We start from the raw sequence: 55,405 nt of genomic DNA on the forward strand, positions 1-55,405 counted from the left end.
GTCGAGGAACTCACCCAGAAGGACATCGGCGAGCGCCTCGGCGTCTCCCAGATGCACGTCTCCCGGCTCATCTCCCGCCTGCTGACCCGCCTGCGGGAGGGCATGCTCAGCACCGTCTGAGCGGTGGTCCGGTCTCAGGCCGCGGTCGTCTTCTTCTTCCGGCGACCGCGGCTTTTGCCGTCGCCGAGCGCGTCGACGAGTTGCTGGCGGCTCATCTTCGAGCGGCCCGCGATGTCCTGTTCGGTGGCCCGCTGGTAGAGCTCGGCCTTGCTCAGCTCCCGCAGCTCGCCCCGGGCGGGCGCGGTCCGGCGGGCGGGCCCGGCCTTCTTCCCCGGCGCGGCGGCCTTCTTCCGCGGCGCGGACCGCTTCTTGTTACCCGTGTCGTCGCCCGTACCGCCCTTCGCCTGTTCCAGGCTGCCGCGCAGTACCTCCATCAGGTCGACGACGTTGGTGGCCTCGGGCGCCTCCTCGGCGACGGCGACCTCCTCGCCCTCGGCCTTGGCCCGGACCAGCTCGCGGACCTTCTCCTGGTAGGTGTCGTGATAGCGGGCGGGCTCCCAGTCGCCGCTGAGGGCGTCGACGAGACGCAGCGCCATGTCCAGCTCCTTGCCCCGCCCCACCCGGTCCGACGGCAGTTCCGGAAGCTCCTTCACGGGGTCGCGGACCTCGTCGGCCCAGTGCAGCGTCTGGAGCAGCAGGACCCGGTCCTCGGCGCGCAGCGCGGTCAGGTACTGCCGGTTGCGCAGGACGAACGTGGCGACACCCGCCTTGCCGGTCTCGGCGAGGGCGGTGCGCAGCAGTTCGTAGACCTTGAGGTACTCCTTGCCACGCGGGGCGATGTAGTAGGTGCGGCCGAAGTAGACCGGCTCGATCCGGTCCAGGTCCACGAAGTCGGTGATCTCGAGGGTGCGGGAGCGGCCCGGCGCGATCTCGTCGAGTTCCCCGGGCTCCACGACGACGTACTCGCCCTCGCCCACCTCGTATCCCTTGACGATGTCGTCGGCGGCGACTTCCTCGCCGGTGCGCTCGTTGACCCGCCGGTTGCGGACCCGGTCCGAGGTGCCGCGCTGCAACTGGTGGAAGTGGACCGTGTGGTCCTCGGTCGCCGTGAACAGACCGACGGGCACCGACACCAGCCCGAAGGTGATCACGCCCGTCCAGATCGCCCGTGCCATGACCGTCCGCTCCGTCCGCTCCGCCGTCCCGCTCGCACCGCCCGGTCCCGCCACGCTGCCATCCGGCCCACGGCCGCGCGCGCCGGGCGGAGCACACGGGTGGGCCGCACGGTGACAGCGCGCGGAACGGCCGCCTTCGTTGTTCCCTGTGAGGGGTGCGGCACGGCGGCCGCCTCCGTGGCCCGGCCGCCTCCCCCGACGCACCGCCGCACCTTCGCACCGTCGAACGACGCCGAACAGAGGGACGCCCCATGAGCTGTCGCCTGAAGCCGATCACCCGCGAGGAGCATCTGCGCTTCGTCACGTCCCGCCCTTCCGTGAGCCACCTCCAAGTCCCCTCCTGGGGCGACGTGAAGCCGGACTGGCGGGCGGAGAGCCTGGGCTGGTTCGACGAGGGCGGAGAGCTGGTGGGCGCCGGACTGGTGCTGCTGCGGCCGCTGCCGCGGCTGAAGCGGTACCTGGCCTACCTGCCCGAGGGCCCGGTCATCGACTGGACGGCGGACGGTCTGGAGCGGTGGCTGGAGCCGATGCTCGCGCACCTGAGGGAACGCGGCGCGTTCACGGTGCGGATGGGACCGCCGGTGGTGGCGCGGCGCTGGAGCGCCGACGCGGTCAAGGCGGCGATCGCCGACCCGGGGGCCCGGCGGCTGGGCGACGTGGAGGCGACGGTGCGCGAGCCCGGGGCCGACGACATCGCCGAGCGGCTGCGCCGGATGGGCTGGCGGCGCACCGAGCCCGGCGGCGAGGACGGCTTCGCCGCGGGCCAGCCGCGCCACGTGTGCCAGGTACCGCTCGCCGGGCGGTCGCCGGAGCAGCTGCGGGACGGCTTCAACCAGCAGTGGCGGCGCAACATCAAGAAGGCCGAGAAGGCCGGCGTCAAGGTCGTCCGGGGCGACGAGGAGGATCTGCCCACCTTCTACGAGCTGTACGTGGAGACCGCGCACCGGGACCGGTTCGTGCCGCGTCCCCTCGCCTACTTCCGGCGGATGTGGCAGGCGCTGACGGCCGAGGACCCGGACCGGATGCGCCTGTACCTCGCCCACCACGACGGGGAGGTGCTCGCCGCGGCCACGATGCTGACGGTCGGCGAGCACGTCTGGTACTCCTACGGCGCGTCCACCGGCCGGCGGCGCGAGGTGCAGCCCAACAACGCCCTCCAGTGGCGGATGATGTGCGACGCCCGTGAACTGGGCGCCGCCGTCTACGACTTCCGCGGCATCACCGACACCCTGGACGAGGACAACCACCTGCTGGGACTGCTCCGGTTCAAGGTCGGCGCGGGCGGCCAGGCCGTCGAGTACCTCGGCGAGTGGGACTATCCGCTGAACAGGGTGCTGCACAAGGCCGTGTCCCTGTATCTGGCCCACCGCTGAGTCAGGCCGACGGCGCCGCCGCCCCCGCCCTCGCGCCGCGCGCCAGGACCGCGTACAGCGCCGAGGCCACGACCATGCCGGCCGGCAGGGAGAGGTCGATGCCGCCCAGCGCGCGGGCGACCGGCCCGGCGTAGAGGGTGTCGACGCTGAGGGCGGCCACGACGACGCCACCGGCCAGGGCCAGTGCGCCGGCCGGGTTGACGCCGGCGGTGTACCAGAAGGGGCCGTCACGTGTCTCGTCCATGAGGGCCCGGCCGTCGTACCGGTTTCGGCGCAGCGCGATGTCGGTGGCGTAGACGGCCATGGCGGGGCCGAGGAGGACCACGGTGAGCTGGAGGACGTTGCTGACGGTGTCGAGGAAGTCGGAGACGAGCAGTCCGTACAGGGTGAGGGCGACGGCCGCGGTGCCGTCGGCGAGCACGCTGCGGGAGCGGCGGATGCGGATGCCGACGGCCTGGAGGGCGAGGCCCGCGCTGTAGGCGGTCAGGGCGTTGATGGCGACGGTGCCGAGGACCAGGGCGAGCAGGAGCACCGGGCCGAACCAGCCGGGCAGGATCTGCCGCAGGCCCGCCTGGGGGTCCGTCATGTCGACGGCGGTCGCGGCGAGGGCGCCGAGGAAGCAGACCACCACGCCCGGCAGGAAGCCGCCGAGGGCGGTCCAGCCGACGATCGCCTTGGCGGACGTCGTGCGGGGCAGGTAGCGGGAGAAGTCGGCACTGGTCGTGTACGACAGGGGGCCGGACCCGATGAGGGTGACGCCGGCGACGAGGACCGCCCACAGTTCGTGGCCGGTGAGCGGCTGGGCCGGCACGTACGAGAAGTCGGCGTGCCCGAGGACGCCGACGGCGACGACGGCGAAGGCGGCCGTCAGGGTCAGCGTGATCGGCAGGTAGAGCTTCATGATCATGGCGTGGCCGTAGACGCCGATGGTCAGGGTGAGGGCGGCCACGACGATCACCACGACGACCTTGACGCCGGTGTTCACGGTGATGCCGGTCATGTCCACGAGGGCGAAGGCGGCGGTCGCGGCGGCGGCGAGGTTGAGCGCGAAGTAGCAGACGGAGATCAGCCAGCCCACGATCGCGTTGTTCACGCGGTTGCCGCGGACCCCGTACATGGCGCGCGTGATGACCTCGCTCGGCGCGCCGGCCGCCGGACCGGATACCGACAGCAGGCCGGTGAGCAGCCAGAAGAGGTTGCCCACCACGATCACCGCCAGCGCCTGCCACGGGGTCAGGCCCATGAGGACCAGGGCGCCGCCGGTCACCAGGTTCAGGTAGTTGACGTTGGCCGCGGCCCAGACGGAGAAGAGCTGCCGGGGGCGCCCGTGCCGTTCGTGCTCGGGGATGTGGTCGATGCCGTGGGCCTCGACCCGGCTCGCCCGGTCCGACGCGGTCCGGGGCGGTGGCGCCTCCCCGCGCGGGGCGCCGGTGCCGGGTTGCGGGTCGGGGATCGTGGACGCCATAAGGCTCCTCCGGGGTGCTGGTGGCCCACCTGCTTGCTTGTTGGTCGCACACTCAATAGCATCGATTCCATGCCGTCAAGCATCTCGAACAAGCGAATCCGCAAAGATCCAGCGGCCAGACGTGCGGAAATCGTTGCCGCAGCGTCGTCCGTCGCACTGACCGAGGGACTGGAGTGCATCACCCTGCGGCGGATCGCCGAGGAGCTCGACGTCCGCCCCGGACTGATCAGCCACTACTTCCCGGCGGTGGAGGATCTGGTGGCCGAGGCGTACGGCGACGCGGCCGGCGCGGAACTCGACGAACTCCTCCCGGCCGACCGGTCCGGGGCCACGCCGACGCGGCAGCTGGCCCGGTTCTTCGCCCGGGCGGCCGGCGCCGGGTTCGACGACATCAGCCGCCTGTGGCTCAACGCCCGGCACCTGAGCCGCTACCGGCCCACGCTGCGCGACCGGGTCGCCGTCCAGGAGGCCGCGTGGCGCGACCGGCTCGAGGCGGTCGTCCGCGACGGCGTCGAGCGGGGCGAGTTCCGCACCGCGGACCCGCTGCTGGCCGCCATCCGGATCCTGGTCGTCCTCGACGGTCTCGGCATGCTCGTCAACAGCGTCGACACCACCGACGACCCGCCCGAGGTGCGGCTGATGCCGGCCCTCACCGCGGAGCGCGAACTCGGCCTGCCCGCGGGCACCCTGACGGCCGCCACCGCCCCGAACTGACCCGCTTCCAAGGAGCGACTGTGCGCACCTCTCTCATCCTGCTCTCGGCCCGGCTGCTCGATCCGGCCACCGGTGCCGTCCTGCCGCAGACCGCGCTGGCCGCGGCCGGCGGCCGGATCGCCGCCCTCGGTGACGACCGGGAGATCCGGGCCCTCGCGGACGCCTCGACCACGGTGATCGACCTGGGCGGCGCCGTGGTGACCCCCGGTCTGGTCGACGGCCACATCCATCCCGTCACGGGCGCCGAACTGACCCACGGCCTCGACCTGTCCGGCTGCGGCGACCTCGACCAGGTGCGTGGGGCACTGGCCGCAGCGGTGCGCGACCTCCCCCGGGGCGCGTGGCTGCACGGCTGGGGACTGGACCCCAACGTCTTCGCCGGCCGTCCGGTCGAGGTGGCCCCGTTCGACGCCGTGCTGGCGGGCGTGCCGGCGCTGCTGCTGCTCTTCGACGCACACTCGATGCTGGCCAGTCGGCGAGCGCTCGAGCTGGCGGGGGTGGACGGGCCGCGCACCTTCGACCAGGCGACGGCCGAGGTGGTGTGCGACGCGGACGGCAGGCCGACCGGGCTGCTGCTTGAGGACGCCGCCTGCGACCTGGTGGAGCGCGTCGCGCCGCGGCCCACCCGCGAGGAGCGGCGTGACCGGCTCGCCGCGGCTCTGGGCGCCATGGCCGCCTCCGGGCTGACCGGCGGCCATGTGATGGACGCGAACGGCGACAGCCTCGCCTTCTTCACCGAGCTGGACGAGGCCGGGCGGCTGCCGCTGCGGCTCCGGGTGGCGCCCTGGTGCCAGCCGGGCACCGACGCCGAGGGGCTGCGCGCACTCGTCGCGCGGCAGGGCGTGGGCGGCCGGCTGTGGCGGACCGCCGGGGTCAAGATCTTCATGGACGGGACCGTCGACAACGGCACCGCGTGGCTGGAGCAGCCGGACTGCCACGGCGAGTCCCGGCACGCCTTCTGGCCGGACCCCGAGGAGTACACCCGCGTCATCGGCGTGCTGCACCGGGCGGGGGTGCCCACGGCCACCCACGCGATCGGCGACGCGGCCGTACGGCACGTCCTGGACGCCGTGGAGAAGGCCCGGGCGGAGGGCGGCCCCGGGCCGCGGCACCGGGTCGAGCACATCGAGACCGTCCCGGACGACACCCTGCGCCGGTTCGCCGACCTGGGTGTCGTGGCGTCCATGCAGCCCACGCACTGCTGCGACTTCACCCGCGCCGACCACACCGACAACTGGTCGCGGCGGCTGGGCGAGCCGCGCGCCTCGCGGGCCTGGCGCTGCCGCGACCTGCACGACTCGGGGGCCGTCGTGGTCCTCGGCTCCGACTGGCCCATCGCGCCGTACCCGCCGCTCGGCGTCATGGCGGGCGCCCGCCACCGTCGGCCGACGCGCGATCTGAGCCGGGCCCCGCACGGCCCGGAGCAGGCGCTGACGGCGGTGGAGGCCCTGCGCGGCATGACCGTCAACGCCGCCTACGCCGCGGGCGAGGAGCACGAGGCCGGGCGGATCGCCGTGGGCCACCGCGCCGACCTGACGGTCCTGGGCGCCGACCCGCTCACCGTGGCGTCCACCGAACTCGCCGACGTACCGGTGCTGTTGACCGTGCTGGACGGCGAGCCGACGCATCGGGCGGCGAGTCTGTGACACGGTGGGCGGACGGCCCGCCGCCTCCCGTGCGGCGGGACCGAGCCCGGACGAGGTGAAGCGGGGTGGGGAGATGGCGCGGCTCTTGGTGGTGCAGAACCATGAGGGCGGTGGGGCGGGCCGGTTCGGCGACTGGCTGACGGCGGGCGGGGTGGCACTGGACGTGGTGCACGCGTACGCCGGTGCGGCCCTCCCCCGGCGCCCGGAGCACGACGGCGTGCTGGTGCTCGGCGGCGGCTACCTGCCCGACGACGACGAGCGCGCTCCCTGGCTCGCACCCACCCGGGCCCTGGTCGCCGAGGCGGTGCGGCGGGGCACCCCGGTCTTCGGGATCTGCCTCGGCGGACAGCTCCTCGCCCAGGTCGCGGGCGGCACGGTGCGGGGTGAGCACGGCGAACCGGAGGTCGGCAGCACGCCGTTGACCGTGCGGCCGGAGGCCGGTGCCGATCCGCTCTTCGCGGGGCTGCCGGAGCGCGTGACGGCGGTCGAGCACCACCAGGACGCCGTCACCGCGCTGCCGCCCGGCGCGGCGTGGCTCATGTCGAGCGAGCGGTGCCCGTACCAGGCGTTCCGGGTCGGTGAGCGGGCGTGGGGCGTGCAGTTCCACCCCGAGGCCGGGGCGGACCGGGTCGGGTCGTGGGACGCCGAACGGCTGCGGGCCCGGGGGTGGGACCCGGAGGAACTGGCCCGCCGGGCGGAACGCGACGAGCCCGCGGCCGAGGCGGTCTGGCGCGAGGTGGCCGGTCGCTTCGCCGCGGTCGTCGCCGGGTCGTGAGGACCGGCTCGTGAGGTTCAGCCGCTGAAGGCGCCCCGGTCGGCGAAGGCCAGCTTGGCGAAGCGTTCGCCGATGAGGCGGTGGGTGGCCGCGTCCGGGTGGACGTTGTCCGGCAGCGGCAGGTCCACCGCGTCGGCCTCTCCGTACAGTTCGCGGCCGTCGAGGTAGTACAGGTTCTCGTCGTCGGCGGCCCGTTGGGCGACGATCCGGGACAGCTCGTCCCGGATGACGTTCAGGGTCAGTTTCCCGCTCGCGCGTTCCGCCGGGTCACCCGTGGCGACGAACCGGAGGCGGCCCTCGGCGATGCCGGAGAAGTCGGGGGCGAGGGGCCCGGGGGTGTCCTCCTGTACGGGGCACAGGATGGGCGAGACGACCAGCAGCGGGGCGGTGGGGTGGCCCTCCCGGACGGTGTCGAGGAAGCCGTGCACGGCGGGGCCGAAGGCCCGCAGGCGCATGACGTCGGCGTTGACCACGTTGATGCCGATCTTCACGCTGATCAGGTCGGCGGGGGTGTCCCGCATCGCCCGTGCGGTGAACGGGTCGAGCAGGGCGCTGCCGCCCAGGCCCAGGTTGATCAGTTCCACGCCACCGAGGGAGGCGGCGAGGGCGGGCCAGGTGGTGGTGGGGCTCGCGGCGTCGGAGCCGTGACTGATCGAGCTGCCGTGGTGCAGCCAGACCCGGCGCCCGGGGTCGGGGGCGGGCTCGACGGGGGCGTCAGTGCGCAGGGCGACGAGTTCGGTGGTCTCGTTGTGCGGCAGCCAGATCTCGATGTCCTTGCTGCCCTCGGGCAGGTCCGCGAAGCGGAGGGTGCCGACCGGGCCGGACTCGACGCTCGCCGTGCCGGTGGTCATGTCGATGGTCAGGGTGTTGCCGCCCGTGACACTGCCCCGGCCCGCCGGACGGCCGTCGACGAGCAGGTCGTACACGCCGTCCGGGCGCGGTGGGACACCGGCGTAGACCCGCTTGGTGGGCAGGGTGTCCAGTTCGAGGACGGTGGCGCGGGTGCGCAGCGCCAAACGTACGCCGGAGGGCTGGGACTCGGCCATGGCCAGCTGGCCGTCGTTGTTCTGTGCGCGGGCCCGGGCGGGCAGCCGGTGCGGCAGCAGGCCGCGCTCGGTGCGCTCCAGGTCGAGGGCGCCCCGCAGGAGGTTCTCGGTGATGGGCGTGGTGATCCAGTCGTCCGTGGTGTGCATCTCGTCTCCGGCGGTGGTGCGGCTGGGTGTACGGCTTCCCCCTTCACCGATTGTGCACTGTCCTAATCTAATTAGGCAAATGGCTTAACATCAAAGGAAACCCGGCTCGGCCTCCCGTGGCAGGAGTGACGGCTTCCAACGGGAAAACGCCACGGCCGCCGGTCACCGTCCAAGGAGGAGGTACGTTCCGGCCATGCACACCGTCGCCGTTCTCGCGCTGGACCAGGTGATCCCGTTCGACCTGTCCACTCCGATCGAGGTCTTCACCCGTACCCGGCTCCCCGACGGCCGTCCCGGCTACCGGATCCGGGTGTGTGCCGAGCACCCCGAGATCGACGCCGGCGCGTTCACGCTGCGGGCGCCCTGGGGACTGGACGGGCTGCGGGACGCGGACACCATCATCGTGCCCGGTACGGCCGCCGCGGCCGAGCCGCTCTCCCCCGCCGTCCGCGAGGCGCTGCGCACGGCCGCCGGGAACGGCACCCGGATCGCCTCCCTCTGCTCCGGCACCTTCCCACTGGCCGCCACCGGGCTGCTGGACGGGCTGCGGGCCACCACCCACTGGATCGCCGCACAGGCCCTGGCCGACGCCCATCCGGCCATCGACGTCGACCCGGACGTCCTGTACGTCGACAACGGCCGGATCCTCACCTCGGCCGGCGCCGCCGCGGGCCTGGACCTGTGCCTGCACATGATCCGGCGCGACTACGGCTCGGCGGTCGCCGCGCACGCCGCCCGGCTGTCGGTGATGCCGCTCGAACGCGAAGGCGGCCAGGCCCAGTTCATCGCCCACGACTACACGCCCGTGCCCCGCGGTTCCGCCCTGGAACCCCTGCTCGCCTGGCTGCGGGAGAACCTGGCCCGCGACCTCTCCCTCGCCGACATCGCCGCCCACGCCGGGATGAGCACGCGGACGCTGATCCGCCGCTTCCGGGAGCAGACCGGCAGCACCCCGTTGCAGTGGCTGCACCGTGCCCGGGTGCGGCAGGCGCAGCACCTGCTGGAGACGACCGAGCACTCCGTGGAACGCATCGCCGCCCAGGTCGGCTTCGGTTCGCCGACCTCCTTCCGCGACCGCTTCAAGCGCACCACCGGAGTCAGCCCGCACGCCTACCGCCGCACCTTCGGCTGACGGCCGGCGGCCCGGCGCCGTGCCCCGGGTGGACCCCGTCCGGGTCGCGGGTCCGCCCGGGTGACCGTAGACAGAGGGCATGGGCGCAGGCAGCGTGGGGACCGGTGACGACATGACGCAGCCGCACCTGGTCACGTTCGGGCACGGCACCGCGGGCCGCGCGGAGCTGGCCGGACTGCTGCGAGGTGCCGGTGTCACCTCCGTGGTCGACGCCAGGACCGCCCCCGGCAGCCGCCGCGACCCCGACCTGCTGCGGGACCGGCTGGCCGAGTGGATGCCGGAGGAGGGCCTCGACTACCGGTGGGAGCGGCGGCTGGGCGGGTTCCGCAAGCCGGCGCCCGGCTCGCCCGACGTCGTCTGGCGCAACGCGTCCTTCCGCGCCTACGCCGGGCACACGCGGTCGCCGGAGTTCGTCGCCGCGATGGACGAGTTGCTGGCCTCGGCGGCACACGAGCGCACCGCCGTCATGTGCGGCGAGGCGGTGTGGTGGCGCTGCCACCGACGCCTCATCGCCGACTTCGCCGTACTGGCCCGCGACACCCCGGCGGACCACCTCATGCACGACGGCCGGCTGACGGCCCACTCCCCCACCCCGGGCGTCCGGCTGCGCTCGGACGGCCTGCTCGTCTACGACGACCTGGAGGCGGCGGCGAGATAGGCCGCACCGACGCCGGGGCGGTCCCGGCGGCTCGCGGTCGGCGCGGAGACGGACGGCGGAGGACGGGCCGAAGGACGAAGGACGGAGGACGGTGACCATGCAGCGCAAGGGCGGGCGTCGCCGGGACACGGACGGTCAGGACGCGAGGGAAACGGTCGAGCAGGTCCTGGACGAGCTGTACGCCATGCCTCCGTCCACCTTCGTCTCCCGTCGGGAGGAACGCGCCGCGGCCGCCAGAACCGCCGGTCGCAAGGAGGACGCCCGCCGCATCCACGCCGCCCGTCGGCCCACACTCGCCGCGTGGGCGGCGAATCTGCTGACCCGCTCCCGGCCGGAGGAGACCCGCCGGTTCCTGGAGCTGGGGCAGGCGCTGCGCGAGGCACACCGCACCCTGGACGCCGTCGGGCTCAAGGAACTCTCGGCGCAGCGCCGGCACATCGTCACCGCCCTCTCCCGGCAGGCCGCACGGCTCGCCGACGAGGCCGGGCAACGGCTCTCCCCGGCGGCGGAGCGGGAGGTCGAGTCGACGCTGCGCGCGGTCCTCGCCGACCCGGAGGCGGCCGACCGGTGGGCCGGGGGACGCCTGGAGGTCTCCCTGACCCCGCCCTCGGCCTTTCCTTCGGGCACCGCTGCGCCGGAGCCCGCCCGGTCCGGACCCCGGGCGACAGCACGCCCGAAGTCCCCCCGCACCACGTCCGGCACCCGGGCGAAGGACGAACTCGCCGAGCGGCGCCGCGAGCGGCGAGCAGAACGGGAGCGGGCCGAACAGGAGGCCGAGCGGGCCGAAGGGCACCTGCGCGACGCACGCGCCGAGCAGGCCGACGCACAGGAGTCGCTCCGCCGGGCCGACGACGAACTGGGCCGGGTCCGCGAGACGGTGGCAGCCGCCGAGGAGCGGCTGCGCGGGGCGCACGAGGACCTCCAACGGGCCGAGCGGGAACGGCGGGAGGCCGAGGAGCGGGGCCGTGCGGCGGCGGACGCCGTCGCCCAGGCCGAGCGGGAAGCCCGGGCGAGCGCGCGCCGGGTGGACCGCTTGGGCGGCCGAGGCAGGTAATACGGCTCGTCCGATTGAGTACTCGTACTCATGAGGTGCGTCCCCCCGCCGGGGGACGCTTGCCGCACCAGTCACCCCCCAGGGAGTCAACCGTGCGTACCACTCAGCTGCTTCACCGACCGCCGACCACGTCCGCCGTCCGCACCGGGCGCTCCGTCCGTGTTCTCGTCCTGGCCTGTGTGGCCGCCGCGGCGGTGCTGACCGGCTGTTCCATGGAGGAGGCCACCTGCGGCGGCGGTGAGTACCCGGTCCTGAGCATCGGCGGCACCGGCAGTGCCTGTGTGCCCAAGGGCGAGGAGCCGCCCAAGGGTTACACCCGCTACCCCGAGGGCAAGGTCCCGGAACACGTCGGCGACAAGTGGGACACCTACTGGCAGACACATACCGTCGACGAGCACGGGAAGATCGTGGAGGTGCCCGCGGGCGGGTGACCACCGCTCTCCGCGGCCCGAACACACGCACGGAGTTGCGGCGGCACATACCACGATGGCGACCATACGTGGTATACCGACTCGGCAGCGAACAGGGCACCAACTGAGGGCTGCGCTCAGCCTTCACGGCCGCGAAGCAAGGAGAGTCCACACCATGTCCGAGAGCACGATGCAGTCCGCCACGGAACTGGCGTCGCAGTACAGCGTCCAGGTGACCGACGACCTGGAGCGCAACGTCAAGGAGCAGGAACGTGTCAGCGCGGAGATCACGGCACTCCAGCAGCAACTGGCCGCGCTCCAGCACGACCACGCCCTGCTGGTGAACATGCAGCAGGCCCTCGGCATCACCGCGCCGCCGCAGTCCGCCCCCGCACCGCAGCCCGCCGCCGCGGCCGAGCCGGCCACGGTGCCGGCTCCGCGTGGCGGTGCCGCCGCGCGGTCGGGGGCGGGCAAGTCGACGCGGAGCAAGAAGGCCACCACCGCGTCCAAGCGCGCGGCGGCCACGAAGACGGGTGCCAAGCCGGCCTCGAAGCCGGCGGCGAAGAAGGCCACCAAGCCGGCCGCCACGACGGCCACCGAGACGGCCGACAAGGCACCCGCCAAGACACCGGCCAAGGCAACTGCTGCCAAGGCGAGCGACAAGACACCGGCCAAGACGGCGGAGACCAAGCCGGCCGCCAAGACCGCCACCAAGAGCGCGGGGAAGCCCGCGGCGAAGAAGGCGGCGGCGCGGGACGCCGGCCGGCCGACCCTGGTGGAGCTGGTGCGCGAGCACCTCGCCGGGCAGCGGGAACCGCGGTCCGCCGCCGAGGTCACCACGGCGCTGAGCGAGGCCCACTCCGGACGCACCGTCAAGACCACGGTCGTGCGCACCACGCTCGAGGGACTCGTCGCCAAGAACCAGGCCCAGCGCACCAAGCAGGGCACCTCGGTCTACTACACCGCCACCGAGGCCGCCGCGCCCGAGCGGAAGCAGGACTCCGCGGCCGAGGCCGCCCCCGCGCAGAGCGGCAGCTGAGCATCCCCCGGCACCCCGGACGCGACGCGGCGCGCGGCCGGGGGAGATCGGGGTGAGTATCGGTGGATGGGTGTTGTCCTGCCGGTGCTCTTCGCACTCCTCGCCGCCTTCAGCAACGCGCTGGCCACCGTGCTCCAGCGGCGCGCCGCGCTGAGCGTGCCGCAGTCCCAGGGGTTCCGCCCCGGACTCGTCCTCGACCTGCTGCGGCGCCCCGTCTGGCTCGGCGGCATGCTGGCCGTCGTGGTGGCCGGTGTGGGTCAGGCGGTCGCCCTGGCGACGGGGCCGCTGTCACTCGTACAGCCCCTGTTCGTGCTGGAGCTTCCGCTGGCCCTGCTGCTGGCCTCGCTGCTGACCGGCAACCGGCTGCCGGAGGTCATGTGGCTCGCCGTCGGCGGGGTGGTCGTGGGGCTCGGTGTCGCGCTGGCCTCGGCCGCGCCGGACGGCGGCGAGACCGACGTGCCCCTGGACCGCTGGGTGCCGGCGCTGGCGGCCTGTGCCGGGCTGGCCGTACTGCTGGCCGGCGCCGGTCTGAGGCGCCCCGTCGGCAAGGCCCGTGCCGGTTGCCTCGGCGCGGCCACGGCGGTGTGCTACGCGCTGACGGCCGGGCTGATGAAGGACTCCATGCGCGTCCTGGACGCCGACGGCCTGACCGGCTTCTTCACCGCCTGGCAGACCTACGGCTTCGCGGCGGCCGGGGTGTGTGCCGTGCTCCTGCTGGAGCACGCCATGCAGGGCGGTCCGCTCGTCGCCTCCCAGCCCGCCCTCACGCTCGGCGACGCGACGGTGAGCCTGCTGCTCGGCGTGGTCCTGTACCGGGAGGACGTACGGGGCGACTGGTGGGTCGTGCCGCAGTTGCTCGGCGTCGCGCTCATCGTCGTGGGCGTGCTGTACCTGGCCCGGCGCGGCGTGGATCTGCGCACCGCGCGGTGAGCGTCCCGCGGGCCGGGTGGCGAAGCGCGCCGCACTCCCCCGCGAACCCGCAGGTCAGACGTTTTCGCAGGTCAGCAGGGGTGGCGTAACGTCGGCGAAACATGGTCCGGGTTACCGTGAGCGGCATGGACCACCACGGGGGACGGCCGCGCGCCGAGCGGGCCCGGCAGCTGGCCGACGTACTGCGGCAACAGATCACGGACGGTGCCTTCGCGGGCGGCACACTGCCCGACGAGCGGGAGCTGGGCCGCCGGTTCGGTGCCTCGCGCAACGCCGTGCGGGACGCCCTGGCCCTGCTGCGCGAGGAGGGTCTGATCACCCGGCGGCGCGGGATCGGCACGACGGTGCTGCTGCCGAAGTACGGGCACGGCCTCGACCGGCTGACCGGGCTGGCCGAGGAGCTGACCGGGCGCGGCACCGTCACCAACGAGGTGCGGGTCGCCGCGGAGGTGCCGGTGCTGCCCGCCGCGATCGCCGCCCGTCTGGAGGTGCCGGCCGGGGCGGGCGGTGTGCACGTGGAGCGGCTGCGGTGGCTGGACGGGCTGCCGTTGTCGCTGGACACCAGTTACCTGACCGCCGACGTCGGCCGTGCCGTGCTCGCCGGCGACCTGCGGGACCGTGATGTGTTCGACCTGGTCGAGGAGGCCGCCGGTGTCCGGCTGGGGCAGGCCGAGGTGGCCGTGCACGCGGTCAACGCGGACCCGGGCACGGCACGGCTGCTGGGGATCGAGCCGGGAGCGGCGGTGTTCGCCCTGGAGCGGCTGACCCGGTTGGCGGACGGCCGGCCGGTGGACGCGGAGTCGATCCGGGTCCGCGCGGACCGGATGACCCTGCGCGCCACACTTCACCGTGGCGGGCCCGGGACCGCGTCGGAGGAGACCTGAGATGACCGGTGCGAGTGTGCCCGTGCTGGTGGCGCTGGGGCTGCTGGGTCTGGCCGGCGGGGTGGGCATCACCGCCGTCGGGCCGGGCGGGGTGCTGCCCACCATCGGTCTGTTCGCGCTCACCGGCCTGACGCCGGCGGAGGTGGCCGGGACGGCGATCGTCACCCATGTCGCCACCGGGGTCCTGGCGACCGCCGCCTACACCCGCTCCGGGCAGCTGCGCGAGCCGGGGACCCGGCGCACGGCGCTGGTCCTGGCGGTGAGCGCGGTCGCCGGCACCCCGCTCGGGGTCCTCGTCAACTCGTATGTGTCCAAGCGGATGTTCGGGCTGGTGCTCGGTGTGTTCGTGGCCGGTGTGGCGGGCCTGGTGTGGTTCCGCGAGCGTCGCCGTCCGGCCGCCGCGCGGGCGCACCCGTCCACGGCGGTGGTGGCGGGCCTGGGCTGCGCGGTGGCCGTGGCGGCCGGGGTCGTCGGCATCGGCGGACCGATGCTGACCGTGCCCCTGCTGGTGGCCCTGGGCGTGCCCGTGCTGGAGTCCCTCGCCGCGGCCCAGGCGCAGTCCGTCGTCATCGCCGGGGTGGGGACGGTGGGGTACCTGGCCCAGGGCGCGGTCGACTGGCCGCTGGCGGTGCTGGTCGGTGTGCCCGAGCTGGCGGGGGTGCTGCTGGGCTGGCGGATCGCCCACGCGCTGCCCACCCGCCACCTGAAGTACGCCCTGATCGCGACGCTGTTCGCGCTCGCCCCGTACCTCGCCCTGCACGGCTGACCGGGATGCCCAGGTCACGCACCGGCGGACACGTCATGCGGTGCCCGCCACCGCACCCCCGGCCCGGTTCCGCGGGACGGTCGTCCTTGACGGCATGCCGCTGCTCCGTACGAGTGGTGCGTTCTGGGACACGGTCGTACGGTCGGAACGGAGAACGAAGAAAGCGGAGGCAAGCGACCCCGAGACGGCGGGAGCAGACATGGGCAGGAACCCGATGAGGGCAGCGGTCACACTCTGTGCCGCCGCCGCGCTCGCAGTACCGCTGGGCACGGCATCCGCCGCACCGTCGGCACAGCCCGCGGCGCGGACCCAGCAGACGCAGGATCCGGTGCTGGTCGACTGCTCCGGGCAGCCGCAGATCGGACCCGAGGCGTACGTGCTCGCCTGCGGGGACGGCAACAGCCGCCTGGTCTCCCTGCGCTGGTTCCGGTGGGACCCGCAGGCCGCCGTGGGCCGGGGCACCAACGCCGTCAACGACTGCGACCCCTACTGCGCCGCGGGCGCCTTCCACTCCTACCCGGTGACCGTGCGGCTCGACATGCCGACGGGCGGGGAGCAGGGCACGGGCCAGCCGCACTTCACCCGGATCACCCTCACCTACACCGACGGCAGGCCGGACGGGTCCCCGCGCACGGTGACCTACCCCTTGCCCGGCTGACCGAGCGGCCCGCCGGTCAGTCCGGCAGCACCAGCCGGCAGGTGTCGCCCGGCTGGAGGCGCACCTCGCGGTCCGGCAGCCGGACGTCGATCGGCAGCGGTCCGGCCGCGGGCACGGCGATCTCCAGCCGGCCGTGCTCCAGCCGGCACCGCACGCCCCAGTGGCCCTGGTAGCGCACCGAGAAGCCGTACGACGACAGCTCCGGCAGCGGCACCGGGTCCAGCCACAGGGCGCCCGCGCGGGTCTCCAGGCCGGTCAGGCCGCGCTGGACGAGGTCGAGGGTGCCCGCCATGGCGCCCAGGTGGATGCCCTCGCCGGTGGTGCCGCCCTGGAGGTCGGCGACGTCGCCCTTGAGTGCCTCCTGGACGTACGTCCAGGCGTCGGCGCGGCGGGCGCGGGCCAGGATCCAGCCGTGGACGAGTCCGCTGAGGGTGGAGCCGTGGCTGGTGCGGGCCAGGTAGTGGTCGACGGTGCGCTGCCAGGTCCGCTCGTCGAGGCTGTAGCCCAACCGCCGGAACAGTGAGCGGAGTTCGGCCGGGGAGAACAGGTAGCCCAGCATGAGGACGTCGGCCTGCTTGGACGCCTGGTAGTTGTTGACGCTGTCGTTCTCGGCCTCCAGGAGACGGTCGAGGCGCCGGATGTCGCCGTACCGCTCGCGGTAGCCCGCCCAGTCGAGTTCGGCGAGGTCGCCGTATCCCTCGAACTGGCTGACGACGCCCTCGTGGAAGGGGACGTGGAGGGTGCGGGAGACGCTGTCCCACTGCTCCAGTTCCGCGTCGTCCAGCAAGGTGCGTTCGACGAGTTCGCGGCGGCGGGGTTCAGGCAGGTCGGCGAGGACGTCGAGGGTGCGGGACAGTACCCAGGCGGCGGTGACGTTGGTGTAGGCGTTGTCGTCCAGGCCGGGCCGGTCGGCGCCGGGGTAGGCCTCGTGGTACTCGTCGGGGCCGACGACGCCCCGGATGCGGTGCCGCCCGAGCCGCTCGTCCCAGGTGGCGGAGTCGGCCCAGAAGCGCGCGATCTGGAGCAGTGTCTCGGCGCCCTTGGTGTGCAGGAACTCGGCGTCGCCGCTCGCCTCGCAGTACTGCCACACGTTGTACGCGATGGCCGACCCCACGTGGTGCTGGAGGTGGGAGTGGTCGGGGAGCCAGCGGCCCGAGCGCGGGTTGAGGTGCAGCCGCTGGGTCTCCTCGCGGCCGTCGCTGCCGCTCTGCCAGGGGTAGAGCGCGCCGCGCCTGCCGAGGGCGCGGGCCGCGGAGCGGGCCTTCTCCAGGCGGCGGTGCCGGTAGTGCAGCAGGGCCCGGGAGACCTCCGGGAAGTGCAGGTTCAGGTAGGGCAGGACGAACAGCTCGTCCCAGAAGACGTGGCCGCGGTAGGCCTCCCCGTGCAGTCCGCGCGCGGGCACGCCCACGTCGAGGTCGGCGGTGTGCGGGGAGAGGGTCTGCAACACATGGAAGAGGTGCAGGCGCAGGATGCTGCCCGCCTCGCCGGGGACGTCCAGTTCGGCGCGGCGCCACAGCTGGCCCCAAGCGGTGCGGTGGCTGACCAGCAGGTCGTCGAAGCCGGGGGCCTCGGCCACCCGGTCGACGGCGGCCTGGAGCGGGTCGCTGATCGCCGGGTCGCGTGAGGTGTGCAGGGCCACCACCTTGTCGACGGTGACGGTGCGGCCCGGTTCGGCGCGCAGGGCGGCGCGCTGGGTGACGCACAGGTGCTCACGGGCCGCGGTGACCGGCGCGTCCGCGGTGGTGCGGGCGGCCATGCCGATCCGGATGTCCGAGGTGCGGGTCCGGCAGCGCAGCCACACCGTGTCGTCGTCGGCGCTGTCGGTGTGCACGTGGGTGAGGTGGTGGCCGTCGAGGTCCCGGTAGCGCGGCACGCCGGAGTTGGTGACGCCGCCGTCGAGGGCCGCCTCCACCTCCAGGTCGGCCGGGCCACCCTCGACGGTGAACTCGGTGCGCAGGGCGGCGAGATGGGGATCGGCCATGTGCACCAGGCGCAGTTGGCGCACGGACAGCAGGCGGTCCCCGTCGAGCCCGAAGCGGGTGAGGCGTTCCAGGACGCCCGAGTCGAGGTGCACGGTCTGACGGTGGTCGAGCACCTCGGCGGTGTCGGGCGTCAGCCAGTCCCCGCCGGCGGTCCTGAAGCGCAGCGGCAGCCAGTTGGGGAGGTTGACCATGTCCTCGTTCTCGACCTCGCGCCCCGCGACGGTGGAGGTGAGCCGGTTGTAGCAGCCGGCCACGTAGGTGCCCGGGTAGTGCACGTCGTCGGCGGCGCACTCGGGCAGGGCGCCGCGGGTGGCGAAGTAGCCGTTGCCGAGGGTGCACAGGGACTCGCGCAGCCGTTCCTCCGCGGGGTCGTAGTGGTCGTAGTCCCAGGTCGAGGGGGTCGCGGTCACCGCGAGCCGTCCCAGGTCCAGTCGGCGACCTCGGGCAGGTCCACACCGTGTTCGCGGATCCATTCGTGGTGCCGCAGCCGGGCGTCCTCCATCCGCTGCCGTACGGCGGCGGCGCGCACGGCGAGGCCGGGCACGCGGTCGATGACGTCCATGACGAGGCGGTAGCGGTCCAGGTCGTTGCCGACCACCATGTCGAACGGTGTGGTGGTGGTCCCGATCTCCTTGTAGCCGCGCACGTGCAGGTGGGCGTGGCCGGTGCGCCGGTAGGCGAGCCGGTGGATCAGCCAGGGGTAGCCGTGGTAGGCGAAGATCACCGGTTTGTCGGCGGTGAACAGTCCGTCGTACTCGAAGTCGCTCATGCCGTGCGGGTGTTCCCCGCTGGGCAGCAGGCGGGCGATGTCCACCACGTTCACCACGCGTACGGCGAGGTCGGGCAGGTGGCGGCGGACGAGCTGGGCGGCGGCCAGCACCTCCTGGGTCGGGACGTCGCCCGCGCAGGCGAGCACCACGTCGGGCTCGCGGCTGCCGTCCTCCGTGCCGGCCCAGTCCCAGATGCCGGCGCCGCGCGCGCAGTGCGCCTTCGCCTGTTCCAGGGTCAGCCAATCGAAGCAGGGCTGTTTGCCGGCGACGATCACGTTGACGTAGTCGCGGCTGCGCAGGGCGTGGTCGGCGACGGAGAGCAGGGTGTTGGCGTCCGGCGGCAGGTAGACGCGGACCGCCTCGGGGCTCTTGTTGAGGATGTGGTCGACGAATCCGGGGTCCTGGTGCGAGAAGCCGTTGTGGTCCTGGCGCCACACGTGGGAGGTGAGCAGGTAGTTGAGGGAGGCGATGGGCGCGCGCCAGGGCAGGCGGCGGGTGACGCGCAGCCATTTGACGTGCTGGTTGACCATCGAGTCGACGATGTGGACGAAGGCTTCGTAGCAGGAGAACAGTCCGTGCCGGCCGGTGAGGAGGTAGCCCTCCAGCCAGCCCTGGCAGGTGTGTTCGGACAGGATCTCCATCACGCGCCCGTGCCGGTCCAGGTCCTCGTCGACGGGCAGCGTCCGCTCCTGCCAGGCCTTGCCGCTGGCGGCGTAGACGGCCTGGAGGCGGTTGGAGGCGGTCTCGTCGGGGCCGACGAGCCGGAAGTCGCGCCGGTCGGTGGTGGCGTCCATGACGTCCCGGAGCAGGTCGCCGAGGACCCGGGTGGGCTCGTGCGTGCTCGCGCCGGGTTTGTCGACGGGTACGGCGTACTTCTCCAGCGCGGGCACGGGCAGCTCGCGCAGCAGGAGGCCGCCGTTGGCGTACGGGGTGGCGCCCAGGCGGCGCGGCCCCTCGGGGACGGCGGCGAGGACGGCGGGCCGCGGGGCGCCGGCGTCGTCGAACAGCTCCTCGGGGCGGTAGGAGCGCAGCCACTGCTCCAGCTGCGCGAGGTGCTCGGGGTTGGTGCGTACGGCGGACAGGGGCACTTGGTGGGCGCGCCAGGTGTTCTCCACGGGCAGTCCGTCGACCTCGGCGGGGCCGGTCCAGCCCTTGGGGGTGCGCAGGACGATCATCGGCCAGCGGGGGCGGCCGGTGGCGCCCTCCTCGCGGGCGGCGCGCTGGATCGCGGCGATGCGGTCCAGGGCGGTGTCCATGGCGCGGGCCGTCGCGCGGTGGACGGCGGCCGGGTCGTCGCCGGTGACGTGGACCGGGTCGTGGCCGTAGCCGCGCAGGAGCTCGTCCAGCTCGCCCTCCGGGAGGCGGGCGAGCACCGTCGGGTTGGCGATCTTGTAGCCGTTGAGGTGCAGGATCGGCAGGACGGCGCCGTCGTGCACCGGGTCGAGGAACTTGTTGGAGTGCCAGGACGTCGCCAGCGGGCCGGTCTCCGCCTCGCCGTCGCCGATCACGCAGGCGACCACCAGGTCCGGGTGGTCGAAGGCGGCGCCGTAGGCGTGCGAGAGCGCGTAGCCCAGTTCGCCGCCCTCGTGGATCGAGCCCGGCGTCTCGGGCGCGACATGGCTCGGTACGCCGCCGGGGAAGGAGAACTGCCGGAACAGCCGGGTCATGCCGGCCGCGTCCCGGGTGACGTCCGGGTAGGTCTCGGTGTACGAGCCCTCCAGCCAGGCGTTGGCCAGCACGGCGGGTCCGCCGTGGCCGGGCCCCCAGACGCACAGGGCGTCGAGGTCACGGGCCTTGATGACCCGGTTGAGGTGGGTGTGGACCAGGTTGAGGCCGGGTGAGGTGCCCCAGTGGCCGAGCAGGCGCGGCTTGACGTGCTCGGGGCGCAGGGGTTCGGCCAGCAGGGGGTTGGCCATCAGGTAGATCTGGCCGACGGCGAGGTAGTTCGCGGCGCGCCAGTGGGCGTCCAGGCCGGCGAGCTCCTCGTCGGTGGGCTCGGGGGGCGCCTGCTGCGTGTCGACGGACATCGGTGGTCCTTCCGTGTCGGGACAGCCGGTCGGGGCGCGCGGGCACGGGGTGCCCGTGCACATCCCAACCCTGCGCCGACCGGGCGGGTACCCGAGAGGGCCGTTCGGGTCACGTGGCGTTCCGAACGGGTCACGGAGCACCGGTGCCGCGGGGGGGGGCGGGCGGCGGTGCGTGACGGGAAACAGCACGGCCGTCACCGGCGCCGACCCCGGTGCCGACCGTGCTGGTGCAGCGGATACCCCAACTTCCGCGTTTCACACAGGAGTTGTCCGAACCAGGCGGCGACCCGCCTCGACGGGCCGCCGTCACCCGTGACGCAGAACGCCGGGACAATTTTGCATGCCGTGCATCTTTGCATACCATGCAACTTATGTCGGAGAAGAGTGCCGCGGGGGGCGGTCTGCGGGAGCGGAAGAAGCGGGCCACGCGTGCTGCCCTGGCCGAGGCCGCGGTACGGCTCGCCGCCGAACACGGGGCGGACAAGGTCACCGTCGAGGCGATCAGCGCCGCGGCCGGGGTGTCCGTGCGTACCTTCTTCAACTACTTCGAGAGCCGCGACGACGCCTTCGTGGTGGTCGACGCGGACGCGGGCGCACGCATGCGGCGCGCCGTGCTGGAAGCACCGGCCGAACTCTCCCCGCTGGCGGCCCTGCGCGAGGCCATGGCGGCGGAACTGGCCGAGGCGGAGCAGCAGCACGAACTGTGGCGGCTGCACGCCAAGGTCCTGCACGCCTCGCCGCACCTCCTGGCGCGCGGCGTCGGGGCCCACATGGAGGCCGAGGCGGACCTGGCCGACGCCATCGCCCTGCGCCTGCGCGGGGACGGCGACACCCACGGGGACGGGCCCGGGCTCTACCCGCGGCTGCTGGCCGCGGTGGCGGGCGCCGCGGTGCGCACCAGCATGGACCACTGGTCCGCCCACCAGGAGGAAGCCGCCTTCCTCGACGTCTTCCACGAGGTGTTCACCCTCCTCGCCGCCGGTCTCCCGGCGCCCCCCGCGTAGCCTCCGCGCCAAACTCGCGACCCCACCCGGACCCCTCACACGAAAGAGATGCCGTGACCGCTACCCAGGCGCCCGCCGACGCGCCTCCCACCTCGATGACCCACCGGCAGATACTCCAGGCCATGTCGGGCCTGATGGCCGGCATGTTCGTCGCGATCCTGGCCGGTACGGTCGTGGCCAACGCGCTGCCCACGATCATCGCCGACCTGGGCGCCAGCCAGTCGTCGTACACCTGGGTCGTCACCTCCGAACTGCTGGCGATGACCGCGACGGTGCCCCTGTGGGGCAAGCTGTCCGACCTCTTCAACAAGAAGCTGCTGCTCCAGCTGTCGCTGAGCATGTTCGTGGCCGGCTCGCTGCTGGCCGGCTTCTCGCACGGCGTCGGCCTGCTGATCTTCAGCCGGGTGGTGCAGGGCATCGGCGCGGGCGGTCTGACCGCGCTCGCGCAGGTCGTGATGGCCTCCGTCATCCCGCCCCGCCAGCTGGGCAAGTACGCCGGCATCTTCGGTGCCGTCTTCGCCGTGGGCACGGTGGCCGGTCCGCTGGTCGGCGGTGTCCTGGTGGACACCTCGTGGCTGGGCTGGCGCTGGTGCTTCTTCATCGGCGTGCCGTTCGCCCTGCTCGCCATCGCCCTGCTGCAACGCACCCTGCGCCTGCCCACCGTCAAGCGCGAGGTGCGCATCGACTGGCTCGGCGCGTTCCTGATCGTCGCCGGTGTCTGCGCGCTGCTGATCTGGGTGTCGCTGGCCGGCAACGATTTCGCCTGGGCGTCCTGGCAGACCGGGGTCCTCACCGGCGGCGGCGTCCTGCTGCTGGTCGCGGCGGTGGTCGTCGAGTCACGCACCGCCGAGCCGGTCATCCCGCTCGGCATCTTCAAGAACCGCACCGTCACCCTGACCACCGTCGCCAGTCTCCTGGTCGGTGTCGCCATGTTCGGCGGGACGGTCTTCCTCTCGCAGTACTTCCAGATCTCGCTGGGCAAGTCGCCGACCGTCGCGGGTCTGATGAGCCTGCCGATGATCCTCGGCCTGCTAATGTCGTCCACCGTCGCCGGACAGGTGATCAGCCGGACCGGCAAGTGGAAGCGGTACCTGGTGGCGGGCGCGGTGATCATGTCCGTCGGTCTCGCGCTGCTGGCCACGATCGACGCGAAGACCAGCTTCGGCCTGCTCAGCCTCTACATGGCGATCCTGGGTGTCGGCGTCGGCATGCTGATGCAGAACCTGGTGCTGGCCGCCCAGAACGACGTGCCCGCCACCGACCTGGGCGCCGCGACCTCCGTGCTGTCGTTCTTCCGCAGCATGGGCGGCACCATCGGCGTCAGCGTCCTGGGCGCGATCCTCGCCAACCGGGTCGCCGACGAGACGGCCAAGGGGCTCAGCGCCGCGGGCGTCACCGTCCCCGGCGGTGGCGGCGGCTCGGGCGAGGGCGGCGTCCCGGACATGTCCGCGCTGCCCGCCCCGATGCGGACGGTCGTCGAGCACGCCTACGCCGTCGCCACGGCCGACCTGTTCCTGATCGCCGCGCCGTTCGCGGTGCTCGCGCTGGTCGCCGTCGTGTTCATCAAGGAGAAGCCGCTGAAGACCACCAGCGGCATGGAGCGCCTGGCCGAGGAGGCCGGCGAGGGCGGTGCCGCGCCGGCCGCCAAGGACCCGGCGCCCGTCGCCTGAGCCACCCGGCGAGAAGACGGCGGGGCCGCCCGTCCGATCCGGACGCGCGGCCCCGCCGCCGTGTGCGGTGGCGGACCGGGGATCAGCCGCGGGCCATCGCGATCGAACCCGCCAGCCGCTCCCCCGCCTCGTAGATCATGTACGGGACGCCGCGGTCGGTGCCGAAGGACGGGGCGGCCGCGCGGCCGTTCTCCGGCGCGGAGCCGCGGGAGTCGTAGAAGACGCCGAGGTGCCTGCGGAGCGAGAAGTCGTTGCCGACCTCGGTGATCATCAGGTCGCCGCCGCTCTCCTTGTCCTTGTTGTAGACGACGTACGTGCTGTCGTTGCGGTGCAGCAGGTGCGGGCCGCCCACGTTGACGGCGCCGACGTCGCCGTGGCGCACCAGGGGCTCCTGGGCGAAGGTCCAGGTGCGCCCGTCTGCGGACCAGCCCCAGCCGATGTCACGGTGGTTGGACGTGTTGTTGATCATGAAGACCATGACGTAGTGCGCGCCGCGCGAGGGCAGTTCGTGCGGGAAGACCCGCGCGTAGGAGGTCTCGGTGGTGCCGGACGGCAGCATCGAGGTGTTCAGCACGACCTTGTCGTAGGTGAAGTGGATGCCGTCGGTGGAGCGGGCGAGCCTGGTGGTGGTGTTCTCGCCGTGGAAGTACAGCCACATCTCCTTGTTCCCGGCGTGCCACATGACGTGCGGCGAGGAGACGTGGCTGACGGAGTAGTGCGGCGACCACGCGTGGGAGACGATCGGGTTGTCCGGGTACTCCGTGAACGGGCCCTCCAGCGAGTCGCCGTAGGCCAGGCAGATGCCGCCGGGGGCGTCGTGCGGGGCGTAGTACAGGTAGTAGCGGCCGAGCCGGCCACTGGCGGGCAGCCGGTCGTAGACGCCCCGGACGGTCGGGAAGATGATCTCGCCGGTGGGGTTGTAGGCCAGCTTGGACGGCGTCAGCAGAGTGCGGACGTAGGTGTAGTCGGGGAAGCCGCCGGGTGCGGCGGAGGCGGTGGGCGCGGTGGTGGCGCCCAGGGCGAGGGCGGCGCCGGTGACGGCGGTGCCCTTCAGGAACAGACGGCGGTCGAGGTGCGGCTCGTGCATGTCGACTCCTGGGAGAGGGGGGAGGTCACAGGTACAGGGCTGCGGTGACGCACATGCCGCCGAGGGCGACCAGCCACACGTAGGGCAGGGTGCGGAGCATGACCTGCTGCGGACTGACGCCCGCGTACTGCGCGGCCCACACGGTCTGGGTGCTGGTCGGGTCGGCGACGCCGAAGACCTGGTTGTACGAGGTGGCCATGCCGAGGACGGCGACGGCCGGGTAGATGCCGGTGGCGATGAGGACGCCCGCGATGCCCGCGCCGAGCCCGAACACGTTGAGCGGGCCGCGGTACAGGCACAGCGGCACCAGCACGGTGAAGACGATGACGAACAGCACCGGATTCTGCGGGCTGACTGCCTTCATCAGCGGCTCCAGCGCGTCCACCGCGCCGGGGAGTTTGACGGCCGCGAGCAGGATGCCGATCGCCACGAACAGGGCGAGCGGCGGCGCGGCCACCTCGAAGCCGCCGTACAGGGTGCGCAGCAGCCGCTTGTTCATCTCGCCGGGCCGGGTGGTGGTGACCAGGGCATAGAGCACACCGGCGAGCATCGAGGGGATGATGGCCACGTCCAGGCCGAGGGCCAGGACGAGCGGGACCACGGGGGCGAGCAGCGCGTACCAGGGCGCGTCGCCGAGGCGTGCGCGGCGCGAGGCCGGGCGCGCGGACACCGCCTTGAGGGACCAGGCGTGCTCGGTGCCGCGCCGCCGGTTCTCGATGACGACGTAGCCGACGGCGGCGACCAGGGCGAACGGGAACAACTTCACCATGAAGCCGCGGACGGTGTCGACGGGCAGGTCGAGCGCGGTGGAGAAGAACTGCCAGACCGGCAGTTCGAAGGGAACCCCGACCGCGATGCCCATCAGCACCGTGCCCGCGGCGGTCACCTTGGGCACGCCGACGGCCACCATGGCGGGGATGCCGATGATGCCGGCCAGCATCGCGGCCGGTGCCGAGCCGGTGACGGTGCCGACGAGCGCCGAGACGGCGAGGACGCCGAGGGCGACGACGGTGGGCCGGTCGCCGCCGAACTCCACGATCTTGCGGACGAGGGTCCCGGCGATGCCGGTCTCGTCGAGCAGCTTGCCGAGCCAGGAGCCGAGGATGATGGCGACCATCGTCGCCGCGAGCGCCGGGGCGCCCTCCTGGAGCACCGTGTCCAGGACGCTGTTCTTGCCGGTCAGGGGCGCGCCGGAGAGGAAGGCGATGACCACGGCCAGCAGCACCAGCGCGAAGGCGGTGGGCAGCTTGCGGGTGAGCATCGCGGCGACGCCGGCCGCCATGACGAGGAGGATGACGACACCCATGGGTCAGTTCTCTCTTCTGTGCTCGGTCTCGGTCTCGGCGGCCAGGGCGGCGGTCAGCAGCAGAGGGCTGCGGCCGAGTCCGCAGACGGTGCGGGCGTAGGCGTGCGCGGCCACCTCCTCGGCCCCGGCGACATGACCGGGGACGCGCAACCGGCCCAGGCGCAGGGCGTGGTGGCCCAGGGCGCGCTTCAGGGCGGCCTTCGCGGGACCGTGGTGGAGGTGGGCGTGCACCGCCTCGTGGGCGAGGGCGGCCGCCCGTACCGAGCCGGGCGGGTACCAGTCGCGCCAGCCGCGGGCGTCGACGACCCGTTCGGCGAGTTCGACCGTGTCGGTGTACAGCTCGACGGTGGGCGGTCTGGAGGTGTACCGGGCGAGCAGCCCGCGTTCCAGTCCGCCGTCGCGCTCGACGATCCGGGCCTCGCACGCCACGGGCGCGAGGGCGGAGCCGAACGCGTCGGCCGCCCGCGCCCACCGGCGCAGCAGCTCCGGATCGCGGTGCTCGTGGGTCGGGGTGGCGGCCAGCAGCCGCACCGCCCACCCGATGTCGTCGGTGGCGGCCAGGTCCGCCCGGACGGGAGCGTTCTCGACGGTCATGCGCGCACCTCCAGTACGGCGACCACCGGTTCGTCGGCGGCGCGGGAGCGCAATTCGCCGCGGGCGAGGGCGAGCAGCGGCTGCGGGTCCAGGACGCCGGAGAGGTCGGCGATGCGGGAGCCGAGCAGCAGCCGTACGGCGGGGGCGCGGACGCCTCCGTCGCCGTAGGAGGTGTGCTCGGCGACCAGCTTGGCGAGCACCTCGGGGGCGGCGGCGACGGTGGTCGCCTCGACCCGGGCGTCGGGCGCGTGGTGGCGGACGACCCCGTCGGCGTCGACGACCCGGACCGGGTGGCGGACGGGCCTCAAGCGGCGGCGGACCTCGGTGCCGTACACGGTGTGGGCGGGGGTGCCCGCCAGTACGTGCACGTGGGCCGGGTCGGTCTTGAGACTGGCGGCGGCCAGCCGCAGGCGCTCGGTGTCGTCGGCGCGGTGCGCCCGGTCCTGGGTGCGCAGTTCGGTGGCGCCGGTGGCGATGGCGCGTACGACGTTGGTCTGCGGGTCGACGGTGACCTCGACCTCGACACCGTCGGCGGCGGCGCCCTGGGCGACCACGGCGCGCTCGGCCTCGGCGCGCACGGCGAGGATCTGCTCCTGGGTGGCGCCCGGCACGATCCGCTCGACCTGCTCGCGCACCAGGGCGAGGGCGACGCCGATGGGGCTGATGACCTCGCTGTGCTGCGCGATGCGGCCGGTCATGCCGGAGCGGGCGGCCAGGTGCGGGGTGACCGAGGCGGCGCCGCCGCCCCCGCCGACCAGGACGGCGGTGTCGGTGTCGAGGCGGTACTCGCGCACCAGGTCGTCCACGACGGACTGCACCTGGTCGGTGCCGGCGTCCAGGAGCCGGGCGGCGGCGGTGTCCACGTCGGTGCCGAGGGCGGCGGCGAGCGGGACCAGCGCGGCGCGGGCGGTGCCGGGGTCGGCGTGGGCGAAGTCGCCCTCGGGGACCCGGCCCAGCGCGTTGGCGGCGCAGGTCATGGTGAGGGCGAACCGGCCGCCCGCCGCGTCCAGGACCACGTAGTCGGCGGGGTCGCCGGGCAGCGGGCTGATCGTGGTCAGCGTCGCGTCCCGCAGGTCGGCCGGGTCGGCGTAACAGGCGTACGGCAGCCCGGCGATGTGCGCGCTGCGCGGCCCTGTGCCGGTGACCCGGCCGCCCGAGACGCGCACCATGGAGCCGCCGCCGACGCCGACGGTGCGGACGTCCAGGGCGTTGAGGTAGGAGGTCCGGCCGAGCAGCACGGCGTGCCGGACCGCGACCTTGCCGCGCTTGACGACGCTGATGTCGGTGGAGGTGCCGCCGGTCTCCAGGAAGACGCCCTCGCTGACGCGTTCCTGCATGAGCGCCCCGGCGACCCCGGCGGCCGGGCCGGACAGCACGGTCAGCAGGGGCCTGCGGCGCATCTCGTCCAGGGACATCACTCCCCCGTCGCAGCGCATCACCATCAGCGGCGCGGTGACCCCGGCCTTGGTGATGGAGGCGTCGACGAGGTCGGCGGTGGCCAGCATGCGCGGCAGGATCGCCGCGTTGACGACGGCGGTGCGGGTGCGTTTGCGCAGCCCGTACAGGGAGGTGATCTCGTGTGCGGCGGTGGTGGGCAGCCCGGTGGTGCGGGCCGCGTCGGCGACCGCCTCCTCGCCCTCGGGCCGGTCGACGCCGAAGGGTTCGCTGGCCACCAGGGCCTGGGCGCCGGCGGCGGTGAGCTGTTCGACGGCGGCCCGTACGGCGGGGGCGTCCTCGGGGTTGGGCACGTGCGCGTAGTGCAGCGGCAGCCGTTTGCCGGGGGTGAGTTCGAGCTTGGCGAGCGTGGCGAGCCTGCGGGTGAAGTACGTCCCGCCGCCGGTGCCGATGCCGAGCAGGCCGACGGTGGCGACGTCGCCCTCCAGCAGGGCGTTGGTAGCCTGGGTCGTGCCGTGCGCCAGGAAGGCCACGTCGGCGGGCGCGTGTCCGGTCTGCTTCAGCAGCCGGTCCAGTGCCTCGACGATGCCGTGCGCGACACCGTCCTCGTGATGGTGGCTCGTGGGGACCTTCACCTGGCCCACGAGCGCGAGCGTCGTGGCGTCGACCGCCACGGCGTCGGTGAAGGTTCCGCCCACGTCGATGCCGACGCGGATGCGGTGGGTGGTCATGTCCGGGCACCTCCTTGTGCTGGGTCGGTCCACGCGCGGGCGGTCACCGGGCGGGGCAGGTGGTGCTGCCCCGCCCGACTCCCGGCCCGCGCGGGGTCGTTCAGTAGCCCCTGACGTCGGGCCAGTGACGCTGTACGCCGTCGCGGTCGAGCACCCTGGCGAACTCCTCGAACCTCTTGTCCTCGGCCTGCACCTGGTGCGGCTCGACGTCCTCGGCGAGGCAGTGGGCGGCGAGGGCTCCGGCGACCTCACCGACGTTCCACTCCACCGGGTGCAGGCGGTAGCAGCCGTTGGTGATGTGGGTGGTGCCCAGGTTCTTGCCGGCCGGCAGCAGGTTGCGCACCCGGCGCGGGACGAGCGCGCCGAGCGGGATCTCGAAGGGGACGGAGCCGATGTCGACGTAGCCGTCGCCGCCGGTGGAGGGGTGCAGGTCGATGCGGTAGTTGCCGACGCCCACCGAGTCGCGGTGGCGGGTGCGGCCGTAGGGACCGAGCAGGTCGATGGAGACGTCGTGCTCGGTGACGGTGGTGACGGCCTTGATCCGGCGGGACTCGCGGACGTAGGCGGCCTTGGCGAGGCCGTCGGCGGTGCCGGTCACGTCGGGGCGCGGGCGCAGCCCGGGGAAGCCGGTGCCGCCGTCGGCGCGGGGTGCCTCGGTCTGGAGCCAGTACAGCACCGACAGGGACAACTGCCGTGCCTCGCGCAGGGCTTCTTCCTCCTGGCCGATGTAGGGCTTGAGCCAGTAGTCGTTGAGCGGCCAGTTGACGAGGGTGATGTCGGAGTCGAAGGCGCCGTCGGTGTGCAGCTTGCGGGCGAGGATGCGGCGGAAGCCCCACAGTTCCTTGTCGCCCGCGTCCGCGCTCTGGTCGGCGCTGACGGCCAGCGGATCGAGGTCGGGGTTGGGTACGAAGGTGCGCGGCACCGGTTCCAGGGTGCGCGGGTCGGGGGCCTCGAAGCCGAGCAGCGGTCCCGGCCAGAAGTCGGGCTTGTAGTCGCGCCAGAAGTCGTAGTCGGCGGGGCGGTCGATGGTGTGGTCCTCGCCCTCGTGGTGGGAGAGGGCGAAGCAGACGGTGATGCCCTGCTGGTTGCCCGGCTGGGCCTGGTCGGGGGCGTGCGGTTCGTCGAACTCGGCCCGGGACTCGGCGCCGTTGACGTGCTCGACGCCCGCGAGGTGGAGCAGTTCGCCGGTCTCGGTGGCGTCCAGGACGTAGCGGGCGGGGACGGTGCGGCGGGTGCCGTCGCGGAGGTCCTCCAGCGTGACGGCACGGACGACATCGTTGTCGGTCTCGGCGGCCACCGGCCGGTGCTCGGTGAGGACGGTGAGCCGTCCGGCCGCCCGGTGTGGGGCGAGCATGCCCTCCAGGACGGCGAGGGCGACGCGGGGCTCGTGGCAGAGCTTGCTGACCCGGCCGGCGCCCGGGTTGAGGTCGGTGAGGGCGGCGGCCTCGGCGCGCAGCGGGTACCACTGGCGGTAGTACTGGCGGATGCCCTCGCGCAGTCGCCGGTAGCCGGCGGTGGTGCCGAACTGTTCGACCCACGGGTGCTCGTCGGGCGGCACGGCCTGGCTGGTGAGCTGGCCGCCGATCCAGTCCGTCTCCTCGGTCAGCACGACCCTGCGGCCGGCCCGGCAGGCGGCGAGGGCCGCGGCGACGCCGCCGAGGCCGCCGCCGACGACGAGGATGTCGGGTTCCGGTATCACGCTGCTGCTCCTTAGGTGGTGCGGTCGGTGCGGTGGGCGGGGTGGTTCAGGGGGCGGCCGGGGGCGGGCCCGCGGTCGCGCCCGGCCGGAAGGCGCAGGCGACGAGGGTGCCCTCGGCGGGCCCGCCCGCGATCCGGGCGGCGAGCAGCCGTACGGCCTCGGCGCCCAGCGCGGGGCGCGGGATGTCGAAGCCCATCGGCGCCGGTCCGTCGGCGAGGTCGGCGGGCGGGCTGCCGAGCAGCGCGAGCGACACCTGGCCGGGGCAGTCCAGGCCCGCCACGTCGACGGCGGCGCGCAGGGCCCGCCAGGCGGCGCCGGTGTCGGTCTCCTCGGCGACGAAGGCGGTGACGCCGTCGGCCACCCAGGCGCGGACCCGGTCGGCGGTGAGGTCGCCGCGCGGGTCGCCGGAGCGGAACACGGCGCCGGGACCGGCGGGCAGGCCGCTCGCCGCGAGCCCGTCGAGGAAGCCGCGTTCACGGTCGGTGGAGGCGGGGGCGTCGTCGTCCTCGCGGACGAGGAGGACGCGCCGGTGGCCGAGCCCGGCGAGCGCGGTGACGACCTCGCGGCTGGCGCTGACGTAGTCGGCACCCACCCAGGCGAGGCCCTCGGGCTCGTCGCGCCGGCCGACGTGGACGACGGGGAAGTCGTCGGCGACCAGGCGCCGCAGTTCGTCCGCGGGGGCGTGGCGGCCCAGGAAGAGGCACCCGTCCGCCAGCCGTACGCGGTTGAGCGCGCCCGCTCCCTGGGCGCCCGCTCCCCCGGTGCTCGACCCGGTGAACAGCACCAGGTCGTAGCCCTGCGCGGCGGCTTCCTGCTCCACGCCGACGAGGAAGGGGTAGTACGAGTGCCGCACGTCGGTCGGGAAGGTCGCGGTGAAGCTGAAGACGCCGAGCAGGTTGTTGCGGGCGGCGGCGAGCCGGCTGGCGGCCGGGTCGGGGACGTAGCCGAGGCTGTGGGCGGCGTCCAGGACCTTCGCTCGGGTCTCGGCCGAGATCGGCCGGCCCGTCGCGATGTCGCGGCCGGACAGCACCAGGGACACCGTCGCCTGCGAGACACCGGCGAGCCTGGCCACCTCCGCCTGCCTCGGCCGGGCCCGCCGGCCGGACGGCGCGGGGGCCCTCCCCGGCCTCGCCCGCCCTGCGGCTTCCTTCGCCACCACGGCTCCTCTCCGTCGCTTCCGCTCCGCACAGCTTGTTAATGCGCATTACCTAATGCGCATTAACAAGCAATGTGAGGGACTGCGGGCCTCGGGTCAAGGGGTTGTGCTCAGGAAATGCCGAGTGCCGGATCAGATGCCGAACGGTGCCGCGTACCGGACGGTGCCGGCGGGCAGCGGGTGGCCGGCGTCCAGGGTGAGGGCCATCAGGGCCTCGTCCGGGACGTCGATGGTCAGTCCGATGCCGTGGGCGGAGGCCCGGGTGAAGCCGAAGCGGGGGTAGTACTCCGGGTGCCCGAGGACGACGACGTGGCGCTCGCCGAGGCGCCCGGCGGCGGCGAGCGCGGCCCGGACGGCGGCCGTACCGGCGCCGCTGTTCTGGTGCTCGGGCCGGACCGCGACGGGCGCCAGGCACAGTGCGGGGCTGTCCCCGATGTGGCAGCGGGTCAGCAGGGCGTGGCCGACCGGGCGGTCGGCGTCGTCCACCGCGACGACGGACAGGCCCTCGATCCACGCCCCGGGGTCGGCGCGCAGCGCGTCGACGAGGGCGGCCTCCTCGGGGGTGGGGAAGGCGGCGCGGACGATGGCGCGGACGGCGGGGACGTCGGCGCCGGTCTCGGCGCGGGTGGTCCAGGAACGGGAAGAAGACATCACGGGACTGGAGTCCTTCTCAGGTGGGCGTTCGTGGGATGCGGGGTCAGGCCGCCGCTCGGGGCGCGAGGGAGATCCGGGCGCTGCGAAGGACGGCGTCGAGCACGGTCATCAACCTCACCTCCCGGTCCTCCCGCTCCCCTGGAGCCCGATCGAACGCGAACGGCGACCACTGTACCCGTGGCAGGGTGCGCGGCGGGCGGGGTCACCACGGCTTCCCGGGGCCCTGGACCAATCCGCGGGCCGCGCGGGCCCCTTCGCCGCCGTGTACGACGCGGTGGCGGGGTCCGTGCTCGGGGTCGCCCGGGCGGTGCTGCGCGACCAGGCGCAGTCGGAGGAGGTCGCGCAGGAGGTGCTGGTCGAGGTGTGGCGCACGGCGCACCGCTACCGGCCCGAGCGCGGCACGGTGATCAACTGGGTCCTGACCCTGGCCCACCGGCGGGCCGTGGACCGGGTGCGGTCGGTGGAGGCCGCCGCGGCCCGCGACCACAAGGCCGCCCTGCTGGACCGGACGCCCGAGTACGACGAGGTGACCGAGCAGGTCGAGACCCGGCTGGAGCGGGAGCAGGTGCGGCGCTGTCTGCGCACCCTGACCGAGCTCCAGCGCCAGTCCGTGACCCTCGCCTACTACCGCGGTCTGACCTACCGGCAGGTGGCCGAGGCGCTCGCGCTGCCGCTGGGCACCGGTCAAGACGCGGCTGCGCGACGGTCTCATCCGGCTCCGTGACTGCCTGGGGGTGAGTGCGTGATGCGCACCGAGGACCTGCACGGCCTGACGGGCGCCCACGCCCTGCACGCCCTGCCCGACGACGAACGGGACGCCTTCGAACGCCATCTGGCGGACTGCGCCGAGTGTGCGCAGGAGACCAGGGAGTTCGCCGCCGCGACGGCCCGGCTGGGGCTGGCCGCGACGGTCGCGGCCGGTCCGGCGCTCAGGGACCGGGGGCTGCACCGCGTCACCACCGTGCGCCAGGTCCCGCCGGGCGGCGGCACCGTGGAGAAGGCACGCCGCGTCGTGCCCCGCGGGCGCGGCCCGGTCCGCTGGGCGCTGGCCGCCTGCCTGGCCGCGGCGGCGGGCCTCGGCGGCACTGCGGTGTGGCAGCACGAGCGCGCGCAGGACGCCGGCGAGCGGGCCGCGCGGGCCGAGCGGCGGGCCGAGACCCTCACCGGGGTGCTGGCCGCGCCGGACGCCCGGTCCCGTACGGCACGGCTGGCCGGCGGGGCAAGCGGGACGCTGGTCGTCTCCGAACGCCAGGACCGGGCCGTCTACCTGGCCTCGGGCATGGCACGACCGCCGCGGGGCAAGGTGTACCAGCTCTGGTTCGACGACCACGGCACGATGCGCCCGGACGGCCTGATGGACCCCGGCAGCACCCGTCAGGCGGTGCTGATGGAGGGTGCCGTCGACGGTGCGGCGGGCGTGGGCATCACGGTCGAACCGGCCGGCGGTTCGAAGCAGCCGACCTCCGACCCGATCGCGCTGCTGGGCATGCCGGCCTGACGGGGGCGGGGGGCCGGCATGTCACCGGCCTGAGGGCGTGGGGGGGCGGCATGCCACTCTGGGCGGACGGCGACCACGTCATGCCGCGCCACCACGCCCGCCCGCACCGCACCAGGACGGGGCGGCCGGTGCCGCCCGCCTCGTCCCACGCGGCACCGGTGCGGCAGCAGCCCGGCTGTTAGGCTGGTGCGGACTTTGATCGTGCAGTGAGGAGTGGCGGACATGGTGGGTGACGACGACATCTCCGGGTGAGATCCGGTTCCGGTAGGCCGCAGCGGGCGTTGTCGAGCGCCGTCGCAGTGGCCCCTTCGTCGTTCCCTTTTCCCTGTCTTCCTTCCCGGGCAGAGGTCTGTCTCCTGCCCCTCAGCCTCACGAGGTCGTCTCCATGTCCGACGCCGTCCTGCGCTGCTCCCACCTGTCCTTCTCCTGGCCCGACGACACCCCCGTCTTCGAGGACCTGTCGTTCACCGTGGGCGCGGGCCGCACGGGTCTCGTGGCCCCCAACGGGGCCGGCAAGTCCACCCTGCTCAAGCTGATCGCCGGGGAGCTGCGGCCCACCGCGGGCTCCGTGACGGTCTCCGGCGTCCTCGGCCATCTGCCGCAGACCCTCCCCCTGACGGGGAACCTGACCGTCGCCGAGGTCCTCGGCGTCGACGCCGTGATCCGGGCCATCGACGCCGTCGAGTCCGGGGACGTGGCCGAGGAGCACTTCACGGCCATCGGCGACGACTGGGACATCGAGGAACGCACCCGCGCCCAGCTCGACCGCCTGGGCCTGGGCGACCTCGCCCTGGACCGGCGGCTGAGCACGCTCAGCGGCGGTCAGGTCGTCTCCCTCGGGCTCGCCGCCCAGCTGCTGAAGCGGCCCGACGTACTGCTGCTCGACGAGCCCACCAACAATCTCGACTCGGCCGCCCGGAGCAGACTCCACGACGTGCTCACGGACTACACCGGCTGTCTGCTGCTGGTCAGCCACGACCGGGAGCTGCTCGACCGCATGGAGCGCATCGCCGAACTCGACCGCGGTGAACTGCGCTTCTACGGCGGCAACTTCACCGGGTACGAAGAGGCCGTCCGCGCCGAGCAGGAGGTCGCCGAGAAGAACGTCCGCAACGCCGAACAGGAGCTGAAGCGGGAGAAGCGGGAACTGCAACAGGCCCGCGAGCGCGCCGACCGCCGTGCGAGCAACGCCGCCCGCAACCTGAAGAACGCCGGGCTCCCCCGCATCTTCGCGGGCACCATGAAGCGCGGCGCCCAGGAGTCCGCGGGCCGGGCGGGCCAGACCCACGCCAGCCGGGTCGGTGAGGCGAAGGCACGCCTTGACGAGGCGGAGCGGTCGCTGCGCGAGGAACAGCGCATCACGCTGGACCTGCCGGAGACCGACGTCCCCGCGGGACGCACCCTCTTCCTCGGTCAGGGGCTCCGGATCCGGCTCGGCGAGCGGGAGGTGTTCGCCGGAACGGGCGTCGACCTGACGGTCCGTGGGCCCGAGCGGATCGCGCTGACCGGGGCCAACGGCGCGGGCAAGAGCACGCTGCTACGGCTGCTCAACGGCGACCTGGAGCCGGAGGGCGGCGACCTCAGGCGTGCCGACGGGCGCGTCGCGTACCTCTCTCAGCGGCTCGACCTGCTGGACGAGGAGCGCACCGTCGCCGAGAACTTCGCCGCCTACGCCCCGCAGCGTCCGGAGGCGGAGCGGATGAACCTCCTCGCGCGCTTCCTCTTCCGGGGTGCCCGCGCGCATCTGCCCGTCGGCCTGCTCTCCGGCGGCGAGCGGCTGCGGGCCACGCTGGCCTGCGTCCTGTGCGCGGAACCGGCCCCGCACCTGCTGCTCCTGGACGAGCCGACGAACAACCTCGACCTGGTCGGTGTGGGCCAGCTGGAGAGCGCCCTGAACTCCTACCGGGGTGCGTTCGTGGTCGTCAGTCACGACCGGCGGTTCCTGCGCGAGATCGGCGTCGGCCGCTGGCTGCGGCTGGCGGACGGCGAGCTGACGGAGACGGGGGCGGCCGAGGAGTAGGGCGCCGGCCGGGGACGGACCTCCCGGGTGCCGTGGGGTCCGTTTGCGGTCGGCGGGTGCCGCGCGGCAGGCTGCCGGTGTGGCCACTTTGCTGATCGTGCATCACACGCCGTCGCCGAACTGCCGGGCGATGCTGGAGTCCGTCGTGTCCGGGGCGACCGCGCCCGAGATCGAAGGGGTACGGGTGGTCCGGCGGGCGGCCCTGGCGGCCACGGCCGTCGATGTGCTGGAGGCGGACGGCTTCCTTCTCGGAACCCCGGCCAACCTGGGCTACATGTCGGGTGCGCTCAAGCACTTCTTCGACCAGGTCTACTACCCCTGCCTGGACGAGACGCGGGGCCGTCCCTTCGGTTACTACGTGCACGGGGGCAGCGACACCACGGGCGCGGTGCGCGGCATCGAGTCGGTCACGACCGGCCTCGGCTGGCAGCGCGCGGCGCCCGCGGTGAACGTGACGGGTGAGCCCGGCAAGGCCGACCTGGAGGCCTGCTGGGAGCTGGGGGCCACGCTCGCCGCCGGTCTGATGGACGACTGAGCCCGGCCCGCCCCCGGTGGGTGCTCGCCCCGGCTCCTAGCGCGGCAGTGTGCCCAGGAAACGCACGTGCGGGCGGCCTGCCGGGCCGGCGCGGGTGATCTCGGCGTCGACCCGGTAGACCTTCGCGACCAGGTCCGTCGTCAGGACCTCGGCCGGTTCGCCGCGGGCCACGACCCGTCCCTCCGAGAGGACGACGAGGTGGTCGCAGTACATCGCGGCGAGGTTGAGGTCGTGCAGGGCGACCACGCTGGTGACGGGGAGGGCGGCGACGAGGGCCAGCACGTCCAGCTGGTGCTGGATGTCGAGGTGGTTGGTCGGTTCGTCGAGCAGGAGTTCACGCGGCTCCTGGGCGAGGGCGCGAGCGATCTGGACGCGCTGGCGTTCGCCGCCGGAGAGGGTGTGCCAGAGGCGGTCGGCCTGGCCCGTCAGGCCGGTGCGGTCCAGGGCGTCCGCGACCGCCTCCTCGTCGGCCGCCGACGCCGGTGTCCAGGCGCGGCGGTGCGGGATGCGGCCGAGCCGGACGACGTCCCGGACCGTCAGTTCCACCTGGGTGTCCGTCTGCTGCTCCACCACGGCCACCCGCCGGGCGACGTCCCGGCGGCCCACCCGGTCCAGGGGGCGTCCGTCGAGGGTGACGCGGCCCGAGGTCGGGGCGAGTACGCCGGCGAGCAGCCGCAGCAGGGTGGACTTGCCGGAGCCGTTGGGGCCGAGCAGGCCCGTCATGGCGCCGTCGCGCGGGCTCAGGTCGACGCCGTCCAGGATCAGCCGGCCACCGGTGGTGCGGGAGACCCGCTCGGCGTTCAGGGTCACCGCGTCCTCCGGGTGCGGTACAGCACGAGCACGAAGGCCGGCACGCCGATCAGCGAGGTCACCACCCCCACCGGGACCTCCTGGGGTTCGAGGACGGTACGGGCCAGGGTGTCGACCCACACCAGGAACACGGCACCGGCGAGCGCGCAGACCGGCAGCAGCCGGGCGTGTCCGGGGCCGGTGAGCGCCCGTACGGCGTGCGGCAGCACCAGCCCGACGAAGCCGATCGCGCCGGCCGAGGCGACCAGGGCGGCGGTGAGCAGGGCGGTGGCACACAGCAGGACCAGCCGGGTGCGGGCCACGTGGACGCCGAGCGCGGCCGCCGCGTCCTGGCCGAAGGCGAAGGCGTCCAGCGTCCTGGCGTGACCGAGGCACACGGCCAGGACCAGCGCCAGGACGGCGGTGCCGGTCCACACGTCGCTCCAGCCCGCGCCGCCGAGCGAACCGAGCAGCCAGAACAGCACACCGCGGGTGGTCTCGGCGCCGGCGGCGGTCATGACCACGAAGGAGGTGAGCGCCGAGAACAGCTGCATCGCCGCCACGCCCGCGAGCACCACCCGGTCCGTGGTGCCGCCGAGGCTGTGGCTGAGCAGCATCACCAGCGCGAAGGAGCAGACCGCGCCGATGAACGCCCCGCCGGAGACGGAGAGCGCGCCACCGCCCACACCGAGCACGACGACCAGGACGGCGCCGGTCGAGGCGCCGGAGGAGACGCCGAGGACGAAGGGGTCGGCGAGCGGGTTGCGCAGCAGGGACTGGAGCACGGCCCCGCACACGGCGAGTCCCGCTCCGCACACCGCGGCGAGCAGGGTACGGGGCAGTCGCAGGTCCCAGACGATGCCGGCGCGGAGCGGGGACACGTCCCCGGCGGCGGTGCCGGCGCCGAGGTGGGCGGCGATCACGGACCACACGTCGGCGACGCCGATGTCCGCCGGTCCGATGGTGACGGCGACGGCCACGGAGACGCACAGGGCGACGGTCCCGGCCGCCGCCCACACGAGGGCGCCGCGCGGCGCGCGTATGCCGGAGACGGGCGCGGTCCGGCTCGCGGACGTCACTGGGCGAGCCCGAACGCGCGCAGGGCCGCCGCCACCTGTTCCACGCCCTCGACGGTACGGATGGTGGGGTTCATGGCCTGCCCGCTGAGCAGCACGTAGCGTTTCTCGCGGACGGCGGTCATGTTCCCGGTCACGGGGTTGGACTCCAGGAACTCGATCTTCTTCGCCGCCGTCTCGGCCGTCTGCGACTTACGCGTGAGGTCGCCGAGGACCAGGACGTCGGGGTCCCGGTCCGCGACGGTCTCCCAGCCGGTCTGCGGCCACTCCTCGTGGGTGTCGTCCATGGCGTTCTCGGCGCCGAGCGCGCGGGTGATGACGCCGGGGGCGCCGCAGCAGCCCGCCAGGTAGGGCGAGGTGGAGTTGGCGAACCAGTACATGAGGGTGACGCCGGAGGCGTCGATGCCGGATGTCGCCTTGTCGACCCTTGCCTTGAGGTCGGCGACGAGTTTCTCGCCGCGCTGCTCGACGTCGAAGAGGCGGGCCAGGTCGCGGACTTCGCCGTAGACGGTGTCCAGGGTGAGGGGCTCGTTCCGGACGCCGTCGCCGTCGCCGCTGTTGTCCTTGCCGGCGCAGTCGGACGGGGACAGGTAGGCGGGCACGCCGAGTTCCGTGAACCGTTCGCGGGTGGCGACACCGCCGGTGCCGAGGGTGGAGGCGAAGGAGGCGGCGACGAAGTCCGGTTCGGCGTCCAGGACCGTCTCGAAGGACGGTATGTCGTCGGCGAGCCGGGGGACGCCGGCGTTCGCCTTCTCCAGCCCCTTCATGACCGGGTCGGTCCAGGTCGCGGTGCCCACCAGGCGGTCGGCGAGGCCGAGCGAGAGCAGGATCTCCGTGGTGCCCTGGTTGAGGGAGACGGCCCGGCGCGGCGGCGCGTCGACCCGGACGTCGTGCCCGCAGTCGCGGACGGTGCGGGGGTAGCCGGCCGCGTCGGCCCGGGCGGCCGGGTCGTCGGTGCCCGTACCGGACCCGCAGCCGGAGGCCAGCAGGGCGCCGGACAGGAGCAGGACGGGACCGCGCAGAGCACGGCGGGACAGGCGGAGTCGTCGGGGGCCGACGGGGCGTGCTGCGGGCAAGGAAGGATCCTCTGGCGTCGAGGGCTCATGCGCGAAGCCCGTCCGTACGATGCGGCCCGCGCCGCACGCGGCACGGGTGCCAGCAGGTCTTCGGACTCGGGATCGACCGGACGGGACGCCTTCCCGGACGGCGTACGCCGCCCAGTGGCCCGTGTCCCGCCCGTCCCCCTCACCGCTGCGCGTCAGTTCCGGATTCGCACCGGATTCCCTGACCCACCAGGTGGGTTCGACTGGCCTGCGCAAGCTACCACAGGGCCATCGCCCCGCCGGGGGACGGGCCACTGCCAGACCCGCTCCCCCGGCCCCCGGCCCCGGGCCGCCACGCCCGTCCGCTCTTCGGCATGAGGACGGTGTCGATGATGTAGACGTTGGCATTGGCGGTCTTCACGTTGCCGCAGACGACCTTGGCGGAGTCGTCGACCTTGTAGGACTCGTCCGAGCCCGAGGTGGTCAGCTTGGACTTCTGGAGCGTCTCGAAGGAGCCGTTCTCCAGGTCCGCGGGCGCGAGCTTCTGGCCGACGACGTGGTAGGTCAGGATGCCGGTGAGCGTCTCCTTGTCGTTCAGGACCTTGTCCAGGTCGGCCTTCGGGATCTTGGCGAAGGCGTCGTTGGTCGGCGCGAACACGGTGATGTTCTCGGCGTTGTTGAGCGTGTCGACCAGGTCTGCCTTCTTCACCGCCGAGACCAGCGTGGACAGGGCCGGGTTGTTCGAGGCGGCCGTGGCGACCGGGTCCTTGGCCATGCCGTCGAACGAACCGGCGCCCTCCTTCGGCACCGTGGAGCAGGCCGGGCCGAACGGCTCGTCGGAGTCCGCCATGCCGTCGGAGGTGCCGGCCGACTGGTCGTCGCCCGCCGCGGGGGCCGAGGAGGCGGCCTGGGCGGAGTCCGAGGAGCCGCTGTCGCCGTCGTCGGAACAGGCGGCCAGGGACAGGGGCAGGACGGCGGCCGCGACGACGGCGACGGCGGAGCGGCGGATACGGGCGTTCATGGAGAATCTCCCAGAAAACGGGCAGCACGAAGGCTGCGTCGGTACGGAGGGGTGGTGCGGAGTCGTGGTGCGCAGTGCTGATACGGAGCTGAAGTGGTGTGCGGCGGGCCGCCGAGTACGCGGCGCCGTTACGTGCCGGTCGGCCGACCCGGGTCCGGGGTCGGCCGCCGGTTCGCTGTCGGCGTGGGTCTCGGTTCTTCCCTCACACGGGGAATCCGGAGCGGGCCCCGTTCCGGATTGGTCGCCCACCCGATCGAGTGAGAAAGGTGCGGCGGCGCCGCTGTGACCTGCGAGATTCCTCGAAAGCGCCCGTCAGGGAGTGAGAACAGGTCAGAACGGCGTCGCGGCCCGCAGGATGAGGAACATCGTGACGGCGGCGTTCGCGGACGACATCGCCGAGACGGCGGTTCCGGCGGCCGCGGCCCACGCCGCCAGGCCCACCGACGTGAACACCGGGGGCCAGGTGCGGACGGCGGGAGCGGGCCCCAGCAACGCCGCCACCCGGCGGGGCACCGGGCCGGGCGCCGCGAGGCCGGCGAGGGTGGCGACGGGGGTGCCGCGGGAGACGAGGGCCGCCTTGCCGATCGCGGTCGCCACCGCGCGGCGGTCACCGACCGCCCGCGCGGCCGCCTCGTCCGCCCACCGCTCCGCCGTGTAGGACACGGCCGTCCGCAGGGGGCGCAGGAACGGGTTGGCCAGCGCGGCGAGCCGGACGGTGAGCAGGAAGCGGTGGTGCCGGGCGGCGAGGTGGGCACGCTCATGGGCGAACAGGGCGCGCCGCTCGCCCGGTTCGAGGCAGTCGAGCAGGGCCGTACTCACCACCACGCGGTCCCGGCGTCCACCCGGCAGCGCGTACGCGTAGGGCACGTCGTCCGGCAGTACGGCCACCCCGGTGCCCGGCAGCCCGGCCAGCGCGCGGTGGGCGCGGCGGCGCACCCTGCCGTGCCGCCACAGGGCCCGCGCCGAGGCCGCGACCACCGCGCAGAGCGCGGGAATGGCCGCCTTGCCGACGATCTCGTCGAAGGGCACCGCCGCCCGCACCTCGGGGTCCGACCAGCCGTCGGGGAGCGGGTTGCCGGGCAGCTGAGCGGTGCCGACCACCATCACCAGGGCCAGGCACACGGTGCTGCACAGGGCCATCACGGCGGCGACGGCGGTGAGCAGCCTGGTCGCGGTCCGCGGGTGCAGGTGCTGCTCGGCGAGCCTGGCGACGGGCCACGCCGTCAGCGGCAGGACCAGGGGCAGGAAGACGAAGACCCCCATGCGGTGTCAGCCGTCCTCCGCGGCGCGCGCGTGCCCGAGCAGGTCGCGCAGCAGCCGCTCGTCGTCGGGGTCGAGGCCCGTGACGAAGCTGGCCAGCACCGCTTCCCGGTCGCTCTCGGCGTCCAGCACCTTGCGCATCTTCCGCGCGGCCAGGCCCGCCTGGTCCGAGGCGGGCGTCCAGGCGAAGGACCGGCCCGCACGCTCGCGGCTGACGGCACCCTTCTCGAGCAGCCGGGTCAGGATCGTGATCACCGTGGTGTAGGCGAGGTCGCCGCCGAGCCGTTCCTGCACCCAGCCGGCCGTCGCGGGCCCGTCCGCCTCGCGCAGCGCGGACAGCACCAGCGCTTCCAGCTCACCCTGGCCCCGCCGCCGCGGACGCCGGTCATCCGTCACGGCCCGCCTCCTTCCGCCGCCGATCGTCTACCGGAGCGACATCGTATAGAAGGCTTACTTCTACAGTGATGTAGATTGTCGGCAGGCGTAAGAACAGGCAAGACAGGCAAGACAGCAAGACACACGGGACGCGGAACGCGGAACGCGGCGCACACGACGAAGGAGAACGCAGTGGGAGTTTCCCTGGCCAAGGGCGGCAACGTCTCGCTCAGCAAGGAGGCACCCGGCCTGACCGCCGTGCTGGTCGGTCTGGGCTGGGACGTGCGCACCACGACCGGCACCGACTACGACCTCGACGCCTCCGCGCTGCTCCTGGACGCGTCGGGCAAGGTGCTCTCGGACGGGCACTTCGTCTTCTACAACAACCTCACCAGCCCGGACGGCTCGGTCGAGCACACCGGCGACAACCTCACCGGCGAGGGCGAGGGCGACGACGAGGCGGTCAAGGTGAACCTCGCCGCGGTCCCGGCCGAGGTGGACCGGATCGTCTTCCCGGTGTCCATCCACGACGCGGAGAACCGCGGCCAGAGCTTCGGCCAGGTCCGCAACGCCTTCATCCGGGTGGTCAACCAGGCGAACAACCAGGAACTCGCCCGCTACGACCTGTCCGAGGACGCCTCGACCGAGACCGCGATGGTCTTCGGCGAGCTGTACCGGCACGGCGCCGAGTGGAAGTTCCGGGCGGTCGGCCAGGGCTACGCCTCGGGCCTCGCGGGCATCGCCGCGGACTTCGGCGTCAACGTCTGACCGGTCACCCCGGCCGACGGTACGACCGGCGTCCCCGCCGGGCGCGGTGCGCCCGGCGGGGGTGGGGGGCGGGAGTGGCGCATGGGGTCCTCGTCGGCCATGGCCGGGTTCTGGAAGTCGTCGCCCCAGCGGTCCCAGCAGCCGTAGTTGCGGGAGGCGGGGTCGACGACCGAGCCGTGGGCGACGGCGGTACCTCTCCAGGGGATCAGGGTGAGCAGGACCGCGGTCAGGGTGCCGAGGGGTGACGTGTCCGATGCCTTCGACGCGACGGGTGGGCGGGGGTGTCCCCGCCCACCCGTCGTCATGCCGGTGGCACGGTCGTCACAGCGCACGCCGCCTGGAACGGATCAGCAGCACACATCCACCGGCGAACAGCACGCCGCCGGCCGCCGCGGGCCACAGGCCGAGCCCGGAACCCGTCTCGGCTAGTCCACCCTGCGCCTGCGGTGCGGCAGCCGATCCGGCGCCGCCCGCGTTGCCGCCGTTGTCGCCGTTGCCGGTGGTCCCGGACGCGGCACTGCTCACGTCGTCCGGAGTGTCGGCGGCAGGCGTCGTCGCGGACCTGGGTTCGGCGCTCGCGGAAGCCTCCTGGCTATCGGCCGGGGGGGCGGGCTTGTCCCCGCCGGTCGGCCCCTCGCTCTGTCCCTCGTCCTGGCCGGGGGTCTTCCCGTCGTCCTTCCCCTCGCCCTTCCCACCCGCCTGGTCGTCCTGGCCGGGGTCCGCGGGTGCCGAGGCCGTGGCGGTCTGCTCGGCCGGGGGCCCGGCGGTCTGGCCGCCGTCGTCGCCCTCGCCGTCGCCGGGCTGCTCCTCGCCCTCGCCCGGCTCCGCCTCCGGGGGCGTGTCCGGGCCGCACTCGCGGCCGGAGTTGATGCACTCGGTCATCTCGCGCATCAGGTCCTCGTCGAAGACGTTGATGAAGTCGCTGTGGTCGGTGACCGGCTTGTGCAGTTGCTCGGGGAAGGAGTCCACGGCGAACAGCGGAACGGTCCTGCCCCCGTCCTCCAGGCTGGGCGCGGCCACGTCGTAGACGACCCGCTGCACCAGTCGCGGAACGGCCCGGAAACCCTCCGGGCAGCTGCCGTCGGCGGCGGCGAAGGCCATGTGGGTACGGTGGTTGGCGCTGTCGGTGTTGCGGCCGTCCCAGCAGCTCTGGAAGGTGAAGGTGCGCACCACGTCGCTGCCCGAGGGGCAGAGCGGGTACTTGTCCTTCAGCTGCCGGTCCTCGAACCCGGTGCAGCTCCAGGAGGCGTTCGCGTTGGTGTTGCCGTTGACGAACGCCTTGGCGTCGCCGGTGATGATGCGCAGCAGCCGTGGCATCTCCGTGACCTTGCCCCGCTCGTTGCCCTCGAACGTGAGGGTGACCTCGGCCGGTGTGACGATCTCGCCCGCGTTGCCCTCGATGCCGCCGCCGGGTGACTGGGCGTCCTGTTCGGCGGTGCCGTTCTGGAGCCGCAGCACGGGCCAGTAGTACGAGGACTTGTCACCCTGGTCGGCGCAGCTCGTGTCACCGGCGGCCAGGTCCTCGTCGCTGGCGAAGGCGTCGTTGGCCTGGTTGCCGACGTAGTCGTGGAAGTGGTGGGCGCCGTTGCCGACGCCGGGGGCGGCGATCAGGTTGTCCGAGTTGAACAGGCCCTCGGCGTTGACGCCGCAGCTGGTGGTGAAGGAACCGGTCGAGGCCTTCTCCTGCCGGGGCGCCCGCACGACGTTGGGCTGGACGGACTCGATGGCGATGTAGTCCGCCGCCACGGGGCCGTTGCCCGCCTGTCCGCCGTTGCCGGGCTGCTGCTGCCCGTCACCGGGCGGCTCTTCGCCCTTGCCGTCCTGCTGCCCCTGTTCCTGCCCCTGCCCCTGGCTCTCTTCCTGCTCCTGTCCCTGCTGGTCCGGGCTGCCGCTCCCCGCGTCAGCCGACGCGATCTCGGTGCGGCGCAGGGTGCACGCGGCCAGGGTGTCCAGGCCCTCGGGGCGGTCTCCGGCCTTGCCGACGGCGGCGGCGATGCGCTCGATCGTCGCCGCGCGCTCCGTCCGCAGCGGGTCGAGGATCGCGCCCTCGTCGAGGGTGCCGTCGTCCGCGGTGCGGGCGGCGTCCTGGAGGCCCCGGTAGGCGGCGGCGATCTGCTCGTCGAGGTGGGCGAGTTCGGTGTCGACCTCCGGCCTGGCCTGCTCCGGAACGGCCGTGAGCCGTTCGGTCAGGTCGGGGCAGTCGACGGTGGCCGCGACTCCGGAGCTGCCCAGGGGGACGGCGGCGTTGCCGGACTCCGTCGCGGAGGCGAAAACGTTCACGGCCACCAGGCCGCTGCCCCCCAGTATCAGCGCGACCGCTCCGAAGGTCGCGCGCCGCGCCCCGGTCGGGCGTCTGCGCCTGTTGTGTCCCAAGGCGTGCTCCTGTGTCGTGACGGACTCGGACGTGAAAGGCCCCCGGCTCCATACGGAACCGGGGGCCGGGGCGTTCAAGCGCCTCGGGAATTCTCAGGTTTCCCTCATGTCACGGGTGCAGGACGTACCACGGCGCGGGACGCCGCCGACAGGTCCGGTGCGACCCGTCGCCCGAAGGGCCCCTTGTGGGCGGCTCGCTCCCGGTGGAACGATGCCCGGACACCGGCTCACCGCACCGAAGGGACCGCCGTGACCGACGACCGGGAACGCCCACGGGCCGCCGCCGCGTTCGACGCGCTGGGCGCCGAGTACGAGAAGGCGTTCGCCGGGTCGAAGACACACCGCCACTCACTGGAATGGCTGCTGGCGCGGCTCGCGCCGGGCAGCCGGGTGCTGGACGTGGGCAGCGGCACCGGCCGGCCCACCGCCGAGACCCTCGCGGCCGCCGGGCACGAGGTGCTGGGCATCGACATCTCCCCGGTCATGGTGGAGCTGGCCGCACGGCAGGTGCCGGGCGCCACCTTCCGGTGCGCGGACATCCGCGACGTACCGCTGGCGGACGCCTCGTTCGACGCCGTCTGCGTGTACTTCTCCCTGCTCCAGCTGGACCGGGAGGAGCAGACGGACCTCGTACGGCACCTGGTGGGGTTGCTGAAGCCGGGGGGGTACCTGGTGCTGGCCACCGTGCCGCTGGACGTGGCGGACGTCGACGCCACCTTCATGGGCCAGCCGGTGCGCGTGACCAGCTTCCCCGCACAGGACCTGATCACCCTGGCCGAGGAGTCCGGCCTGGAGGTGCTGGCGCAGGAGGCGTCGATGTTCACCCCGGCCCACCCGGACGCCCGGCCGGAGCCGCACCTCTTCCTGCACTGCCGGCGCACGGGCCAGCCCCGGATGGGGTAACTGCGCACGCGGGGTCCGGGCACCCACGGTCACGATGGGCACATGACCGAACCTGGCGAGCGACGGCGCCGCACCACTTCCACGACCACGCGCGAGCGTGGCGTGCGGGACGCCCGGGACGCCGCCCGGCGCGCCGCCGACGCCCTGTGCGAGCTGATCCGGCACCACCTCGAAGGGGTCTCCGCGGTGTGCCGGAGCGAGGACGGCGGCTGGATCGTCAACGTGGACGTGCTGGAGGTGGCACGCATCCCCGACACCACCAGTCTGCTCGCCACCTACGAGGTCGAGCTGGACCCGGCGGGCGACCTGGTCCGGTACCGCAGGACCGCGCGTTACCGGCGTGGCGCCCAGGACCAGTGAGCGGGCCGTGCGGCCCGCACCCGGAAGGACCCCCGCATGATCACCTACGACGACGAGGTCGTCTGCGCGCCCCGCGCCGGAACCCTCTACGACGTCCTCGAACTCATCCTCGACCGCGGCATGGTGATCGACGTCTTCGTGCGCGTCTCCCTGGTCGGCATCGAGATCCTCAAGGTGGACGCGCGCATCGTGGTCGCGAGCGTCGACACCTACCTCCGGTTCGCCGAGGCCTGCAACCGGCTGGACCTGGAGCACGACGTGCGGTCCAAGACCGTGCCCGAGATGTTCGGCAGCCCGGTGGCCAAGACCGTGGGCAAGGCGGGCGCCAGGCGGACGGCACGCTCCCTGACCGACAAGGTGCGCGACGTCCTCACGCCCGAGCCCGAGGAGGAGGAGGCGACGGAGGCGGAGGTGGAGGACCGTCCGCGCGCCCGCGTGGAGCGCGGCAGGAGCCCACAGCGGTCCCGCAGCCGCCCCGCCGCGCGCCCCCGTGACGAGGACGACCGCCCCCGCTCCCGCCCCCGCCGGCGCACCGAGGAGGAGGACCGATGACCGCGCCCGCCACCACCGCCACCACCGGCATCGCCGACGCACCGGCGCCCGCCCCGAAGGCCCTGTACGTCTACGGCATCGCCCCCGCCGGAATCCGCTCCCCCCGCTCCCCGGGCGTCGACGGCGCCCCGGTACGGCTGCTGAGCGGGTCCGGACTGTGCGCCGCGGTGTCCGACGCGCCCCCGCGGCTGCGGCCCCGGCGCCGGGACCTGATGGCCCACCAGGCCGTCCTGGACGAACTGGCGGCCCAGGGACCGGTGCTGCCCATGCGGTTCGCCGTCCTCAGCCCGCGACCCGACACCCTGCTCACCCAACTGCGCTCGGACGCCGCCCACTTGACGGCTCAGCTCGACGGCGTACGGGGGTGTGTGGAGCTCAACGTCAAGGGGACGGTGGTGCCCGGCCACTTCGCCGATCTGGTACGCCGCGACGACAAGCTGCGCGGCCTGGCCCTGCGGACCCGGCGCCGGCCCGACTACGAGGCCAACGTCCGGCTGGGCGAGGCGATCGCCCTCGGTGTGCGCCGCGAGGCGCGGCGCGCGGCCCGGGAGGTCGTCGACCAGTTGGCCCCGCTCGCCGTGCGCACGGTCCAGGGCACGACCGACGACGAGCAGGTGCTCAGCGCGTCGTTCCTGCTGCGCTCGGCCGACGAGGCGCGGTTCAGGGAGGCGGTGGCGGCACGGGCCCGGGCCTGCGGGGACCGGCTGGCCCTGAGCGTGACCGGGCCGCTGCCCTGCTACAGCTTCGTCGACCCGCGCCCCACGACACCGGCCGGCCGGTGACCGCGTGGGCATCGTGAGCGGTCTCCTCCTGCTGCCCCTCGCGCCGGTGCGCGGCACGGCGTGGATCGCCGACCACCTGCTCCAGGAGGCCCGGCGCCAGGCCCACGACCCACGCGCCGTACAGGCGCGGCTGGCCGCGCTCAACCGGGCCCTGGACGAGGGCGCCGTCGACGAGGCGGCCTTCGAACGCGAGGAGGAGCGGCTGCTCACCCTCCTCGAACGCCCGGCCCGGCCCACCGGCCCCACGGCCACCACGAATCCAGCGCGGAGACGACACCTATGAACGACAGCAGGACGGCCATGGCGGCTGCCATGGCGGGCGGATACCTCCTGGGACGCACCAAGAAGACCAAGCTCGCCTTCGCGGTCGGCTCCTACCTGGTGGGCCGACGCGTCGGCCTCTCCCCCGGCCAGGTGCTCGGCCAGGGGCTGGGGAGCCTACGACAGGCTCCCCAGTTGCAGGAGCTGACCGACCAGGTCCGGGGCGAGCTGCTGACCGCAGGACGCGCGGCCGTCACCGCCGCGGCGAACCGCCGGCTCGCCGGCCTCGCGGACAGCCTCCGCGACCGCACCGACGCGCTCACCGGCGAGGACCGAGGGGACCGACGGGACGACTCCGACGACTCCGACGACTCCCGGGACGAGGAAGCTCCGGACGAGGAGGCTCCGGACGAGGACGCCTACTTCGACGAGGAGGACCGGGCGGAAGACCGACGGCCTGCGCCGGCACCGCCCCGCAAGCCGGCCGAGAAGGCCGCGAAGAGGCCGCCGGCCAAGAAGGCGGCGGCGAAGAAGGCCCCGGCCAAGAAGGCGGCCGCCAAGAAGGCCGCACCGGCGAAGCGGGCGGCGCGCCCGGACAGCAGGCGCGGAGGTGGGCGCGCATGACCCCCGACCGGCAGGACGACGGCGGACAGTCCCCCCTCGGCGATCTCAAGGGCGCCCTGGGCGGCTACCTCTCCGCCGCGGGGCACGGGCTCGTCGGCAAGGCGGGGGAACGGATCGGTTCCCTGACGGACCGCCTGCACGAGTCCGCCAACGGCGGCGGTTCCCCAGGCGGCGGTGACGATGCGAAGAACGGTGGCGGTTTGAAGAGCGGCGGCGGTTCGAAGAGCGGCGGCGGCAGCGTCAAGGCGACGCACATCATGGAGACCGTCGACATCGGCGTCCCCCTGCGCACCGTCTACGACCAGTGGACGCAGCTCCAGGATTTCAGCGGCTTCACCAAGGGCGTCCAGAGCGTCAGCCCGCATGACGAGGTGACCTCGGACTGGACCGCCAAGATCGCCTGGTCGACCCGCAGTTGGAAGGCGACCGTCCAGGAACAGATCCCGGACCAGCGCATCGCCTGGACCTCCGAGGGCGCCAAGGGCAGTACCAACGGGGTGGTCACCTTCCACGAACTGGCACCCCGGCTGACCCGGGTCGTCGTGGTCGTCGAGTACTACCCGGCGGGCTTCTTCGAGAAGACCGGGAACCTCTGGCGCGCCCAGGGGCGCCGGCTGCGGCTGGACCTGAAGCACTTCGCGCGGCACGTGACCCTGGCGAACGGCGAGGACGTCGAGGGCTGGCGCGGCGAGATCCGCGACGGCGAGGTCGTCAAGAGCCACGAGGAAGCGCTGGAAGAGGAGGAGTACGCCGACGACTCCGACGATTCCGACGGCTCCGAGGACGCGGACGACGCCGAGGACGAGTACGAGGACGACGAGGAAGGTGAGTACGACGACGAGGAGGAGGAGCCGTATGAGGGCGAGGAAGACGACGAGGACGACGAGGACGACGAGGACGACCAACGTGCTCGCCCGCGTCGCTGACACCGCCCCGGGGAGCGGGCGGTGACCGACCTCGACCACCGGTATCCGGGCCCGGGGACAGAACCCTACGGGCCCCCTTCCGGCAGCCTCGCCGACCTCCTCGAACGCGTCCTCGACAAGGGCATCGTCATCGCCGGCGACATCAAGATCGACCTCCTCGACATCGAACTCCTGACGATCCGGCTGCGGTTGTTCATCGCCTCCGTGGACACCGCCAAGAAGGCGGGCATCGACTGGTGGGAGACCGATCCCGCGCTGTCGTCCCGGGCCGCGCGGGACGCCCTCGCCGAGGAGAACGCGCGGCTGCGGGAGCGTCTCGACGCCCTGGAGGGGGCCGCCGAGGGCGAGGCGACGGGAGCCATGCGATGAGCGCACCCCCCGCAGGACCGGCGGCCACCGGCCTCGTGTGCGCCTTCGCCGTCACCCGCACCCCGCCCGACTCCGCCGCTCTGGCGGCGGCCGGGGGGCACGAGGAGGGCGGCCCGTTGCGCGTCCTGCGCGTGGGCGGCCTGTGCCTGGTCGTGCAGGACGTGCCCGCGGCCCTGTTCGGCGAGGAGGCGCTGACCGAGCGCCTCAACCGGCCGGACGACCTGGAGCGCTGCGCCCGCGCCCATCACCGGGGCGTCGAGGCCGCGGCCGGGCGGGGCCCCGTCGTGCCGCTGCCCATGGCGACGCTGTACCGGGGCGACCTGACCGCGGCGCGGGCGGTGGCCGCCCGGCAGCCGGTGCTGGACACGCTGCTGGACCGGCTCAGGGACCGTACGGAGTGGGCGGTGAAGGTGCACGCCGCCGAGGCCGCGCCCGAGGCCGCCGGGGACACCGGCACCGGCGCCCCCAGCGGCTCCGGCGGCGGGCGTGCCTACCTCAGCCGGGCCAGCGCGCGGCGCCGCGAAGAGCGGGGTGCGCGCGGGAAGGCGCTGGCCGAGGCGGAGGCCGTCGACGCGGCACTGCGGCGCCACGCGGTGGCCGCGACCCGGCACCGCCCGCAGAGCGAGCGGCTGACGGGCCGCCGCACCCCGCAGCTGCTCAACGCGGCCTACCTGGTGGCGGACGCGCGGCGCGCGGACTTCACCGCGGCCCTGGCCCGGTTCACCGCCGGCGGGCCGCACCCGGCGGTGCGGGTGGAGGCCTCGGGTCCGTGGATCCCGTACTCCTTCGCCCGCTGGGACGAGGACCCGCAGGCCGGACCGGACCAGGAGGTCCCTTCATGACCGTCCCGGACGCCCGTACGCCGGGCCCGGCTCCCGTGCCCTGGGACGGCCCGGAGCCGTACGCACCGGTCGGGGTGCCGCTGGTCGACCTGCTGGACCGGGTGCTGGCGACCGGTGTCGTGGTCAGCGGCGATCTGGTCCTGGCCGTCGCGGACGTGCCGCTGGTGCGGATCTCCCTGCACGCGCTGCTGTCGTCGGTGAACGAGCGGGTGCCCGCTCCCTGGCCGGACAGCGGGCCGCTGTGACGGCGCCCGGGGGCCGTGCCGCCCACGCCCTCGACCTGGACCCCGAGCGGGTCACCAACGACCTCGCCGCACTGGTCCTCACCGTGGTGGAGCTGCTGCGCCAGCTCATGGAACGGCAGGCCGTGCGCCGCTTCGACGAGGGGACGCTGAGCGCGGAGCAGGAGGACCGGCTCGGCACGGCGCTCATGCTGCTCGACGCGCGCATGGACGACCTGTGCGCCCAGCACGGTCTGCGCCGCTGCGACCTGAACCTCGACCTGGGCCCGCTGGGCCCCCTCCTCGCCGACCCGGAACCGTAGGACCACCGGCACCCGGGGCGAGCGATCGTTATGATGACGCGGAATCGCTCAAACGAACATTCTCGGGTGGGGAGCCCTGATGCGGGAGCCGGTCGATCTCAGGCGCCAGCGGATACTGGCGGCGGTCCAGGCGCGCGGTACCGCGCGGGTGCGCGACCTCGCCGACGAGTTGCAGGTCTCGGTGGTCACCGTGCGGCGGGACGTCGAGGAGCTGACGCGCGAGGGCAGGCTGAGCCGCGGGTACGGGGTCGTGCGGTCGACGCAGCCGGCCCGGGAGACCGTCGCCGACCCGGTCCCGGCGGCCGGGGACCGGGTGGCCGTGGTGGTTCCCGTGCGGCACTCGTACCTGACCGAGACCCTGCACGGGGCCCGCACGGTCCTGGAGCGGGCGGGGGTGCGCATGGCCCTGCACCTCGCGCCGCAGGCGTCCGGGGCCGAGCGCCCGCTGGTGGAGCGGGCGCTGGCGGACGGCGCGGACGGGCTGCTGATCGCCCCGCGCTGGCGCGGCCGGGCCGACGAGGAGGCGGACCACGAGTGGCTGGCCGGGGTCGGGGTGCCGACGGTGCTGATGGAGCGCCGCCCGTGGCGCGGCAGCGCGCTGCACGCCCTGGACTCGGTGTGCTCGGACCACTGGTACGGCGCGCACCTGGCGGTGGAGCACCTGGTGGGGCTGGGTCACCGGCGGATCGTGTTCGCCACCCGGCACGACAGCCCCACCGCCCGCTCGCTGCGTGCCGCGTTCACCGAGATCGCCGGGGCGCACCCCCTGGTGGAGCGGTGGGCGTGGACGCTGGTGGCGCCGGAGGCCGGAGTCGACGGGCCGTACTCCGCGGACGAGACCGCCGAGCTGCCCGCGCTGATGCGCAAGGTGGGTGCGTCCGCGATGGTGCTGCACGGCGACGTGGACGCGCTGATGGTCGTCCAGCGGCTCGCGGAGGAAGGGGTGCGGGTGCCGGAGGACTGCTCGGTGGTCGCGTACGACGATGTGGTGGCCGGTCTCGCCTCGCCTCCACTGACGGCCGTGTCGCCGCCGAAGGCCGAGGTCGGGCACGCGGCGGCGGAGCTGCTGCTCCAGCGGCTGGCCGAGGCGCCCGGCAGCCGGCCGGGCCGGCGGGTCGAGCTGCTGCCGCGGTTGATGGTGCGCGGGTCGACGGACCGACCGACCGGCTGACCGGCCGACCGGCTCACCGGCTCACCGACCGAACCGCTTGGCGAATGAGCGTTTGATCGATTCATTTTCTTCTGATCGATCTATTGACCGTTTGAGTCGGGGCGTTCAGGATTCCGGTGTCTCGAAGAGTCGTGTCCGCACCCGCGGACCCGCAGGAGCCGCGGAGGCGCCATGCCCGGACGACCCAGCCGTCGCTCCGTGCTCGCCGCGATGACCGCCCTCCCCCTGGCAGGAGCCGCGAGCGCCTGCAACGGCGGGAACGGCGCATCGTCGGCCCGCACGGGCGGCACCACGCGCATCACCTTCTGGTCCGCCCTGCGCGGCAGCCAGGAGGTGGTCGACGCGTTCAACCGCACGCACCGCACCGTCCAGGTGGAGTTCCAGCAGATCCCCTCCGGTGGACAGGGCGGTTACGCCAAGCTCAGCAACGCCGCCCGGGCCGGGAACGCGCCCGATGTCGCCACCCTCGAATACCCGCAGGTCCCGGGGTTCGCCATCGACGGCGTGGCCCGCGACATCACCGACCTGATGAGCGACGGCCTGCGCCGCAAGCTGCTGCCGCAGGCGCTCGGCCTGACCACCTTCGAACGCCGGGTGTTCGCCGTGCCGCTGGACGTCGAACCCATGGTGATGCACTACCGCGCCGACCTGTTCGACCACTACGGGCTGGAAGTCGCGCGCACCTGGGACGAGTTCGCCGAGCAGGCCGCCACCGTGCGCCGCAAGGCGCCCGACCGCCGGCTGGTGCTCTTCCCCACCGACGGGATGACCCAGTTCGCCTGCTACGCCTGGCAGGCGGGCGCCCAGTGGTTCGACACCTCCAAGGGCGCCTGGAACGTCTCCATCGCCGACGCGCCCTCCCGGCGGGTCGCGGAGTACTGGCAGGGGCTGATCGACCGGGACGACGTCTTCATGAACGCCGTCGAGAGCAGGCAGTCCGACGCGCAGATCGGCAACGGGCTGGTCCTGACCCGGCTCAGCGGCGCCTGGGACGCCGGTGCGCAGATGAACGCGCGGCCCGGCCAGAAGGGCCAGTGGCGGATCGCGCCGCTGCCGCAGTGGGACCCCGGCAGCCCCTCGGCCGGCACGCACGGCGGCTCCACCTTCGCGATCACCGAGGACAGCAGGCACCCGGAGGCCGCGATGGAGTTCATCGAGTGGCAGGTCTCCCACCCCGACGCCCTGCGCGCCCGGCTCTCCAGCGGCACCAGCAGCCAGTACCCGGCCGCACCCGGCCTGGTCGCGGTGGGCCGCGAGGCCTTCGACCGCTCGTACTACGGCGGCCAGGACATCTACGCCCTGTTCGAGCAGGAGGCCGAGAAGATCGGCGACCAGTGGCTGTGGGGTCCGCGGATGAGCGCCACCCAGAAGGTCATGCAGGACTCCTTCGCCCGGGTCGGCGGCGGCCAGGGCAGCCTCGTCGAGTCGCTGCGCACCGCCCAGGAGGGCACCATGCCCGACCTCAAGGCCCTGGGCCTGTCCACCACCCAGCACAGCACCTGAGCCGACGAAAGGCAGGTGACACCCCCATGACCACGACGACCCCCGCACGGGTGGCGACCGGCTCCTCCCGCGCCACCGCCCCGGACGGCTCCGCCGCCGGCCCGCGTGCCCGCAGAGCGGCCAAGCGCCGTCAACTGACCGCCGCCGGCGTCCTCATGACGCCGTTCTTCGCCCTGCTGGTCACCGTCTTCCTGATCCCCGTCGGCACCGCCGTCTACCTCAGCTTCTTCAGCGACGACCAGCCGGGCCTCGGCTTCGGCCCCGAGCGCACCGTCTTCGTCGGACTGCGGTCCTACGCGGCCGTGCTCACCGACCCCACCTTCCTCGGCGGCCTCGGCACGGTCGCCCTGTACTGCCTGATCTACCTCCCGCTGATGGTCGTCGGCGCGCTCGCGCTCGCCCTGCTGCTCGACTCCGGCGTGGTGCGGCTGCGCGCCCTGGCCCAGCTCGGCCTGTTCCTGCCGCACGCGGTGCCCGGCATCATCGCGGCACTGATCTGGCTCTACCTGTACACACCCGGCATCAGCCCCATCATCGAGCTGTTCGCCAAGGGCGACATCACGATCGACTTCCTCGGAGTGCACACGGTGATCCCGTCCATCGTGAACATCGCCCTGTGGAGCAACCTCGGCTACAACATGGTGATCTTCTACGCCGCCCTCCAGGCCGTGCCGCGCGAGGTGATCGAGGCGTCCGTCGTCGACGGCGCCGGGCCGGTCCGCACGGCGCTCCAGGTCAAGACGCCCCTGGTGCGGGCCTCCATCGTGACGGTCTCGATCTTCACCCTGATCTGGGCGCTCCAGCTGTTCACCGAGCCGATGCTGCTCAGCCAGTCCTCCCCGATGATCAACTCGCGGTTCTCGCCCAGCATGTACATCTACGACGCGGCCTTCACCCGCAACAACTACGGCCTCGCGGCGGCCGCCTCGGTGGTCCTGCTGGTGTGCACCATCGCCCTGTCGTACGGCGTCACCCGCTTCACCAGCCGCGCCGACTCCGAGGAGGCCCGATGAGCGCCACCGACAGCTCCCTGCTCCGCCCGAAGCTGCTGGGCCGGGCGACCGTCAACGTGGTCGTCGCCGTCTCCGTCCTCTACACGCTGCTGCCGGTGCTGTGGCTGGTGCTCGCCTCGGCCAAGACCCGCGACGCGCTGTTCAGCAGCGATCTGCTGTCCCTGAGCGACTTCTCCTTCCTCCAGAACCTCCAGGACGTCTTCGCCATGGACGGCGGGCTGTACGGCCGCTGGTACGTCAACAGCCTGCTGTACGCGGTGATCGGCGCCGCCGTCGGCGCGCTGGTGAGCGTGGCCTGCGGCTACGCCTTCGACAAGTACCGCTTCCGGCACAAGGAGAAGCTGTTCGGCCTGGTGCTGGCGGCGGTCATGGTGCCGCAGACGGTGCTCGCGCTGCCGCTGTATCTGATGGCGTCCGAGGCCGGCCTGGTCAACACCTTCTGGGCGGTGTTCGTCCCGGTGCTGTTCAATCCGTTCGGCGTCTACCTCGGCCGGATCTTCGCGCGGGGCTACGTGCCCGACGAGGTCCTGGAGGCGGCGCGCGTGGACGGGGCCGGGGAACTGACCACGTACGCCCGGGTGGCGCTCAGGATGCTCGGGCCGGGTCTGATCACCGTCTTCCTGTTCCAGCTGACCGCGATCTGGAACAACTTCTTCCTGCCCATGGTGATGCTGTCCGACCAGGACCTGTATCCCGTCAGTCTCGGCCTGTACCAGTGGAACAGCTCGGCGTCCGTGTCGCCCGAGTACTACCCCGTGGTCATCATGGGTTCGCTGCTCGCCGTACTGCCGCTCATCCTCGCCTTCGTGCTGCTCCAGCGTTTCTGGCGCAGCGGCCTGACCGCCGGAGC

55 protein-coding genes, 2 pseudogenes and 1 riboswitch (1 of these 58 cut by a window edge) are annotated in these 55,405 nt (G+C 73.5%); of the genes and pseudogenes, 37 read left to right on the plus strand and 20 right to left on the minus strand.

All coding sequences use genetic code 11. The features are described from left to right. Positions 1–120 (plus strand): sigma factor-like helix-turn-helix DNA-binding protein (locus ACIRGB_RS33150; RefSeq protein WP_403872905.1); only part of this gene is annotated, 120 nt, incomplete at its 5' end. A 14-nt stretch (positions 121–134) separates the two neighbouring features. Here ACIRGB_RS33150 and ACIRGB_RS33155 read toward each other — a convergent pair. Continuing rightward, complete coding sequence (locus ACIRGB_RS33155) at positions 135–1,175, minus strand: Ku protein (RefSeq protein WP_403872722.1); 1,041 nt, start codon at positions 1,173–1,175, stop codon at positions 135–137. A gap of 251 nt (positions 1,176–1,426) precedes the next feature. Between ACIRGB_RS33155 and ACIRGB_RS33160 the strand changes: the two genes are divergently transcribed. Continuing rightward, on the plus strand, positions 1,427–2,548 hold the full coding sequence (locus ACIRGB_RS33160; protein ID WP_403872724.1) for a lipid II:glycine glycyltransferase FemX: 1,122 nt from the start codon (positions 1,427–1,429) through the stop codon (positions 2,546–2,548). Between the two features lies 1 nt (position 2,549). Here the strand turns inward: ACIRGB_RS33160 and ACIRGB_RS33165 are convergent, their stop codons facing one another. Beyond that, the gene (locus ACIRGB_RS33165; protein WP_403872726.1) at positions 2,550–4,013 is read right to left on the minus strand and encodes a purine-cytosine permease family protein; all 1,464 of its coding nucleotides are present in this window, start codon (positions 4,011–4,013) and stop codon (positions 2,550–2,552) included. Between the two features lie 69 nt (positions 4,014–4,082). On the opposite strand from ACIRGB_RS33165, the gene ACIRGB_RS33170 reads away from it, so the two are divergent. From ACIRGB_RS33170 to ACIRGB_RS33180, 3 genes are all read left to right on the plus strand, one after another. Continuing rightward, positions 4,083–4,727 (plus strand): TetR/AcrR family transcriptional regulator, encoded by a 645-nt coding sequence (locus ACIRGB_RS33170; RefSeq protein ID WP_403872728.1) that lies wholly within the window; start codon positions 4,083–4,085, stop codon positions 4,725–4,727. Positions 4,728–4,747: 20 nt separating this feature from the next. Then, positions 4,748–6,373, plus strand: coding sequence for an amidohydrolase (locus tag ACIRGB_RS33175; RefSeq protein WP_403872730.1), 1,626 nt, complete (start codon positions 4,748–4,750; stop codon positions 6,371–6,373). A 73-nt stretch (positions 6,374–6,446) separates the two neighbouring features. Then, positions 6,447–7,148 carry a type 1 glutamine amidotransferase gene (locus ACIRGB_RS33180; protein ID WP_403872732.1) on the plus strand — a complete coding sequence of 234 codons (702 nt, stop codon included), beginning with the start codon at positions 6,447–6,449 and terminating at the stop codon, positions 7,146–7,148. A 17-nt stretch (positions 7,149–7,165) separates the two neighbouring features. Here the strand turns inward: ACIRGB_RS33180 and ACIRGB_RS33185 are convergent, their stop codons facing one another. Then, the gene (locus tag ACIRGB_RS33185; RefSeq protein ID WP_403872734.1) at positions 7,166–8,341 is read right to left on the minus strand and encodes a GDSL-type esterase/lipase family protein; all 1,176 of its coding nucleotides are present in this window, start codon (positions 8,339–8,341) and stop codon (positions 7,166–7,168) included. Positions 8,342–8,534: 193 nt separating this feature from the next. Here ACIRGB_RS33185 and ACIRGB_RS33190 point away from each other — a divergent pair, with 193 nt between their 5' ends. From ACIRGB_RS33190 to ACIRGB_RS33230, 9 genes are all read left to right on the plus strand, one after another. Continuing rightward, a complete protein-coding gene (locus ACIRGB_RS33190) occupies positions 8,535–9,473 on the plus strand; it encodes a GlxA family transcriptional regulator (protein WP_403872736.1) in 939 nt (312 codons plus the stop codon). A 79-nt stretch (positions 9,474–9,552) separates the two neighbouring features. Further along, a complete protein-coding gene (locus ACIRGB_RS33195; RefSeq protein WP_403872738.1) occupies positions 9,553–10,131 on the plus strand; it encodes a DUF488 family protein in 579 nt (192 codons plus the stop codon). Positions 10,132–10,228: 97 nt separating this feature from the next. Next, a complete protein-coding gene (locus tag ACIRGB_RS33200; protein WP_403872907.1) occupies positions 10,229–11,185 on the plus strand; it encodes a hypothetical protein in 957 nt (318 codons plus the stop codon). A gap of 92 nt (positions 11,186–11,277) precedes the next feature. Next, positions 11,278–11,616 carry an SCO0607 family lipoprotein gene (locus ACIRGB_RS33205; protein WP_403872740.1) on the plus strand — a complete coding sequence of 113 codons (339 nt, stop codon included), beginning with the start codon at positions 11,278–11,280 and terminating at the stop codon, positions 11,614–11,616. Between the two features lie 154 nt (positions 11,617–11,770). After that, positions 11,771–12,634: a hypothetical protein gene (locus ACIRGB_RS33210; RefSeq protein WP_403872742.1), complete on the plus strand. Its 864-nt coding sequence runs from the start codon at positions 11,771–11,773 to the stop codon at positions 12,632–12,634. 66 nt (positions 12,635–12,700) lie between these two features. Then, complete coding sequence (locus ACIRGB_RS33215; protein ID WP_403872744.1) at positions 12,701–13,564, plus strand: DMT family transporter; 864 nt, start codon at positions 12,701–12,703, stop codon at positions 13,562–13,564. 125 nt (positions 13,565–13,689) lie between these two features. Beyond that, positions 13,690–14,448: a GntR family transcriptional regulator gene (locus tag ACIRGB_RS33220; RefSeq protein ID WP_403872746.1), complete on the plus strand. Its 759-nt coding sequence runs from the start codon at positions 13,690–13,692 to the stop codon at positions 14,446–14,448. A gap of 1 nt (position 14,449) precedes the next feature. Continuing rightward, entirely contained in the window at positions 14,450–15,214 is a 765-nt protein-coding gene (locus ACIRGB_RS33225) for a sulfite exporter TauE/SafE family protein (RefSeq protein WP_403872748.1), read from the plus strand. Positions 15,215–15,413: 199 nt separating this feature from the next. Further along, a complete protein-coding gene (locus ACIRGB_RS33230) occupies positions 15,414–15,872 on the plus strand; it encodes a hypothetical protein (RefSeq protein WP_403872750.1) in 459 nt (152 codons plus the stop codon). A 16-nt stretch (positions 15,873–15,888) separates the two neighbouring features. Here the strand turns inward: ACIRGB_RS33230 and ACIRGB_RS33235 are convergent, their stop codons facing one another. After that, entirely contained in the window at positions 15,889–18,264 is a 2,376-nt protein-coding gene (locus ACIRGB_RS33235; RefSeq protein ID WP_403872752.1) for a glycoside hydrolase family 65 protein, read from the minus strand. Continuing rightward, on the minus strand, positions 18,261–20,651 hold the full coding sequence (locus ACIRGB_RS33240; RefSeq protein ID WP_403872754.1) for a phosphoketolase: 2,391 nt from the start codon (positions 20,649–20,651) through the stop codon (positions 18,261–18,263). The genes ACIRGB_RS33235 and ACIRGB_RS33240 overlap by 4 nt, the downstream gene beginning before the upstream one ends. Before the next feature lie 362 nt (positions 20,652–21,013). Here ACIRGB_RS33240 and ACIRGB_RS33245 point away from each other — a divergent pair, with 362 nt between their 5' ends. Next, positions 21,014–21,655, plus strand: a complete 642-nt coding sequence (locus ACIRGB_RS33245; RefSeq protein WP_403872756.1) for a TetR/AcrR family transcriptional regulator — start codon at positions 21,014–21,016, stop codon at positions 21,653–21,655. Positions 21,656–21,750: 95 nt separating this feature from the next. Next, complete coding sequence (locus tag ACIRGB_RS33250) at positions 21,751–23,325, plus strand: MDR family MFS transporter (RefSeq protein ID WP_403872909.1); 1,575 nt, start codon at positions 21,751–21,753, stop codon at positions 23,323–23,325. Between the two features lie 82 nt (positions 23,326–23,407). Here ACIRGB_RS33250 and ACIRGB_RS33255 read toward each other — a convergent pair whose 3' ends face one another. From ACIRGB_RS33255 to ACIRGB_RS33285, 7 genes are all read right to left on the minus strand, one after another. Beyond that, the gene (locus ACIRGB_RS33255) at positions 23,408–24,412 is read right to left on the minus strand and encodes a twin-arginine translocation signal domain-containing protein (protein ID WP_403872758.1); all 1,005 of its coding nucleotides are present in this window, start codon (positions 24,410–24,412) and stop codon (positions 23,408–23,410) included. Between the two features lie 25 nt (positions 24,413–24,437). Next, complete coding sequence (locus tag ACIRGB_RS33260; RefSeq protein WP_403872760.1) at positions 24,438–25,718, minus strand: TRAP transporter large permease subunit; 1,281 nt, start codon at positions 25,716–25,718, stop codon at positions 24,438–24,440. A gap of 3 nt (positions 25,719–25,721) precedes the next feature. Continuing rightward, the gene (locus ACIRGB_RS33265) at positions 25,722–26,312 is read right to left on the minus strand and encodes a hypothetical protein (protein WP_403872762.1); all 591 of its coding nucleotides are present in this window, start codon (positions 26,310–26,312) and stop codon (positions 25,722–25,724) included. After that, on the minus strand, positions 26,309–28,438 hold the full coding sequence (locus ACIRGB_RS33270) for a hydantoinase/oxoprolinase family protein (RefSeq protein WP_403872764.1): 2,130 nt from the start codon (positions 28,436–28,438) through the stop codon (positions 26,309–26,311). The genes ACIRGB_RS33265 and ACIRGB_RS33270 overlap by 4 nt, the downstream gene beginning before the upstream one ends. A gap of 100 nt (positions 28,439–28,538) precedes the next feature. Then, on the minus strand, positions 28,539–30,137 hold the full coding sequence (locus ACIRGB_RS33275; RefSeq protein WP_403872766.1) for an FAD-dependent oxidoreductase: 1,599 nt from the start codon (positions 30,135–30,137) through the stop codon (positions 28,539–28,541). Positions 30,138–30,183: 46 nt separating this feature from the next. Next, positions 30,184–31,296: a LacI family DNA-binding transcriptional regulator gene (locus tag ACIRGB_RS33280; protein WP_403872768.1), complete on the minus strand. Its 1,113-nt coding sequence runs from the start codon at positions 31,294–31,296 to the stop codon at positions 30,184–30,186. 129 nt (positions 31,297–31,425) lie between these two features. Beyond that, on the minus strand, positions 31,426–31,944 hold the full coding sequence (locus ACIRGB_RS33285) for a GNAT family N-acetyltransferase (RefSeq protein ID WP_403872770.1): 519 nt from the start codon (positions 31,942–31,944) through the stop codon (positions 31,426–31,428). Positions 31,945–32,170: 226 nt separating this feature from the next. Between ACIRGB_RS33285 and sigK the strand changes: the two are divergent. The 5 genes and pseudogenes from sigK to ACIRGB_RS33310 all read left to right on the plus strand — a co-directional run bounded on the left by sigK (position 32,171) and on the right by ACIRGB_RS33310 (position 36,000). Beyond that, positions 32,171–32,693: pseudogene (gene sigK / locus ACIRGB_RS33290) on the plus strand (ECF RNA polymerase sigma factor SigK). Then, entirely contained in the window at positions 32,693–33,445 is a 753-nt protein-coding gene (locus ACIRGB_RS33295; protein ID WP_403872772.1) for an anti-sigma factor domain-containing protein, read from the plus strand. The pseudogene sigK and the gene ACIRGB_RS33295 overlap by 1 nt, the downstream one beginning before the upstream one ends. A gap of 50 nt (positions 33,446–33,495) precedes the next feature. Further along, a complete protein-coding gene (locus ACIRGB_RS33300; RefSeq protein ID WP_403872774.1) occupies positions 33,496–33,627 on the plus strand; it encodes a hypothetical protein in 132 nt (43 codons plus the stop codon). Positions 33,628–33,830: 203 nt separating this feature from the next. Further along, entirely contained in the window at positions 33,831–35,465 is a 1,635-nt protein-coding gene (abc-f, locus tag ACIRGB_RS33305) for a ribosomal protection-like ABC-F family protein (protein ID WP_403872776.1), read from the plus strand. A gap of 79 nt (positions 35,466–35,544) precedes the next feature. Continuing rightward, positions 35,545–36,000, plus strand: a complete 456-nt coding sequence (locus ACIRGB_RS33310; RefSeq protein ID WP_403872778.1) for a flavodoxin family protein — start codon at positions 35,545–35,547, stop codon at positions 35,998–36,000. Positions 36,001–36,036: 36 nt separating this feature from the next. Here the strand turns inward: ACIRGB_RS33310 and ACIRGB_RS33315 are convergent, their stop codons facing one another. The 6 genes from ACIRGB_RS33315 to ACIRGB_RS33340 all read right to left on the minus strand — a co-directional run bounded on the left by ACIRGB_RS33315 (position 36,037) and on the right by ACIRGB_RS33340 (position 41,585). Next, positions 36,037–36,810, minus strand: a complete 774-nt coding sequence (locus tag ACIRGB_RS33315) for an ABC transporter ATP-binding protein (RefSeq protein ID WP_403872780.1) — start codon at positions 36,808–36,810, stop codon at positions 36,037–36,039. Continuing rightward, on the minus strand, positions 36,807–37,868 hold the full coding sequence (locus ACIRGB_RS33320; protein WP_403872782.1) for a FecCD family ABC transporter permease: 1,062 nt from the start codon (positions 37,866–37,868) through the stop codon (positions 36,807–36,809). Before ACIRGB_RS33320 ends, ACIRGB_RS33315 begins: the two co-directional genes overlap by 4 nt. Beyond that, positions 37,865–38,941 carry an ABC transporter substrate-binding protein gene (locus tag ACIRGB_RS33325; RefSeq protein ID WP_403872784.1) on the minus strand — a complete coding sequence of 359 codons (1,077 nt, stop codon included), beginning with the start codon at positions 38,939–38,941 and terminating at the stop codon, positions 37,865–37,867. The genes ACIRGB_RS33320 and ACIRGB_RS33325 overlap by 4 nt, the downstream gene beginning before the upstream one ends. 63 nt (positions 38,942–39,004) lie before the next feature. Continuing rightward, a riboswitch (cobalamin riboswitch) is annotated at positions 39,005–39,191 on the minus strand. Then, positions 39,186–39,929, minus strand: a complete 744-nt coding sequence (locus ACIRGB_RS33330; protein ID WP_403872786.1) for a fasciclin domain-containing protein — start codon at positions 39,927–39,929, stop codon at positions 39,186–39,188. (Overlaps the previous riboswitch by 6 nt.) Before the next feature lie 330 nt (positions 39,930–40,259). Continuing rightward, positions 40,260–41,192, minus strand: coding sequence for a M56 family metallopeptidase (locus ACIRGB_RS33335; RefSeq protein ID WP_403872788.1), 933 nt, complete (start codon positions 41,190–41,192; stop codon positions 40,260–40,262). 6 nt (positions 41,193–41,198) lie between these two features. After that, positions 41,199–41,585, minus strand: a complete 387-nt coding sequence (locus ACIRGB_RS33340; RefSeq protein WP_403872790.1) for a BlaI/MecI/CopY family transcriptional regulator — start codon at positions 41,583–41,585, stop codon at positions 41,199–41,201. A gap of 171 nt (positions 41,586–41,756) precedes the next feature. Between ACIRGB_RS33340 and ACIRGB_RS33345 the strand changes: the two genes are divergently transcribed. Continuing rightward, positions 41,757–42,332 carry a TerD family protein gene (locus tag ACIRGB_RS33345; protein WP_059296699.1) on the plus strand — a complete coding sequence of 192 codons (576 nt, stop codon included), beginning with the start codon at positions 41,757–41,759 and terminating at the stop codon, positions 42,330–42,332. Between the two features lie 80 nt (positions 42,333–42,412). Here the strand turns inward: ACIRGB_RS33345 and ACIRGB_RS33350 are convergent. Beyond that, positions 42,413–42,637: pseudogene (locus ACIRGB_RS33350) on the minus strand (cellulose-binding protein); the annotation flags it as partial. Between the two features lie 16 nt (positions 42,638–42,653). Further along, a complete protein-coding gene (locus tag ACIRGB_RS33355; RefSeq protein WP_403872792.1) occupies positions 42,654–44,705 on the minus strand; it encodes a DUF1996 domain-containing protein in 2,052 nt (683 codons plus the stop codon). Between the two features lie 249 nt (positions 44,706–44,954). Between ACIRGB_RS33355 and ACIRGB_RS33360 the strand changes: the two genes are divergently transcribed. The 15 genes from ACIRGB_RS33360 to ACIRGB_RS33430 form a co-directional block, all read left to right on the plus strand. Beyond that, complete coding sequence (locus ACIRGB_RS33360; RefSeq protein WP_403872794.1) at positions 44,955–45,608, plus strand: class I SAM-dependent methyltransferase; 654 nt, start codon at positions 44,955–44,957, stop codon at positions 45,606–45,608. Between the two features lie 42 nt (positions 45,609–45,650). Continuing rightward, complete coding sequence (gene gvpO / locus ACIRGB_RS33365) at positions 45,651–45,968, plus strand: gas vesicle protein GvpO (RefSeq protein ID WP_403872796.1); 318 nt, start codon at positions 45,651–45,653, stop codon at positions 45,966–45,968. Between the two features lie 36 nt (positions 45,969–46,004). Then, positions 46,005–46,520, plus strand: coding sequence for a gas vesicle protein GvpJ (gene gvpJ, locus ACIRGB_RS33370; RefSeq protein ID WP_403872797.1), 516 nt, complete (start codon positions 46,005–46,007; stop codon positions 46,518–46,520). Then, positions 46,517–47,302 (plus strand): GvpL/GvpF family gas vesicle protein, encoded by a 786-nt coding sequence (locus ACIRGB_RS33375; RefSeq protein WP_403872798.1) that lies wholly within the window; start codon positions 46,517–46,519, stop codon positions 47,300–47,302. Before gvpJ ends, ACIRGB_RS33375 begins: the two co-directional genes overlap by 4 nt. 4 nt (positions 47,303–47,306) lie before the next feature. Next, positions 47,307–47,585: a gas vesicle protein GvpG gene (locus ACIRGB_RS33380; RefSeq protein ID WP_403872800.1), complete on the plus strand. Its 279-nt coding sequence runs from the start codon at positions 47,307–47,309 to the stop codon at positions 47,583–47,585. After that, positions 47,582–48,187 (plus strand): hypothetical protein, encoded by a 606-nt coding sequence (locus ACIRGB_RS33385; protein WP_403872801.1) that lies wholly within the window; start codon positions 47,582–47,584, stop codon positions 48,185–48,187. Before ACIRGB_RS33380 ends, ACIRGB_RS33385 begins: the two co-directional genes overlap by 4 nt. Beyond that, positions 48,184–49,113: an SRPBCC family protein gene (locus ACIRGB_RS33390; RefSeq protein ID WP_403872803.1), complete on the plus strand. Its 930-nt coding sequence runs from the start codon at positions 48,184–48,186 to the stop codon at positions 49,111–49,113. Before ACIRGB_RS33385 ends, ACIRGB_RS33390 begins: the two co-directional genes overlap by 4 nt. 21 nt (positions 49,114–49,134) lie before the next feature. Then, positions 49,135–49,482: a gas vesicle protein gene (locus tag ACIRGB_RS33395; protein ID WP_403872805.1), complete on the plus strand. Its 348-nt coding sequence runs from the start codon at positions 49,135–49,137 to the stop codon at positions 49,480–49,482. Then, positions 49,479–50,324 carry a GvpL/GvpF family gas vesicle protein gene (locus ACIRGB_RS33400; protein WP_403872806.1) on the plus strand — a complete coding sequence of 282 codons (846 nt, stop codon included), beginning with the start codon at positions 49,479–49,481 and terminating at the stop codon, positions 50,322–50,324. Before ACIRGB_RS33395 ends, ACIRGB_RS33400 begins: the two co-directional genes overlap by 4 nt. Next, positions 50,321–50,569, plus strand: a complete 249-nt coding sequence (locus tag ACIRGB_RS33405) for a gas vesicle protein (protein ID WP_403872808.1) — start codon at positions 50,321–50,323, stop codon at positions 50,567–50,569. Before ACIRGB_RS33400 ends, ACIRGB_RS33405 begins: the two co-directional genes overlap by 4 nt. Continuing rightward, the gene (locus ACIRGB_RS33410) at positions 50,566–50,868 is read left to right on the plus strand and encodes a gas vesicle protein K (protein WP_403872810.1); all 303 of its coding nucleotides are present in this window, start codon (positions 50,566–50,568) and stop codon (positions 50,866–50,868) included. Before ACIRGB_RS33405 ends, ACIRGB_RS33410 begins: the two co-directional genes overlap by 4 nt. Positions 50,869–50,947: 79 nt before the next feature. Further along, entirely contained in the window at positions 50,948–52,039 is a 1,092-nt protein-coding gene (locus ACIRGB_RS33415) for a substrate-binding domain-containing protein (RefSeq protein WP_403872812.1), read from the plus strand. A 171-nt stretch (positions 52,040–52,210) separates the two neighbouring features. Further along, positions 52,211–53,542: an ABC transporter substrate-binding protein gene (locus tag ACIRGB_RS33420; RefSeq protein ID WP_403872813.1), complete on the plus strand. Its 1,332-nt coding sequence runs from the start codon at positions 52,211–52,213 to the stop codon at positions 53,540–53,542. A 26-nt stretch (positions 53,543–53,568) separates the two neighbouring features. Then, on the plus strand, positions 53,569–54,555 hold the full coding sequence (locus ACIRGB_RS33425; protein ID WP_403872815.1) for a carbohydrate ABC transporter permease: 987 nt from the start codon (positions 53,569–53,571) through the stop codon (positions 54,553–54,555). After that, positions 54,552–55,405, plus strand: the 5' portion of a protein-coding gene (locus ACIRGB_RS33430; protein ID WP_403872817.1) for a carbohydrate ABC transporter permease. The gene runs 10 nt beyond the window's last position; only the first 854 of its 864 coding nucleotides appear in the window; the start codon lies at positions 54,552–54,554; its stop codon lies off the right edge, out of view. Before ACIRGB_RS33425 ends, ACIRGB_RS33430 begins: the two co-directional genes overlap by 4 nt.

This window comes from Streptomyces sp. NPDC102490 (genome assembly GCF_044765285.1).
Lineage (GTDB): Bacteria > Actinomycetota > Actinomycetes > Streptomycetales > Streptomycetaceae > Streptomyces.

What these genes read in the sequence shown, in the direction of transcription:
- ACIRGB_RS33335 (WP_403872788.1), bottom strand. Translation starts at nt 41,192, where the DNA reads ATGGGGGTCTTCGTCTTCCTGCCCCTGGTCCTGCCGCTGACGGCGTGG.
- ACIRGB_RS33195 (WP_403872738.1), top strand. Translation starts at nt 9,553, where the DNA reads ATGGGCGCAGGCAGCGTGGGGACCGGTGACGACATGACGCAGCCGCAC.
- ACIRGB_RS33405 (WP_403872808.1), top strand. Translation starts at nt 50,321, where the DNA reads ATGACCGTCCCGGACGCCCGTACGCCGGGCCCGGCTCCCGTGCCCTGG.
- ACIRGB_RS33165 (WP_403872726.1), bottom strand. Translation starts at nt 4,013, where the DNA reads ATGGCGTCCACGATCCCCGACCCGCAACCCGGCACCGGCGCCCCGCGC.
- gvpO (WP_403872796.1), top strand. Translation starts at nt 45,651, where the DNA reads ATGACCGAACCTGGCGAGCGACGGCGCCGCACCACTTCCACGACCACG.
- ACIRGB_RS33190 (WP_403872736.1), top strand. Translation starts at nt 8,535, where the DNA reads ATGCACACCGTCGCCGTTCTCGCGCTGGACCAGGTGATCCCGTTCGAC.
- ACIRGB_RS33390 (WP_403872803.1), top strand. Translation starts at nt 48,184, where the DNA reads ATGACCCCCGACCGGCAGGACGACGGCGGACAGTCCCCCCTCGGCGAT.
- ACIRGB_RS33385 (WP_403872801.1), top strand. Translation starts at nt 47,582, where the DNA reads ATGAACGACAGCAGGACGGCCATGGCGGCTGCCATGGCGGGCGGATAC.
- ACIRGB_RS33250 (WP_403872909.1), top strand. Translation starts at nt 21,751, where the DNA reads ATGACCCACCGGCAGATACTCCAGGCCATGTCGGGCCTGATGGCCGGC.
- ACIRGB_RS33415 (WP_403872812.1), top strand. Translation starts at nt 50,948, where the DNA reads ATGCGGGAGCCGGTCGATCTCAGGCGCCAGCGGATACTGGCGGCGGTC.
- ACIRGB_RS33295 (WP_403872772.1), top strand. Translation starts at nt 32,693, where the DNA reads ATGCGCACCGAGGACCTGCACGGCCTGACGGGCGCCCACGCCCTGCAC.
- ACIRGB_RS33185 (WP_403872734.1), bottom strand. Translation starts at nt 8,341, where the DNA reads ATGCACACCACGGACGACTGGATCACCACGCCCATCACCGAGAACCTC.
- ACIRGB_RS33270 (WP_403872764.1), bottom strand. Translation starts at nt 28,438, where the DNA reads ATGACCACCCACCGCATCCGCGTCGGCATCGACGTGGGCGGAACCTTC.
- ACIRGB_RS33160 (WP_403872724.1), top strand. Translation starts at nt 1,427, where the DNA reads ATGAGCTGTCGCCTGAAGCCGATCACCCGCGAGGAGCATCTGCGCTTC.
- ACIRGB_RS33255 (WP_403872758.1), bottom strand. Translation starts at nt 24,412, where the DNA reads ATGCACGAGCCGCACCTCGACCGCCGTCTGTTCCTGAAGGGCACCGCC.
- ACIRGB_RS33245 (WP_403872756.1), top strand. Translation starts at nt 21,014, where the DNA reads ATGCAACTTATGTCGGAGAAGAGTGCCGCGGGGGGCGGTCTGCGGGAG.
- ACIRGB_RS33240 (WP_403872754.1), bottom strand. Translation starts at nt 20,651, where the DNA reads ATGTCCGTCGACACGCAGCAGGCGCCCCCCGAGCCCACCGACGAGGAG.
- ACIRGB_RS33375 (WP_403872798.1), top strand. Translation starts at nt 46,517, where the DNA reads ATGACCGCGCCCGCCACCACCGCCACCACCGGCATCGCCGACGCACCG.
- gvpJ (WP_403872797.1), top strand. Translation starts at nt 46,005, where the DNA reads ATGATCACCTACGACGACGAGGTCGTCTGCGCGCCCCGCGCCGGAACC.
- ACIRGB_RS33265 (WP_403872762.1), bottom strand. Translation starts at nt 26,312, where the DNA reads ATGACCGTCGAGAACGCTCCCGTCCGGGCGGACCTGGCCGCCACCGAC.
- ACIRGB_RS33400 (WP_403872806.1), top strand. Translation starts at nt 49,479, where the DNA reads ATGAGCGCACCCCCCGCAGGACCGGCGGCCACCGGCCTCGTGTGCGCC.
- ACIRGB_RS33300 (WP_403872774.1), top strand. Translation starts at nt 33,496, where the DNA reads ATGCCACTCTGGGCGGACGGCGACCACGTCATGCCGCGCCACCACGCC.
- ACIRGB_RS33220 (WP_403872746.1), top strand. Translation starts at nt 13,690, where the DNA reads ATGGACCACCACGGGGGACGGCCGCGCGCCGAGCGGGCCCGGCAGCTG.
- ACIRGB_RS33155 (WP_403872722.1), bottom strand. Translation starts at nt 1,175, where the DNA reads ATGGCACGGGCGATCTGGACGGGCGTGATCACCTTCGGGCTGGTGTCG.
- ACIRGB_RS33225 (WP_403872748.1), top strand. Translation starts at nt 14,450, where the DNA reads ATGACCGGTGCGAGTGTGCCCGTGCTGGTGGCGCTGGGGCTGCTGGGT.
- abc-f (WP_403872776.1), top strand. Translation starts at nt 33,831, where the DNA reads ATGTCCGACGCCGTCCTGCGCTGCTCCCACCTGTCCTTCTCCTGGCCC.
- ACIRGB_RS33420 (WP_403872813.1), top strand. Translation starts at nt 52,211, where the DNA reads ATGCCCGGACGACCCAGCCGTCGCTCCGTGCTCGCCGCGATGACCGCC.
- ACIRGB_RS33180 (WP_403872732.1), top strand. Translation starts at nt 6,447, where the DNA reads ATGGCGCGGCTCTTGGTGGTGCAGAACCATGAGGGCGGTGGGGCGGGC.
- ACIRGB_RS33230 (WP_403872750.1), top strand. Translation starts at nt 15,414, where the DNA reads ATGGGCAGGAACCCGATGAGGGCAGCGGTCACACTCTGTGCCGCCGCC.
- ACIRGB_RS33210 (WP_403872742.1), top strand. Translation starts at nt 11,771, where the DNA reads ATGTCCGAGAGCACGATGCAGTCCGCCACGGAACTGGCGTCGCAGTAC.
- ACIRGB_RS33285 (WP_403872770.1), bottom strand. Translation starts at nt 31,944, where the DNA reads ATGTCTTCTTCCCGTTCCTGGACCACCCGCGCCGAGACCGGCGCCGAC.
- ACIRGB_RS33215 (WP_403872744.1), top strand. Translation starts at nt 12,701, where the DNA reads ATGGGTGTTGTCCTGCCGGTGCTCTTCGCACTCCTCGCCGCCTTCAGC.
- ACIRGB_RS33260 (WP_403872760.1), bottom strand. Translation starts at nt 25,718, where the DNA reads ATGGGTGTCGTCATCCTCCTCGTCATGGCGGCCGGCGTCGCCGCGATG.
- ACIRGB_RS33330 (WP_403872786.1), bottom strand. Translation starts at nt 39,929, where the DNA reads ATGAACGCCCGTATCCGCCGCTCCGCCGTCGCCGTCGTCGCGGCCGCC.
- ACIRGB_RS33200 (WP_403872907.1), top strand. Translation starts at nt 10,229, where the DNA reads ATGCAGCGCAAGGGCGGGCGTCGCCGGGACACGGACGGTCAGGACGCG.
- ACIRGB_RS33170 (WP_403872728.1), top strand. Translation starts at nt 4,083, where the DNA reads ATGCCGTCAAGCATCTCGAACAAGCGAATCCGCAAAGATCCAGCGGCC.
- ACIRGB_RS33425 (WP_403872815.1), top strand. Translation starts at nt 53,569, where the DNA reads ATGACCACGACGACCCCCGCACGGGTGGCGACCGGCTCCTCCCGCGCC.